At 46.5% G+C, this 54,710-nt stretch carries 44 protein-coding genes and 2 pseudogenes; 31 read left to right on the forward strand and 15 right to left on the reverse strand.

Translation table 11 applies throughout. The features are described from left to right. The first annotated feature begins 8 nt into the window (after positions 1 to 8). From DXZ20_RS21145 to DXZ20_RS21175, 7 genes are all read left to right on the forward strand, one after another. Complete coding sequence (locus tag DXZ20_RS21145; protein ID WP_163671483.1) at positions 9 to 155, forward strand: hypothetical protein; 147 nt, start codon at positions 9 to 11, stop codon at positions 153 to 155. 144 nt (positions 156 to 299) lie between these two features. Continuing rightward, positions 300 to 1,130 carry a DUF2262 domain-containing protein gene (locus DXZ20_RS21150; RefSeq protein ID WP_163700442.1) on the forward strand — a complete coding sequence of 277 codons (831 nt, stop codon included), beginning with the start codon at positions 300 to 302 and terminating at the stop codon, positions 1,128 to 1,130. 90 nt (positions 1,131 to 1,220) lie between these two features. Further along, complete coding sequence (locus DXZ20_RS21155) at positions 1,221 to 1,844, forward strand: hypothetical protein (RefSeq protein WP_163700445.1); 624 nt, start codon at positions 1,221 to 1,223, stop codon at positions 1,842 to 1,844. An 840-nt stretch (positions 1,845 to 2,684) separates the two neighbouring features. Further along, positions 2,685 to 4,400, forward strand: coding sequence for a tyrosinase family protein (locus tag DXZ20_RS21160; RefSeq protein WP_163700448.1), 1,716 nt, complete (start codon positions 2,685 to 2,687; stop codon positions 4,398 to 4,400). Positions 4,401 to 4,586: 186 nt separating this feature from the next. Beyond that, positions 4,587 to 5,753, forward strand: a complete 1,167-nt coding sequence (locus DXZ20_RS21165; protein ID WP_163671479.1) for a phosphatidylserine decarboxylase — start codon at positions 4,587 to 4,589, stop codon at positions 5,751 to 5,753. A 73-nt stretch (positions 5,754 to 5,826) separates the two neighbouring features. Continuing rightward, positions 5,827 to 8,301 carry a multicopper oxidase domain-containing protein gene (locus tag DXZ20_RS21170; RefSeq protein WP_163700451.1) on the forward strand — a complete coding sequence of 825 codons (2,475 nt, stop codon included), beginning with the start codon at positions 5,827 to 5,829 and terminating at the stop codon, positions 8,299 to 8,301. A gap of 244 nt (positions 8,302 to 8,545) precedes the next feature. Continuing rightward, the gene (locus DXZ20_RS21175) at positions 8,546 to 8,923 is read left to right on the forward strand and encodes a PH domain-containing protein (protein ID WP_163700454.1); all 378 of its coding nucleotides are present in this window, start codon (positions 8,546 to 8,548) and stop codon (positions 8,921 to 8,923) included. Between the two features lie 157 nt (positions 8,924 to 9,080). On the opposite strand, the gene DXZ20_RS21180 is transcribed toward DXZ20_RS21175, so the two are convergent. Then, complete coding sequence (locus tag DXZ20_RS21180; protein WP_163700457.1) at positions 9,081 to 9,320, reverse strand: hypothetical protein; 240 nt, start codon at positions 9,318 to 9,320, stop codon at positions 9,081 to 9,083. 512 nt (positions 9,321 to 9,832) lie between these two features. Here DXZ20_RS21180 and DXZ20_RS21185 point away from each other — a divergent pair. From DXZ20_RS21185 to DXZ20_RS21220, 8 genes are all read left to right on the forward strand, one after another. Then, a complete protein-coding gene (locus DXZ20_RS21185; RefSeq protein ID WP_163700460.1) occupies positions 9,833 to 10,618 on the forward strand; it encodes a hypothetical protein in 786 nt (261 codons plus the stop codon). Positions 10,619 to 10,720: 102 nt separating this feature from the next. Continuing rightward, on the forward strand, positions 10,721 to 11,572 hold the full coding sequence (locus tag DXZ20_RS21190; RefSeq protein ID WP_284681688.1) for an AraC family transcriptional regulator: 852 nt from the start codon (positions 10,721 to 10,723) through the stop codon (positions 11,570 to 11,572). Between the two features lie 55 nt (positions 11,573 to 11,627). Continuing rightward, positions 11,628 to 12,533 carry a DMT family transporter gene (locus tag DXZ20_RS21195; protein WP_163700465.1) on the forward strand — a complete coding sequence of 302 codons (906 nt, stop codon included), beginning with the start codon at positions 11,628 to 11,630 and terminating at the stop codon, positions 12,531 to 12,533. A gap of 132 nt (positions 12,534 to 12,665) precedes the next feature. Beyond that, complete coding sequence (locus DXZ20_RS21200; protein WP_163700468.1) at positions 12,666 to 13,031, forward strand: SH3 domain-containing protein; 366 nt, start codon at positions 12,666 to 12,668, stop codon at positions 13,029 to 13,031. A gap of 310 nt (positions 13,032 to 13,341) precedes the next feature. After that, positions 13,342 to 14,910, forward strand: coding sequence for a S10 family peptidase (locus DXZ20_RS21205; RefSeq protein ID WP_163700470.1), 1,569 nt, complete (start codon positions 13,342 to 13,344; stop codon positions 14,908 to 14,910). A gap of 788 nt (positions 14,911 to 15,698) precedes the next feature. Then, positions 15,699 to 16,784, forward strand: coding sequence for a ribosome small subunit-dependent GTPase A (gene rsgA / locus DXZ20_RS21210; RefSeq protein WP_163700473.1), 1,086 nt, complete (start codon positions 15,699 to 15,701; stop codon positions 16,782 to 16,784). Positions 16,785 to 17,337: 553 nt separating this feature from the next. Beyond that, a complete protein-coding gene (locus tag DXZ20_RS21215) occupies positions 17,338 to 18,846 on the forward strand; it encodes a catalase (protein ID WP_163703571.1) in 1,509 nt (502 codons plus the stop codon). 225 nt (positions 18,847 to 19,071) lie between these two features. Next, positions 19,072 to 19,752, forward strand: coding sequence for a winged helix-turn-helix transcriptional regulator (locus tag DXZ20_RS21220; protein ID WP_163700477.1), 681 nt, complete (start codon positions 19,072 to 19,074; stop codon positions 19,750 to 19,752). A 23-nt stretch (positions 19,753 to 19,775) separates the two neighbouring features. On the opposite strand, the pseudogene DXZ20_RS21225 reads toward DXZ20_RS21220, so the two are convergent. Next, positions 19,776 to 19,922: pseudogene (locus tag DXZ20_RS21225) on the reverse strand (winged helix-turn-helix domain-containing protein); the annotation flags it as partial. 160 nt (positions 19,923 to 20,082) lie between these two features. Continuing rightward, the gene (locus DXZ20_RS21230; RefSeq protein ID WP_163700480.1) at positions 20,083 to 20,619 is read right to left on the reverse strand and encodes a hypothetical protein; all 537 of its coding nucleotides are present in this window, start codon (positions 20,617 to 20,619) and stop codon (positions 20,083 to 20,085) included. 208 nt (positions 20,620 to 20,827) lie between these two features. Here DXZ20_RS21230 and DXZ20_RS21235 point away from each other — a divergent pair, with 208 nt between their 5' ends. The 3 genes from DXZ20_RS21235 (at position 20,828) to DXZ20_RS21245 (ending at position 23,259) form a co-directional block, all read left to right on the forward strand. Next, positions 20,828 to 22,006, forward strand: a complete 1,179-nt coding sequence (locus DXZ20_RS21235; RefSeq protein WP_163671465.1) for a sensor histidine kinase — start codon at positions 20,828 to 20,830, stop codon at positions 22,004 to 22,006. Positions 22,007 to 22,014: 8 nt separating this feature from the next. Beyond that, positions 22,015 to 22,701, forward strand: coding sequence for a response regulator transcription factor (locus tag DXZ20_RS21240; RefSeq protein WP_163700483.1), 687 nt, complete (start codon positions 22,015 to 22,017; stop codon positions 22,699 to 22,701). A gap of 240 nt (positions 22,702 to 22,941) precedes the next feature. Next, on the forward strand, positions 22,942 to 23,259 hold the full coding sequence (locus tag DXZ20_RS21245; protein ID WP_163671463.1) for a hypothetical protein: 318 nt from the start codon (positions 22,942 to 22,944) through the stop codon (positions 23,257 to 23,259). Here the strand turns inward: DXZ20_RS21245 and DXZ20_RS21250 are convergent. The 3 genes from DXZ20_RS21250 to DXZ20_RS21260 all read right to left on the reverse strand — a co-directional run bounded on the left by DXZ20_RS21250 (position 23,242) and on the right by DXZ20_RS21260 (position 27,826). Next, a complete protein-coding gene (locus DXZ20_RS21250) occupies positions 23,242 to 24,552 on the reverse strand; it encodes a cytochrome P450 (protein WP_163700486.1) in 1,311 nt (436 codons plus the stop codon). The two genes, DXZ20_RS21245 and DXZ20_RS21250, sit on opposite strands and share 18 nt — an antisense overlap. Positions 24,553 to 24,654: 102 nt before the next feature. Continuing rightward, a complete protein-coding gene (locus tag DXZ20_RS21255) occupies positions 24,655 to 26,331 on the reverse strand; it encodes a di-heme-cytochrome C peroxidase (protein ID WP_163700489.1) in 1,677 nt (558 codons plus the stop codon). Between the two features lie 361 nt (positions 26,332 to 26,692). Continuing rightward, entirely contained in the window at positions 26,693 to 27,826 is a 1,134-nt protein-coding gene (locus tag DXZ20_RS21260; protein ID WP_163700492.1) for a DNA alkylation repair protein, read from the reverse strand. Positions 27,827 to 28,053: 227 nt separating this feature from the next. Here DXZ20_RS21260 and DXZ20_RS37670 point away from each other — a divergent pair, with 227 nt between their 5' ends. The 8 genes from DXZ20_RS37670 (at position 28,054) to DXZ20_RS38545 (ending at position 35,119) form a co-directional block, all read left to right on the forward strand. After that, positions 28,054 to 28,359: a hypothetical protein gene (locus DXZ20_RS37670; RefSeq protein ID WP_163671459.1), complete on the forward strand. Its 306-nt coding sequence runs from the start codon at positions 28,054 to 28,056 to the stop codon at positions 28,357 to 28,359. Positions 28,360 to 28,368: 9 nt separating this feature from the next. After that, entirely contained in the window at positions 28,369 to 28,680 is a 312-nt protein-coding gene (locus DXZ20_RS21265) for a winged helix-turn-helix transcriptional regulator (protein ID WP_348918770.1), read from the forward strand. A 1,193-nt stretch (positions 28,681 to 29,873) separates the two neighbouring features. Further along, the gene (locus DXZ20_RS21270; RefSeq protein WP_163700495.1) at positions 29,874 to 30,794 is read left to right on the forward strand and encodes an alpha/beta fold hydrolase; all 921 of its coding nucleotides are present in this window, start codon (positions 29,874 to 29,876) and stop codon (positions 30,792 to 30,794) included. Positions 30,795 to 30,992: 198 nt separating this feature from the next. Then, entirely contained in the window at positions 30,993 to 31,640 is a 648-nt protein-coding gene (locus DXZ20_RS21275) for a GNAT family N-acetyltransferase (RefSeq protein WP_348918285.1), read from the forward strand. 270 nt (positions 31,641 to 31,910) lie between these two features. Next, positions 31,911 to 32,150 carry a hypothetical protein gene (locus tag DXZ20_RS21280; RefSeq protein ID WP_250565865.1) on the forward strand — a complete coding sequence of 80 codons (240 nt, stop codon included), beginning with the start codon at positions 31,911 to 31,913 and terminating at the stop codon, positions 32,148 to 32,150. Next, a complete protein-coding gene (locus DXZ20_RS21285) occupies positions 32,147 to 32,431 on the forward strand; it encodes a type II toxin-antitoxin system PemK/MazF family toxin (RefSeq protein ID WP_163671453.1) in 285 nt (94 codons plus the stop codon). The genes DXZ20_RS21280 and DXZ20_RS21285 overlap by 4 nt, the downstream gene beginning before the upstream one ends. A gap of 126 nt (positions 32,432 to 32,557) precedes the next feature. Beyond that, positions 32,558 to 33,016, forward strand: coding sequence for a hypothetical protein (locus DXZ20_RS21290; RefSeq protein ID WP_163700498.1), 459 nt, complete (start codon positions 32,558 to 32,560; stop codon positions 33,014 to 33,016). A 165-nt stretch (positions 33,017 to 33,181) separates the two neighbouring features. Then, a complete protein-coding gene (locus DXZ20_RS38545) occupies positions 33,182 to 35,119 on the forward strand; it encodes a sugar phosphate nucleotidyltransferase (RefSeq protein WP_163700501.1) in 1,938 nt (645 codons plus the stop codon). Here the strand turns inward: DXZ20_RS38545 and DXZ20_RS21300 are convergent. Beyond that, entirely contained in the window at positions 35,085 to 36,470 is a 1,386-nt protein-coding gene (locus DXZ20_RS21300; RefSeq protein WP_163700504.1) for a hypothetical protein, read from the reverse strand. The genes DXZ20_RS38545 and DXZ20_RS21300 overlap by 35 nt on opposite strands. Before the next feature lie 317 nt (positions 36,471 to 36,787). Between DXZ20_RS21300 and DXZ20_RS21305 the strand changes: the two genes are divergently transcribed. Together DXZ20_RS21305 and DXZ20_RS21310 are read left to right on the forward strand one after the other, a co-directional pair. Further along, positions 36,788 to 37,834, forward strand: a complete 1,047-nt coding sequence (locus DXZ20_RS21305) for an alpha/beta fold hydrolase (RefSeq protein WP_163700508.1) — start codon at positions 36,788 to 36,790, stop codon at positions 37,832 to 37,834. Between the two features lie 635 nt (positions 37,835 to 38,469). Next, positions 38,470 to 39,528 carry an aldo/keto reductase gene (locus tag DXZ20_RS21310; protein ID WP_163671447.1) on the forward strand — a complete coding sequence of 353 codons (1,059 nt, stop codon included), beginning with the start codon at positions 38,470 to 38,472 and terminating at the stop codon, positions 39,526 to 39,528. Positions 39,529 to 39,534: 6 nt separating this feature from the next. Here DXZ20_RS21310 and DXZ20_RS21315 read toward each other — a convergent pair whose 3' ends face one another. After that, positions 39,535 to 40,347, reverse strand: a complete 813-nt coding sequence (locus DXZ20_RS21315; protein ID WP_163700511.1) for a peroxiredoxin-like family protein — start codon at positions 40,345 to 40,347, stop codon at positions 39,535 to 39,537. A gap of 317 nt (positions 40,348 to 40,664) precedes the next feature. Here DXZ20_RS21315 and DXZ20_RS21320 point away from each other — a divergent pair, with 317 nt between their 5' ends. After that, positions 40,665 to 44,315, forward strand: coding sequence for a PAS domain S-box protein (locus DXZ20_RS21320; RefSeq protein ID WP_163700514.1), 3,651 nt, complete (start codon positions 40,665 to 40,667; stop codon positions 44,313 to 44,315). Positions 44,316 to 44,328: 13 nt separating this feature from the next. On the opposite strand, the gene DXZ20_RS21325 is transcribed toward DXZ20_RS21320, so the two are convergent. The 4 genes from DXZ20_RS21325 to DXZ20_RS21340 all read right to left on the reverse strand — a co-directional run bounded on the left by DXZ20_RS21325 (position 44,329) and on the right by DXZ20_RS21340 (position 48,930). Continuing rightward, positions 44,329 to 45,270, reverse strand: a complete 942-nt coding sequence (locus tag DXZ20_RS21325; RefSeq protein ID WP_163700517.1) for an aldo/keto reductase — start codon at positions 45,268 to 45,270, stop codon at positions 44,329 to 44,331. A 136-nt stretch (positions 45,271 to 45,406) separates the two neighbouring features. Continuing rightward, on the reverse strand, positions 45,407 to 46,363 hold the full coding sequence (locus DXZ20_RS21330) for an RNA polymerase sigma factor, RpoD/SigA family (protein WP_163671443.1): 957 nt from the start codon (positions 46,361 to 46,363) through the stop codon (positions 45,407 to 45,409). Positions 46,364 to 47,212: 849 nt separating this feature from the next. Continuing rightward, entirely contained in the window at positions 47,213 to 47,998 is a 786-nt protein-coding gene (locus DXZ20_RS21335) for an ABC transporter ATP-binding protein (RefSeq protein WP_163671442.1), read from the reverse strand. A 62-nt stretch (positions 47,999 to 48,060) separates the two neighbouring features. After that, a complete protein-coding gene (locus tag DXZ20_RS21340) occupies positions 48,061 to 48,930 on the reverse strand; it encodes an ABC transporter permease (RefSeq protein WP_163700520.1) in 870 nt (289 codons plus the stop codon). Between the two features lie 90 nt (positions 48,931 to 49,020). Here DXZ20_RS21340 and DXZ20_RS37685 point away from each other — a divergent pair, with 90 nt between their 5' ends. Next, a complete protein-coding gene (locus DXZ20_RS37685) occupies positions 49,021 to 49,332 on the forward strand; it encodes a hypothetical protein (protein ID WP_250565866.1) in 312 nt (103 codons plus the stop codon). Here DXZ20_RS37685 and DXZ20_RS21350 read toward each other — a convergent pair. Continuing rightward, complete coding sequence (locus DXZ20_RS21350) at positions 49,301 to 50,320, reverse strand: ABC transporter substrate-binding protein (RefSeq protein ID WP_163700523.1); 1,020 nt, start codon at positions 50,318 to 50,320, stop codon at positions 49,301 to 49,303. The two genes, DXZ20_RS37685 and DXZ20_RS21350, sit on opposite strands and share 32 nt — an antisense overlap. Before the next feature lie 121 nt (positions 50,321 to 50,441). Next, a complete protein-coding gene (gene metG / locus DXZ20_RS21355) occupies positions 50,442 to 52,118 on the reverse strand; it encodes a methionine--tRNA ligase (RefSeq protein WP_163700528.1) in 1,677 nt (558 codons plus the stop codon). Positions 52,119 to 52,366: 248 nt separating this feature from the next. Between metG and DXZ20_RS21360 the strand changes: the two genes are divergently transcribed. Next, entirely contained in the window at positions 52,367 to 53,674 is a 1,308-nt protein-coding gene (locus DXZ20_RS21360; RefSeq protein ID WP_163700531.1) for a hypothetical protein, read from the forward strand. Between the two features lie 139 nt (positions 53,675 to 53,813). Here the strand turns inward: DXZ20_RS21360 and DXZ20_RS21365 are convergent. After that, positions 53,814 to 54,710 (reverse strand): annotated as a pseudogene (locus tag DXZ20_RS21365) (hypothetical protein); the annotation flags it as partial.

The following is a 54,710-nucleotide window of genomic DNA, read 5'->3' on the forward strand; positions in this document are numbered from 1 at the left end:
GGAGAAGTATGAAAAATGTCTGTAGTCAGGAACGCACCCTACGCTTGCTTCAAGGAAATCCATCTGAAATCTTTGATCTGCTAAAGCTTAAAATTTTTCGAGAAAATTATTATAGTGGTCAAGGTCCTAACGACAGCGAAGAAGGATCGCCTTAAAGTAATCAAATCAATGTAAGAAAATAGAGTTATTTTGGTAATTGGCATCGGTTAACATTGCGTTGGTGCGGCGGAGCAAAGATCATCAACTACAATTCAAGATGCTGACCGCCGCACAATTCCAACGTTATGTGACAAAGGCATATGGATGACATCTTCGCAGATGCAAACCGCCGAGAAGACCAACTCTACAATGAACTCGCAGCTAGCCCCGTTAGCGAGTTGACCGGCGTTGTCAGCTCTAATGGCGTCGGTGCTGGAAAATCCGGTGGACAAGAACTTTGGTCGTTGCTACTCACCTTTGATGCGTGGCGCGTTGGCTCAGACCCGGTCCGAACTGAGTCCCTCACGCTTCGCCGTCGAGTCACCGATGTCGAACTTCGGACGTTTCAAGCTTTAATAGATGCAGAAACGATAATCAGAGTTAGGGCTCGCATCGCCGAGAACAATGTACTTGGTAGCCCCCAGGGGCAGCTTGAAGAATTCATCCAAGTTGATCTGGCAGATTCCGAGTTGCACACACATTTGGCCGAACTCCAGAAACCAGTAATACATCAAGACAAGCGATTTGGCACTCTTACGTTCGATCGACAGGTAAGCTGGTATTCCGGCAATGTGAAATGGCATGGTGAAGCCGTCGACTTGAATGTGAACGTTGAAGAAGCTGACGAACTCATTCCCGCACTCCATGTCGCCTACGCGCTCTGGGATGCCGAATCAGCTTGGAGTAAACGAGTCAGCGACTATGCTGTTGAAAAACTCTTGCCACTGAAGAACGACAACTGGCTTAGCGATGAAGAAATGGAATTATCACCAGAGAAATTCAAGAAGAAAATGACTTTGCAGTCTATCTCTGTCTATCCGGATGGCGAATTTGAATTCTGGCACGACGATGGTGATTTATTCTGGGGGCACTCAATCCAGATATCGGGCAACCTGACCGATGGGCTAACCCATGCTGACATTCCCGGATAGTCACATAAGACAGACGTTAGGTGTCTTGAGTTACTGGTTAAGATGTAGCATAAAATAGCTCTTCAGAGCCTAGTGATAGGTCATCTTGGTATGCGAAGGATACGAGATATTGAGATTACTGCTCAAGGAGTGAAAAGTTACTTCATCGACTGGGAAGAGGGATTTTTTACAGGCAACTGTTGCCAGGGAATTGAGTTAATAGAGACTGAGCAAGGACTGACATTTACGCTTGATGTACCTGGAACTTTGCGAGTCGCTTGTACTTCGCTCGAAATCTTGCAGCACCCGGACGGGAAAGAGATTGTTCAACCTTGGTTTAGCTCTACTGATTTTTCTGCTTATGCTATATTGCAGAGATTACCAACCCCGGAAGATTGGATGAATCACTTTCACGAACAAGGTTGGGATGTAGTTTGGCGTTATTACCATAGTAATGAACAAGCATTGGATCGAGTCCCAAATGATTACACAGGATGGTTCCTTCAGCTTCGTTCTCGCTTAGATGAAAATCCACAAGGTTTATTTTTTAAGCACTGTCAGTTAGAAGGAGAGAAATTTTCACTGAGCTTGTATAATGATGACCCTGCCATACAAAGGTTGTGGGTTGAGGCAGGAAAGTATGTTGCAAATTTCCCAAAAGTATCGGTTTGGTGCGGCAACACTATTATGAACCAAACAGAGTGGCTTGCCCATCTCGCGCAATTCGACACCTAATATAGGATCTGAGGTGGACGCGGACGCTTATTCACTGGGCGTCGTTCGGTATTTTAGCCGCGCCGCTAAGTTCGAACATGTTAGGCAATGTCGGAAGTTCCACAAAATAGTCGGACCTGAGAGCAGTGTTCTCCTTGAGCGCAACAAAGCCGTCTATATCGAGATACCTAAAGTCGCCTGCACGAGCCTAAAATCGAGATCGCACCGCTTGTGGGTGTCGACCCCAGAGCCATCATCGCTTCTACTGCGAAATACCCGGCAACAGCGATGCGGGTCGGCTTAACTGGCACATCCGTTGAACCCTCAACCAATGCTAATGCAAACTCACTATTCTGTTCCCGTCACCCAAGGAGCATATTCTATGGTGTTAGTGCCTTAGCAAGAGACAATCAAAGCATCTGGCATTGAACCAGCCAAAAATATAAATCGTTTGCTTGTAGCATGGATCGACTTATATATAATAGGCATAGATATACACAATCCAACGAGCGTCATCCGTAAACGCTTATAAGTGAGCAGAGTATCTCTTTGTAAGGAATACTACAAATACAAATTTTGCCTTAATTGGCTTAAAGGGGCGGTTATCAAAGCTCAAGATAGCTTTATCACCCCTTTTTTGTTGATGCTCGTTATGAATATTTGTTTCAAAAAGAACCCGAAATCGTCGCTCTCTGAATAAATTTACAATAATTTATCGTACTACATCTGGCAAAGCCGATAAAATTCGTCTATGCGGACGAAATCACCCTCCATTATGGATGGATAGAATTTTCACAACGTAAAGTGCTGCTTTTCGACAATAGCCTTTGTAATGTATTTTACATGGAGTTGAATCGATCTATGCACAATGATTACCCAACTCGTTATTCTGTGCGTGAGCTAGAACGATTACATGCTCGTGGTAATAAAAAGCCGCTTGAGGATTTGATGCGTGCCTGGAAAGGTATCAAAGAACTTCCCCCGGATGACCTGGACTCATTTTTTCGGATTGGGGGATATCATGGTGAACCCTTTATTTATCGACCTTGGGTTGATAATTTATCAGAAATCGATACTTATGTTTACTGGGGTGGATATTGTAATCATGGCAATGTTTTGTTTCCCACATGGCATCGAGTCTATGTCTATCGTCTAGAACAAGCGTTACAACGTATTGTTCCAGGCGTAATGATGGCGTACTGGGACGAAACTAGCGTAGAATCTCTGGCTGAGGGCATCCCTCATTCCCTTACTGCTGAGAAGTTTACTTTTAGCGATGATGACTATAACGGAGAGTTAAAAGGTAAAACCATTGATAACCCTCTTCGCTCATTTGTTTTGCCTGTTGCAGTCTCTGATGAAATGAATGTCCCTAGTCAAGGAGATATCAATCATCAGTATGCAAAACCCAAAGGCTATGAAACAGTTCGCTATCCGTTATCTGGCCTAGTGGGGACGCCAGAAGCTCGGCAGGCTACTAAAGCCCACAATGATCAGTATCCTGATCCAATCGGTCGGACCCAAAAACTCAACGAAAATGTAATCCAGTGGCTAATCGGAAAACCCCCGACAGAAGTAACTCAAATGCCACCTGGGCAGCTTCCAAAAAAGTTGGATGATGAGCCACAACCAGCAGAGGAATTTAGCATTTTTCTCAGGTATCTCAGATGTTTGGATGCTCCAAACTATACTGTTTTTTCCAACACGACATCCGCGGCGGCATGGAATCATGGTTCAGAACAGGCAGATATTGCGATTCCATTAGAAGATCCCCATAACGATGTTCATCTTGCTGTGGGAGGCTTTGATCTAATCATTGAGGGAAAAGAAGATCAAGATGGACTATTAGCAGGCGCAAATGGTGACATGGGCGAAAATAATACGGCTGCCCTAGATCCAATTTTCTTCTTCCATCACTGCAATGTTGATCGTATGTTTTGGGTATGGCAAAAGAAACAACAGCAAAAGCAAAAACTTGAAGTTATTGCCCAGTATTCTGGCACTAGTTCAACCGATTCGCAGGGACCGACACCCGGTTTTGCCCCCAATTCCAGCCTTGATCTGAACTCGCCGCTTCATCCATTTACTAAGACTATAGATGGTATGGAGGTTCCCTATACATCTGAAGACTGCATTGATATTGAAAACCAGCTTAACTTTACCTACAGTATTGGGTCGCTTGATCCAGATGGTGAAGAGATGTTTCAAGCAGAGAAAGCAAGCCATGACGATCGGTTTAGCTCAAAAACGTTGGTGGTTACAAAAATTGACCGGGCCTTATTTCAGGGGTCGTTTGTCTTAAGAGCCTATGCAGAAGTTGGAGACAAGACCTACTACCTGGGGCACCATTCTGTTCTCAGTCGTCGGAATGTGGTGAAGTGTGCCAATTGCCTGACCCACTTGGAAGTGAATGCGTTTTTCCCCTTGAGCAATGTCCCGGCAGAAATTGTGGATAGTGGGCCAATGAACTCTGTAGAAGCTACAGATAGTGATCCCATTCACTATAAAGTACAAATTCATCATCGGGGTGAAAAGTTACATCCGAACTTGGACATTGCCTTCCATATAAAAGGTTAGTGACTTTTGCAAACTAGAATTCAGGGTAAATCTCTTCAGGGTTTACCCTAATTAACTTGTGATGCGGAAAGATCGCTTATGGTGTTCTTTCTTTTAGGCCTTTGAAATACTTCTGAAGTATTGTTCAGTTTCCTGCGTAAATCTCACACTTACTTCTTGCAATTTCTTAATAAGGAGATACCTCCCATGAGTGCCGTTTATCCCCCACTGACTGAGAAGATGAAGCAGTTGATTGCTGAGTTACGAGATATTGTTAGTAATCCTGTTGTAGAGGCAGCCTATAATGATGCGATCGCTAATGTGACTCCCCTCATTGAACCCACTGGAGAAAGGAACCCGTGGATTGGTCAAACTATTGATTACTTTGTTGAATATTTTGAGCAATGGTTTACTTTCTTACCACAGCCGAATGGTGGGCTTGGCAAGATTGTTCCCTTTACCTATTTTTATCGGAATAATGAAACCGCATTTTTCTTTCTCAATCAGTTGAAAAGTCGAAGGAAAAACGCACCGTATACTACTGAAATATTTAACTGGACGGTAAAGTTTATTCTTGCTCGTGGAGAGTTTATGGACTCTCCAGAATCTAAGCAGTACATCAAAGAATGGGAAGCGGCCCCCGCCACCCAAATACAGGACTTTATTATCCCAAAAGGTGGATATCAGTCTTTTAATCAGTTCTTTACAAGGGAATTAAATCCTGAGGTAAATGCTCGTCCGATTGCAGCATATGACGATGATTCCATATTAGTGGCTCCGGCTGATTCAGAAATCAATTTCATAGAGTCTGACTTGACCTTGACCACTGATCTTCGGGTTAAGACTAGAGAAATCAACGTTTTCGAACTTCTAAACAAGTCTCAATACGCTCAACATTTTGTTGGAGGAACTGCGGTTTCATGTGTATTGATGCCCAATAACTATCATCGATTTCACTCTCCTGTAGCTGGCAATATTGTTGAGTCGATGGATGTCCCTGGTATTTACAATGGCATTACGGATGGTGAACATTGGTTTAATCACTTCAACGTGGGTGAAAGCACAACGAATTTCAGTATTTTTGAAGATTTTCATCGTGCTTATTACATTATTGAAACCAAGAAATATGGTTATGTTGCATTAATCCCCGTGGGGTTAAATACCATTAGTAGTATTAGTGCATCACTTGTCAACAATCAATCCACAATGGTCCCTCCTGACGCCTGTCCAGTAGCTGTTAAAAAAGGAGATGAGTTAGGGCACTTTGCCTATGGTGGCTCCCTGAATATTCTACTGTTTCAGTCAGGTGTATTTAATGCAATTTCGGTATTAATGGGACAGCGGTTAGGAAGTTTATCGTCGGTTAGCAACTGACAATTACAATGCATCTCTCAAAACAAGTATAAGCCTTTCAATTAAAGCAATGAAACATTTGCCTAGAGTTTTAATGACTCTCTTTTCGGTAGGCATATTTTGCTTATGCCTGAATAGTCCTGCATGGGCAACTACTGAGAGTAGTCCGTCATCCCAGTATTACAAACAGCCCTTAACGGCTCCTGCCCAAATCCAAACAAAACTGGGTGAAACAGGAATTGAAGCCACCATTTCAGTGGACTATAACATTCCAAATAATGCAGGTTATAAACCTGGTCATTCCTCTCTCAATCCTCGTTCTATCATTGGTCCAGATGTGGTTTCCCTACGGAACTATACAATTCTGGATGTGGCTCAAGGAGAATTTACAGTTGCAAACCTGAAAAGTAAAATTCCAATCCTCAATAATAAAAAAACGTGGGTTACTGATTTGATTGGACCAACCCTTCGCGTCAAACCTGGAGATACTATCACCCTGCATCTGATCAATAACTTGCCTGATGATAGAGAGGCTGGCTATAAGCAATGGCTAGACCAAGGCTATCGGCAAATCAGCAAGAATCATCCTGAGATTACCTTTAATGAATATCGCCAATATCATACTCGCCAAGATTATTTTGATGAGGGAAATGTGTCATGTATTGGTAATGGTTTAGTGTCCAATGCCTCCTGTAACATGACGAATTTTCATACCCATGGTCTTCATGATTCACCGATGACTGTGCCAAAGATGAAGACAGAATTAGCGGCTACAGGGCAAGCCCCTGAAACCATTCCAGAGGAACTGAAATACTGGATTGGTGATGACGTGATTGATAGCCTGTTACCAGGAGGCAATCAATGGGATATCAAGATTAAAGTGCCACAGGAGCATCCGGCTGGAACATTCTGGTACCATCCCCACCAACATGGGACCACATCGGTGGATTTGGCCAGTGGCCTAGAAGGGGCCATCATCATTGATGATATCGGTCCAGAAATCCCTAATTTTAATCCGGATCAAATGGAGAAGAACGATGGGAAGAAGGTTAAATCGTTAGATGCCATTCTGGCCGATGCAGGAATTCATGATCGCCTCCTTATGTTTCAGCACCTGCCCTATGAGGCCCCTGATGGGAAAAGTGCTTGTATAACAACAACTCCTTGTGAAGTCGGTTGGGCCGAAAATGGAGCACAGGATGCCAACTTTGCAGGGCAAACCTTTACGGGGTATACGTTGGTGAATGGCCAAACCTATCCGTTAATTGAGATGGCTTCTGGTGAGATTGAACGGTGGCGTCTGATTAACGGAGGAGTAGCAGAACCACTTTCCCTATCTATTGTTCAATTAAGCACAAAAGGCATTGGTAGCCTAACAGGTACGCTTGATGCTCTGGTTGCACCTAATCGCCTTCCTTTTCTGACCAATACCAATACTAATCAGGTTGTTATTGGAACCGGGGCAACTACAGCAGATACATGGTTAGCCGATACCCGTAACTTTACGCCTCGCCAGGAAGATACAGGAATTAGCAGCTTACCGCTAAATATTATTGCCTATGATGGCATCACCACGGGGCAGATTGAGCGTCACACCACCTGTCCCGGTATTAGTGGGAGTTCCTATGCAAACTGCGTGACGATGGGGCCGGGAAATCGTGTGGATGCGCTAGTTCAATTTCCTACTCAAGGAACGTATTTGGTGCTCAAAAGCCCTAATTATAGGTATTTGAGCAATGCTGTTGCCGCCAGCACGGAAGACATTGCGGCAATTATAACGGTGCAGGGCCGAAACACCGATCAAGTGCTACCGCCAGAGAGTGAACTTCTGGCCTATGCCAATTATCAGTACTATCCGCCTGCCCCCAAAATGGCTACTGTATCTCCAACCGCTAAGTATGAAGGACACTTTATTTTCTTCCCAGCTGCAAAAACAGGGCCTGCTCCAACACATCCAGATGAGACACGGTACATTAACAATATTACCTTTGGCTTTGCCTTTAGTTGTACCGATGAGAGCAGGGACAAGAATAAGTGGTGCATGGCAACTGACTTTTCATCAGCGTCTGAACTCGAGTTTGATACCCCTGAAAAGGGGCTAGATTATGAGATCTTTACGGAAGATATGAGGCCGATTGTACTGACGAAAGAAGCATTGGGAGAATGGACTCTGAAGGTGGACGATAATGGTACGATTCAATCCGCCCATCCATTTCATATTCATACCAATCCATTTTATTTGAAGGAGATCAAAACCTGTGAGAAGGCTGTAACCACCATTAAAACGCTCAAAAACACTGCAGCCACCTATCAAAACACCTACGCAGATTGCACATCGACAACTCCTAATCGCTGGCAAGACACCCTACTGGTACAACCCAATCAGATTTCGACATTCCGCTATCAGCCTTTAGATTACGAGGGATCGTTTGTGTTTCACTGCCACTTTGTCGATCACGAAGATAATGGCATGATGCGTTGGGTCAAGGTCTGCGGTAAGGATAATATCCAATGTATTGAACAAGAAAAGTATGGGCTTTTGCCCGACTTTACTCCAGATGATCTGTAGGCTTGTTATTTGGATTAAATCTGTTGCTACAACTTTGTGGCTTTCACAATTTAGGAGTAGGTTTGTTTTGTTTTATACAGGTCGTGTCATGTTGGGTTGTAATAAATATAATCAAAATAGACTGTAAAATTATGCTCATTAACGTGCTGAGACGTACCATCGCTAATAACGGCAATATATCCCGCAAAAATCAATGACTGCCTATTTACACTGTCTATGCACATCAAGTAGAGAAAATTGAACTATGCTAGATGCCATTTTTGACAATGCTTCTGAAGCTGATTTAGGACTATTAGAACAAGAGCTTAGTAAAATACTTTTGAATGGCGAGAAAATCATTAAAGGTTTCAAATTGATGCGAGACTTCTTTGTTTTTACAGAGCATCGCTTGATCCTTGTCGATGTTCAAGGACTGACAGGTAAAAAGAAGGAGTATCACTCGCTACCCTATAAATCTATTACCCATTTTGCAGTGGAGACTGCTGGTGGTTTTGATCGAGATGCTGAAATGAAGATTTGGATTTCAGGTGAGTCATATCCCATTGAGCGAGAGTTCAAACGTAGTGAAGGAAAGATCTTTGAAGTTCAGAAAATTTTGGCACACTATGTATTAATGAATTAGTCAACCGATCAGGAAAGTTAGCAAGCGTAGCGTGACTAAAGCATCACCTCCTTCTATCCTTCTCTCTCTCTGCAAATAGATTCTTGAGAACGCACCATGTTCATGAATTCCTTGAAGGGTGTGGAGATCGCACCTGAGCAGATGCGATCGCTAAGCCCTAACTAATCTTCACCTTTTTGGTCAAAATCGCCATTACCTCATTGGGTCGCCCGGTGGGTAGCGGACGGCTCCAGTCGTTGGGCTCGGTGTAGTTGAGCTTATGCAGTAGTTTGATGGTGGTTTGCACAAAGGTCAAACTACCCAGCAGCAGATGCCGTCCGGTTTCATAGGAGGATTCTGGCAGTGGGGCAGGCTGACGGGTGAGCGCATCTGCGCCCTGGGTTGGGTCTTGAAACATGGTTCTGGTTCTCCAGAGAAACGACAAGGAAAGCCAGAACCTAATCTCTCAGCCCCCACAAGATGCATGGCAAATCGCAGGGGTTGAGGCATAATAAGCCCAGCCCAAAGATTGCTTAGGAATCTGCGGGTTAGCCATCGGTTAGGTGTAGCCGCACCTACCGATGGTGCCAAGGTATTAGGTTCTAGTAGAACAGCTGCACCAACAGCGCAGCATTGGGTAACTGTAGAACGGGCCTAAGGCTTTCGTCAAGCAGGCTGTAATAGGCTGTATCACTCTGTTATCAAAGCACTTAGGGGATACTTTTGCTCTGGAAAATGCTCATTTCACTGGTTTAACTGTCAAAAACGGCAGATATTGAATCCATCGATCAAGGATGTTCGAGATGACGTAGCCCCGTAAGCAATATATGTATCATCGGTTACGCATTTTTGTGGGCGTCTACAGTGCTTGACTGATAGATAGACTGGAAAAGTAGATCTAATATATTGTTAGCCAGACCAAGGAAGTGCATGGAAATTCGCCGCACCACTCTCCGTAATCGAATCGTCAGTGCCTTGAGCAATGCGTTAAGCACCCTGCCTTTTGTTCTGGCGGGCTGGGAAGGCGGGAGTGCCGCGTTCGATCTTGTGGATGAGTACTCCGATATCGATTTAAATTTCCTGTTGGATGGTGCAAACGCAGAAGAACCCTTTTACGCCGCTGTCCAGTTGGCCTTAGAAGAGGTATCGCCCGTAGTAGCTTGCCACTCCGAGCCTCCTGGCCGATACTTCAAGCTGGCTGCTAGCGGAGACTTTCTATTGGTGGATGTATGTGTTTTCCAGAAAGGAGACTACGTCGAGTATCTCGACCCTGAACGCCACGGGAAGTTGCAGCCACTCTTTGACAAAGGGGAGTGGCTACGGTTTAAGCCATCAGAGAGGGACTCGCAGGAAACTCGCCGGGCCAAGCGCAGTCAAGACCTCGAAGAGTGGTTTTCCGTGAGTCAGAGTTTTGTCCAAAAGGCGATCGATCGCGGTCAAGAGGCAGAAGCCCTTGCCGCGTTTTGGGGGTACACGCTTAAACCACTCGTGGAACTGCTTCGCATGCGATATTGTTCCACACGCTGGGACTTCGGAATGCGTTATCTTCAGCGAGATCTTCCAGGCCCCGTATACAATCAATTGCGAGACATCATGTTTGTAGGAGAACCTTCTGACCTAAAAGAACACCACGCGAAAGCGGTGGTTTGGGGGCAATTGCTACTTCAAGAATTGGAGCTATCCAGAGCAGGCGATCCGCCGCCGAAGGCTGGCTAACACTACGCTGCATGCAGGTGAGATTGAACGTTATGCGGCCCAAATACATTGAAGTCATCCTAGTTTTTTCGTTAGCATCTCTTGTGGAATGGATTTGAAGAATTGAAGCCTAGGAAGCAAAACGAAAAAATCCATTTCTGGATAGATCCGCTGTTAGGCGATCTAGAGCTACTACATGCAAAATATTTGACTCACTCTTTTGGCCGCCATGCTCACGAGGAGTTTGCGATTGGGGTTATCTATTCTGGAGTCCAGGCTTTAACCTATCGCCGCTCTGAACAATTATTAATGCCAAAGGGTAGTATCGCTGCGATTAACCCAGCAGAAATTCACACCGGCTATGCAGCTAATATTGAAGATGGTTGGGCGTATCGTATGCTGTATCCAGCTTCTGAGTTGTTGCAGCAGATTGCTGTTGAGATTACAGGCTTTGAGCATGATGTGCCTTTCTTTCCTACACCCGTAATTTTTGATCAGAGATTAGCGCATCAAATTTATCAGATGCATTGGGCTCTTGAAGATCCCCATACATCAGCCATAGAAAAAGAGACATATTTATATAATGTTTTATCCAAGCTGATTGTGCGTCATGCGGATAGACAGCCTTTGGTGCAGTTAGTGCCTAAAGACAATCGAACGGTGCAGCTCATTCGAGATTATTTAGAAAGTAATTATCAGCGTAATATTTCATTAACTGAACTATCCAACCTCACTACTCTGAGCAAATTTCATCTTTGCCGAACTTTTCAACAAGTGATGGGTTTACCACCCCATGCTTATCTCAATCTAATCCGTGTACAGCAAGCTAAACGGTTACTGAAATTAGGAATCCAAATTTCACAAGTTGCGCTAGATGTTGGTTTTTATGATCAAACCCATCTAACCAAACGATTTAAGGCATTTTTAGGCATTACTCCTCGTCAATATGCCATAGGCACCGCAAAAACGTACTAGAATCCTGATGCTCCTTTTATCTAGGCTTGTGGCTAGTCTTTCTATTGATTGCAACATGCCTACTGACTCACGTACCATAGGGCGCTTACCTATCTTCTACCTTGCCTATTTAGCCCTTGGCATTATCTGGGGGACTAACTTTCTCTACATGAAATGGGCAGCTCAGCTTATCACCCCTTCACAGATTGTTTTTCTGAGAGTACTTTTTGGCTTTTTCCCAGTGCTAATCTATGCCATCTTGCAGCAGCAAATTCGGCGATCACACTTGAAGTCAGCTCATCATTTTTTGGTGATGTCCCTACTAGCAACAACCCTTTACTTTTACTGTTTTGCTCAGGGGACAGCATTACTTAACTCTGGAATCGCTGGCGCACTGAGTGGTCTAATCCCCATTTTTTCGGCCATGACAGCAACACTATTTCTGAGAGAAGAAAAACTGTCTCGACTAAAAATGCTAGGCATTCTGGTCGGTTTTGCTGGCGTACTCATCATTGCCAGACCTTGGAGTACAGAAGATTCTATCATCAATATTTACGGTGTGCTTTTCATGATGCTGGGCTCGTTGAGTGTCGGCATCTCATTTATTTATGCGAAGAAATTTTTGACCGGAAAGCAGATATCGCCTGCAGCACTCACGTCATATCAGATGTTATTTGCCTTGTTGAGCATGACACTGATAACAGACTTAGAGGGAGTGGCTCAAATACAGAGTGATGAAAAAGCGCTGATTGGTCTAGTTTTTGGGCTTGGTATTTTAGGAACTGGTGCAGCTTACATATTGTACTACATAATTGTAAACAATCTGGGGGCTATCACAGCATCTTCTGTTACCTACATTCCACCTATCGTAGCTTTATTCATTGGTTTCTTCATTGCTGGAGAAATTATTGTGCTTGCCGACTGGCTTGGCATGGCGATTATCCTGATTGGCGTTTACATTCTAAGATTAGGCACGAAATAAGTAGGTTGATAGATATCTCACTTTTCAAATGGGCCATAACACTACGCAGGAGCAGACAGATGACAAAATCTGTAAGTTGATATAAAGCATGAGCCGCCGCTCAGCTTCACATTAGCCCGCAAGAATACCCATATGAGAACCAAGAGATACCTCGTCACCCAAGACCATACGAGTGAGTACCCTGAGCCTATTACCTTCACGAAAGGTGCCCCTCTTACTGTCGGTGAGCGGTATGAGGGTTCGGAAGGCTGGAAGGACTGGTTTTTCTGCAGTACACCAGGGCAAGAAAGTGGCTGGGTTCCAGCTCAGATCATTGAAATCATTAACGGTAATACTGCCCGTGCTCGTGAAAACTACACGGCAAGAGAGCTGAGTGTACAAAAAGGAGATCTGCTTCTCGGTTCGAGAGCACTGAACGGCTGGGTCTGGTGCGAGAATCCTGCCAGTTCGGAGTCCGGATGGGTTCCACTTTCAAACCTTCAGGAAGTAAATCAGTGACTTCTGTCCTGCCGTATTGGGCTAACAATCACTTCAACCGGACCGGCTTTGTCGCTGACGCTCTAAAGCTGGCCGGTTAGGCGGGGCGTTATACTTTGCTGTGCTTTTGGGTACTCCAAAATGAATTGGGGGAAGAAAATTTCATGAATTATAAATGCTGATTTTCTAATGATGACAGCAGAGCAATTCAGCCACTTGAAGACGACTTCCGGTGATGATGATGGGTTCTTCTTTTAGGTAAGCTCTTGTCTCAAGCCTCGGTACAGCGGATGATAGGTACTACTTTGTCGCGCGCACCAGCCCCGAAAATATGATTGAGGTCGGGGAGCGCGCCGAATCCTCCCCCGCGATCGCACTAAACCTCAGCATCACCATGTCGACTCAAGATCACGCTGCCCCCGACCCCAAGACAACTCCAGAAGCCGGAAAATCCCCAGAAAAAAAAGAAAAAAAACGCCAACTCCTCGGTATCGAGCCCGTAGAAAAACAGCATGAATTAACACTGCCCGATAAAACCCTGGAATACACCACCCATGCAGGCTCGATTCCCCTCAAGGATGAATTTGGCGAAACCGAAGCCGAGATTTTCTTCACGGCCTACACCCTCACCAAAGCGAGTGTCCCTCGACCGCTGATTTTTGTCTTTAATGGCGGTCCGGGCTCTTCATCGGTGTGGCTGCACCTGGGTGCCATCGGCCCCCAGCACGTGGTGATGACACCCGATGGCTTTCAGCCGCCCCCACCCTATCGCCTGCAAGCCAATGCCTCCACCTGGCTCGATCGGGCCGATTTGGTCTTTATTGATCCGGTAGGCACGGGCTTTAGCCGAGCCATCGACAAAGACAAGGATAAAAAATTCTGGAGCTTTCAAGGCGATATTCACTCTGTTGGCGAATTTATTCGCTTGTATTTAACGCGCTATCAACGCTGGACGTCACCGCTCTATTTAGCTGGAGAAAGCTATGGCACCACCCGTGCCGCAGGCCTCGCCAGTCATTTGATCGATCTTGGCATTAGCTTCAATGGTATTGTCCTAATCTCTAATGCGATGGATCTGCGGCCAGTCTTTTTCGGACGCAGTGACGATTTGCCCTTCTCTCTATTTGTCCCCACCTACACAGCCGCTGCTTGGTATCACAAAAAACTCGCCCCCGAACTCCAACAGCGATCGCTAACGGATATCTTAGCGGAAGTCGAAACCTGGTCAGAGCGCGAGCTCACCCTCGCCCTAATGCAGGGTGATCGCTTGTCAGAGAGCGAGCGGCAAACCATTGCTACCACCCTCGCCCACTATATTGGTGTGGATGTGGACTTTGTGCTGGGCTCGAATTTACGGATCGATATTTCCCGATTTTGTAAGGAATTACTCCGCACTGAAAAACGCAGTATCGGTCGCTTTGACGTGCGCTACACAGGTATTGAAGCCCTCGCGGTTACCGAGCGCCCCGACTTCGATCCGGCTGTTTACGCCATCCAACCACCGTTTACGACCACATTTAATGACTACGTGCGTCGCAACCTCGGCATCGAAACCGATCTCAACTATGAGGTCATCAGTTGGGCTGTCAATAAAGCCTGGCAATGGGAAAATGGAGAACTACCCACCACGGCGGCGGCCCTGCGGGAAGCGATCGCAAAAAATCCCTTTATGAAAGTCTTTGTTGCCCAGGGCTATTACGATTTAGCCACACCCCATTTGGCAACGGACTATACCCTGGCTCATATGAACCTTGACCCAACGCTCCGGGATAATATTCAAGTCAAATGCTATGAAGCTGGTCACATGTTTTACCTCGATGAAAGTTGTTTGGCAGCTTTCAAAGCCGATGTCGATCGCTTCTTGGCCGCAAGCTGGGTGCAGTCAGAAGGGAGCCTCTAAAGATAACATCTCCCTCCTGAGATCGGTGTTCTCCTTAAACGCAACAAAGCCGCCTATACGAGATACCAAACATCGCCTGCACAAGTCTAAAAGTCGCGATCGCACCGCTTGTGGGTGTCGACCCCAGAGGTCATCATCGCTTCTACTGCGAAATACCCGGCAACAGCGATGCGGGTCGGCTTAATTGGCACATCTGTTGAACCCTCAACCAATGCTCATGTAAACTCGCTATTCTGTTCCCGTTACCCGAGGAGCATATTCTATGGTGTTAGTGCCTTAGCAAGAGACAATCAAAGCATCTGGCCTTAAACCAGCCAAGAATATAAATCATTGCCCATAACTAAAATCGCAAGCCAGAGGCTTAAATGGGCTATCTTTCTCCTTTGCATCCAGGGGACCTCTTATAGTTATTGTTTTAATTCCAAAAATGTCAGTTGACACTATCGGTTGACACTGTCAACAGTTCCCCTATTTATAGGCTAGACAAGCCGTCGACTTTTGGTACATCATTTGAGTCCATGTTGTGTAACTTTACCAATATCTCGACAGTAGGCCATCATCCCCGCTATACTAAGAGCTGTTCTCTCTACCCTTTTCAGGAGCTGAACCTTTATGTCTGAGTCGGTAACCCTTGTCGCTACATCTCTAAATCCGTAGGGAATGCACCCTTGAAACTGCTGGGATAATCCCTGACAGCATTTCTTTGCACCATTCCTCTACGGTTATGGCCTATGGGCAGATGCCCTGTAGGTCTCAGACTCAGTTGACCTAGAGGATTTTTTCCTATCATGACTTTAGCTAATTTAGGCTGGAGCGATACCTTCGCTTGCAGCTTTGCACCCTACGTGGAACAAGGGTATCGCGTAGGACGTGTTGCTGTGGTTCATCGCAGTCAGTACCATCTCTATACTGAACAAGGTGATACAACAGCAACTCTAACTGGCAGATTTAGACACCAGATTCAAAGCTCATCAGACTTTCCAGCTGTGGGCGATTGGGTTGTACTTCACCCCCAGAGTCCAACAGATCCAGCGTTAATCGAGGCTGTACTACCTCGTAAAAGCCAATTTCTTCGTCAAGCAGCCGGTAACCGTACCGATGTCCAGGTTGTTGCCGCTAACGTAGACACTCTTTTGCTGGTCAGTGGTCTAGACTTGGACTTTAACCTGCGTCGCATTGAGCGCTATTTGGTGATGGCTTGGGAGAGTGGGGCTAGTCCAGTCATTGTGCTAAATAAGGCCGATATTTGTGAGGACCTGGACCACAAGCGTCGGCTTGTGGAAGACATCGCGTTTGGCGTGCCAATTATTACCCTGAGCGCGTTACAACACAATAATCTGGAGGCATTAAAGCCTTACCTTAAAGTAGGGCAGACCCTGGCTCTCCTGGGTTCGTCTGGTGTGGGCAAATCTACCCTGACAAATCAGCTGATGGGGAGTAACCTACAGGCGACTCAAGCAATACGTGCAGACGATAGTAAGGGACGCCATACCACCACCTCTCGGACTATGCTGCGCCTGCCCACCGGAGCTCTCTTAATTGATACTCCGGGTATGCGTGAGTTACAGCTATGGCTGGCTGAGGATAGTCTGGATAATCGTGTGGATGAAACCTTTGCTGATGTCGAAGCCCTGGCTCAGCAATGTCGGTTCCGCGATTGTCAACATCAGTCAGAGCCGGGGTGTGCCATCCAAGCAGCGTTAGCCTCAGGAGATTTATCTAAGAAACGCCTGAGAAGCTATCACAAGCTGCTAAAAGAACAGGCCCATTTACACCGGCGACAACACCAACAAGCTCAGCAAAACAGCAAAGCTCGTTGGAAATCGCGCACTCAAACCATACGACAATTTAAAAAGAGTCAGGGCGATAGGTAATAGAACGTGCCCACGGCTTTCATGCCCACGGCTTGCGTGACAACTGCTTTGTGTAACTAAATATTGCCAATTTCCAGGCCATCACTACTGCCATTCCTATACATTGACAATCCAATTGACACCCCATAGGAGTGGCAGTTAACACTTGATATAAAAAAGTTTCAGAGCTTTGCCAACAATCCCTAAGCTCCCTAACATACACATTTCATGATTTGGATAAATAGGTAATCATCTCTATTGATGAATTCCTATTTTAGAATTATTCTGATTTAAATATGAATCTAATTCAATAGTTAGCTAAAGCTAAGATAATTCCTGGCAAAGATATTGAGCGATTGACTGTACTTTTAGACGATCTGTGCCCTTAGCCAGAATCATCAGGTACATCATTTTTTCGTCAACTTGTTCTAGAAGAGTCTTTTCAGGCTGTTATCAACAGTCTGCTTTAGCTTGTCTAATGATACAAACTAAGGACACTACCACTATGAAACCCCCAAGTTTCTGGGCTAAACTTCTCAAAAAAACTCGGCCAATTTTGATCTTTACAGTCACCATGGCATTGATGGCTAGCGTGTCCACGTTAGCCATCGCTCAGGTTCCCTTACAAACCCGTGATAATGGTGCCCCTGTTGGCGATAATCAAAACTCTCAAACCGCTGGTTCAGGGGGGCCTGTTCTCTTACAAGATGTGCATTTAATTGAGAAACTAGCTCGGTTTAATCGGGAGCGTATTCCTGAGCGTGTTGTCCATGCACGCGGCACAGGTGTGCATGGTGAGTTTGTGAGTACGGCTGACCTGTCGAGCATTACGATGGCAGCACCCTTCCAAGGCAGAGGCAAGAAAACACCAGTCTTTGTCCGTTTTTCAAGCGTGATCAATTCTAAAGGGTCACCAGAAACGCTGCGTGACCCACGGGGATTTGCGACTAAGTTTTACACGGACCAAGGCAACTGGGATTTGGTGGGCAATAATCTCCCTGTCTTTTTTATTCGGGATGCGATTAAGTTTCCCGACATGGTGCATTCTCTCAAACCGTCACCCATTACAAATCGACAAGATCCTAACCGCTTCTTTGATTTCTTCAGCCATGTGCCAGAGAGTACACACATGCTGTCTCAGGTTTACTCTGATAAGGGCACCCCGAGAAGCTATCGCGAGATGGATGGTAATGGGGTTCATGCCTATAAGCTTGTGAATCGCAATGGTGATTATCAGTACGTTAAGTTTCACTGGAAGAGCTTACAGGGTGAACATAATTTAACTGCTGAGGAAGCAAAAGCTATGCAGGCAGATGACTTCAATCATTACACAGCTGATCTGTATGCCCAGGTAGGACATGGCAATGCACCCAAGTGGGATCTTTATATTCAAACCTTAAGCCCAAATGACTTGGACAAGTTTGACTTTAACCCTTTGGATGCTACCAAAATCTGGCCAACAGACTTAGTGCCTGAACGCAAAGTGGGTACCATGACACTAAATCGAATGCCAACTAACTTTTTCCAAGAGACCGAGCAATCTGCATTTGCACCCAGCAATATCATCCCTGGTATTGAACCCTCAGAAGACCGTTTGCTACAGGGACGTTTATTCTCCTATGCCGATACTCACCGTCATCGTTTAGGGGCTAACCACATGATGCTACCCATTAACCGTCCACAGGTGGATGTTATTAACGGTAATCAGGAAGGCCCTGGCAATATTGGTCGTTCTAGTTCTGATGTTAATTACGAGCCTAACCGTCAACAGACCTTTGGGGCTAACGAAGATTATCGTTTCTCTCAGTTACCCATTGCTGGTGTAACGCAGAATGTACCCATCGAGAAAACATTGAACTTTGCCCAGGCAGGTGATTTCTATCGGGGACTCAATGCAACTGAGCAAGCGCATTTGGTTTCTAACTTAGCCGGAGACTTGGGAGATGTTAAAGATGCTGCCCTACGCACCAAGATGACGGCGTTCTTTTATAAAGCAGATGCGGACTATGGGACTAAATTAGCTAAGGCAGTGGCTGTTGACCTTAATGCAGTTAAGCAGCGTGCTTCGACGTTGTCTGAGTAGGTGTTGCTAGCTGACTAAAGCGATGCCTGTTTGCGGTTTCCCTTGCGAAGGCAGCCGTGTATGCACATCTCGGACTTGTGTGTACACCATAGCTTGCAAAGGGAAACCGTTTTTAAATCTCTTCAATCTACGGAGGTGACCAAAAACCGTTGCGGCTAATTCTTAAATATACAGATGTTGTATGCAACGTCTTTTCAATTTGCCTTACTTTCAACTTGAGGAAACATGCAAACTCACATTCTTTTGATCGGCATACAACCAGAACTGGAAAAAGTTTTAGACGCGATTCTATGTCAGCAAGGATATCGTATCAGCTTCCTGGCTCACCGGATGGCAACAATGGAGACAGTCTGGCAGTTACGCCCAGATCTTTTGATTATGGGTTGGCCGACTGCTAATAGACTTGATTTGGAACCCTGTCGCTATTTGGCATCGTCGATGAAGAAAACACCGATTATGCTGATAGGTAATGGTAACAGCCAAGACCAAATCGATAGTTTGAATATTTGTGCCAATGACTATCTGTCTGTTCCACTGGACATGGACGATTTCTTGGCCCGAGTGCGCGCCCGAATTCGACGGGTAGAGTGGGAGAGAAAGACGGCGATCTTTGCCTTCGAAAATTTAATGCTGGATACTCAATCCTATGAAGTTTACTACAACAAACAGCTGATTCCGCTAACTTTAAAGGAGTTTGAGCTGTTGAAATACTTTATGGAACATCCTAAACAGGTGCTGACCCATCAGCAGATTATGAATAGCGTTTGGCCTGATTTTCTGCCAGGAGAAAGTATGAATATTTTGCATGTTTATATTCGGTATCTTCGCCAAAAACTAAAATCAGCAGGCAAGTTTATCTGCACGATACGTAATGTGGGTTACATTCTCAGCACTCGTGGGGCGTAGTGATCAGTAGGTCTTGGCAAGACTTATCCGGTGGGGTGACTTTTAAGGCGATAGCCCATGCCCCGTACTGTTTCAATGTAATCGCTGCCAAACTTTTTGCGCAGATGTCGAATGTACACTTCAATAATGTTAGAGCCTGGATCATAGTCATACCTCCAGACACGATTGAGTCCATCGCCTGAATTTAAGCTGAAAAAAAATTCAGGTTGGGTTGCCAGTCCCTATTATCAATTTTCGAATGAAAGGGGGCAGACGTTGTGATCTGCCCCCTTGTTTGCTTCACTTTTTACTGAGGCACAACCGGCACAAGCACCGTCACGTATACGCCATTTACCTGGAACTGGTAATGGGTTGCTCACGAATCATGGATTCTGCGATCGCAACCAATTCTGCGGTATCGATTGCAGAATCTAAGGCACCAACACCATAAATTTGCCCATCTTGCCGCCAAAGAATATTGTGGGTTTTGAAAAACCCTTGGCCCCAGGTCAGATGATAACCATCCAGCTCAGAGGTGATGGCTATGGGTGACACCGTATCTGCCGGTGGGGGCCAAGACTCTGTTTCAGTTAGCACCCCGATGGACCCCAACGCACAAGCAGATGCCCGACAATTAGGGTCAGCCGATACATTGACTCGGAAGCCATTATCATCAGATTCAAAATAAGGGTAGAGATCAATTGAAGAATTAGGGAAATAGGCGGGTAAGCGTAAACTTGTCCCTGAAGGAAGTTGTTGACGAATAGTCGAAAGTACGGGGGTGAAAATGTCAGCGGGTGCGGCCACTGCCTTGTCAGCAAGCCCTAAGGCACCGCCAAGTATAATAGTAAAACCTACCAGCAATGATACGTTTCGTGAGATTGTCATACCGTTGACTCCAAAGGTGACTTTGATGTTTTTACGGTAGGTTGATTTCTCCTAACCTGCGAAGTCACACTCGTCATGCATCACCATGACATCTGTCATCCCTTTGGGAATTTTGCCGGAATTCAACCCGTCATAAGGCACAATCAAATCAGAATCAGTCGTTCAGGGCAAGATTGGTTCTGTAAACACAGCTAAAGAGCACAGAGATATGTCGCATACAGCCGTTCCCATCTCACCAAAAGTGCGAAAAATTATGCGCTGGGTGGAGTGGGTCATTCTCATCCAATGCGTCATAGACAATGTGATGGGCGCTCAGATTGACCCACGGTTTGGGCAACCTTGGCAGCTGGCCCTGTTTGTTGGCATGGTTGCCGCCTTGAGTCTGCGGTTTCCTAACCAAGCTTCTCTACAGCAGCGTCGTCTTTATGTCGCCCTAGAGATGACTCTACTGATTATTGCGCAGTTTTCTCGGATTTCATTTTCAAGTTTGTTTGAGTTATTCATTATTAAAGCCTGTTTGTTGTTGCCGATGAGTGATGCAATCATTGCTACAGTTGCAACCACAAGCATACGGATCATGCAATTTACTTGGGGTTTACCCACCGCCATTGAAGAAGTCCAATTGCGCGGTCTGGACTTTTATTTGAACCCCCAAAGGATTTTGATTAACACTCTAACAACAGCCATCACAGTTGCTGTATTCGTCGTGACGATGGGTTTCTTGTTTGCATCAGAGCAACGGAACCGATATCGAGCGCAAATCTTAACCCAAGAGGTTGAGTCATTGGCAACTCAATTGGAACGCTCCCGTATTGCTCGGGATATCCATGACTCTTTAGGACATTCCCTCACCACATTGGATGTGCAGTTAGCCCTTGCCCAACGATACAGCCAAGCGACTAACAACAGTACTAAGTTGCAACAAACATTGGAAACTGCCCAACAGCTTACAGTTCAGTGTTTGACGGAGGTGCGTCAGTCGTTACAGACAATGCGCGAGTCTAACTTTGAGCTCAATACGGCCCTCCACACATTGGCGGAGCAGCTACGTTCGTCCTTTACCATCAACCTAGACATTAAACTACCCCCGCTACCTCAGCAGCTCAGCTACCAGCTTTATCTAATGGCTAAGGAGGGGTTAATCAACGTCCAAAAGCACGCCTATGCGACTCAGACTCATCTTTCGATGCTGACAGCGGATCATCAGCTTGTCGTCACCCTGCATGATAATGGGTGTGGTTTTGACATCGGCACTCAATCCTCAGGATATGGGTTACAGGGAATTAAGGAGCGATCGCAACTTTTAGGCGGACAACTTATCATAAATAGTGGTCACCAGCAGGGGACTACATTGCTCATTACTATTCCGCTGACGACAGCAGCCTGATTTAAACCATGATTAATCTCTTGTTGGTGGATGACCAAACAAACTATCGACAAGGTTTAGCTGAATTGTTGTCCCTAGAATCAGATCTGACAGTGGTCGGACAGGCAGAAAATGGAAAAGTGGCCATTAGTCTCACTCAGCAATACCAGCCCGATGTCATTTTGATGGATGTGCGGATGCCCCTATGTAATGGTGTCGAGGCAACACGCATCATTAACCAACGTTATCCCTGGATTCGTATTTTAGTGTTGTCCACTTTCGACGAAGACGAGTATATTTGGCAATCCTTGCAGTATGGTGCTTTAGGCTATCTACTGAAAAGTACTCCCGCTAACCAGCTGGCGGATGCTGTGCGTGTTTTGGCCCAAGGGTACAGTCAGTTGGGGCCAACCATTGCCCCTAAAGTATTTGCCCAGCTGAATCCCAGCATCACTCTACGGCCAGAGCAAAGTAATGAACATCAATTTAAACACTCATTGAGCGAGCGTGAACAGGAAATTGCTAAACTTCTAGGAGAGGGTAAAACGAATAAGGACATAGCCCAAACCCTTCATTTGAGCCATGGCACCGTACGTAATCATATTAGTCGAATGTTAAGCCAGTTAGAATTTCGCGATCGCACTCAGATCGCACTCTGGGCACAAAAACACTTGCGAATAAATGATGGAGCCAAGACCTTACCTCAAGAAAATTAAAGAAGAGACTGAGCATTTCAAAGTGACTAGAGACTTCCTAAACCGATATCCTGTCATGCTTAAACATTTGCTAGATGAGCCAAATTCTTAACTGCTTTAAACAAATGGTAAGAATTTTCTGGCTCTATTCTCTTGTGAAATTTTATGACCTTTAAAGCATCTTGAGCACGAAACGTAGAGGGGCAATTAAGATAAACACTTAACCTGCTGTACAACATAGTGATGCTATAGGGGGATACGATGGGTCGCAGATTGACAGAGAAAAATCCTAAGGTTCGAGCAACAGCTGCTATGTGGACTTTATCCATGGGCATGTTGGGTGTATGTATTCCCCTAGTCGCTATTACCAACAGTGGGATTATCTTACCGTTACTGGTAATTCTCAGCACAGGAGGAGCGACAGCTGCAGTGTGGCTTAGCCCTGGCAGACGTCGACCAGAAGACATCCAGTTAACACAAACTGTAAAAGCATTAGAAGAACGAATTATCAACTTAGAAACAATTTGCACAGGTCTTGAACCTGTTGATGAGCCTCGTAGTCTATCTGAGATAAAATAGTGCTCTTAATTCCTCATGACACCATTCCAATCGATACTCTTCTGGAAACGGTCCGCCCTTATAGTCCACTTTGCTAACAGCTTTTACTCCTGGCAATAAAAGCACCTGTCGAACAAGCTCTGTAATCATCTGGCGGCCAATGTGACGCCCTAAGCATTCATGCAGGCCTTGACCAAAGTGAAATGTGTTAGTTTCGGGACGGGTGGGGTCAAACACCTGGGGCTGTGGGAATGCCGTCTCATCAAACATAGCGGAATGGGTAATAGCGATGACAGTTGTACCGGGTTTAATTGTGCAAGCATAGTCGGTGCCGGTTGCCAACTGTGTTTCCTGTTCACAAACTCGGAAAAAGTATGGCAAAGATGGATTAAACCTCAATGCCTCCAGCACATAACCGTCAAACTCGCTGGGGTCATCTTTTTGGGCAGCAGCTATGGCCTGTTTAAGGATCTCAGGACGTTCAAAAAGCTCGACCAGGGCATTGATAGCAGCATGGGATGTCGTCTCCACAGTCCCAATTAACAATCCGCCCAGGTTTCGAATGACTCTGGCAGGGTCAAACTTTTCCAAAGCACCTGACATCGACAACTTCAGTAATCGTGTTGCTGGATCATTGTTATCCTTGCCAACTTTTAGCTCTGCCCCTCTACGTTGAATCAGTTTGATCAAATAGACCCCTAAGTTCTGACCAGCCGCCTCACGATTAGCCACAATCTGAGTAGGATCCTTGACCACTACAGAATCAAAAGCTTGATTATGGAACGCATCGTATTGGCTCCAGTATGACCACTCAAATAAATCGTTAGGATCACTTTTATCAAAGCCAAATTGCTCCTGTACAAACGCAATGGATACGGCTCGACACAGTCCACCCACGACATCAATCGTACCTTGAGCATTGTGCAGCAGTGATGAGGCTTTAGCCGCAACATATTGACGAGTAGAGGCAAGCTGCTCAAGATCCAGCACAGAGCGCATAATCGCTTTTTCTCGCCAATGGATCGCTGTATCATCCTGCGACATCCAGAAATCACTTTGTTTCGGCTTATAGAGTGCCACGCTAAAGACATCGTATTGACGTAACACAGATGTGCAATCACTAAAGCGGGTAACAATTGTTAGTTCTGGTAGCTCCAGAACAGGACAAGACTCTCGCAGTTCTTCATATAGGGAAAGCGATTCAGTATCCATCCATGCGCGCACCTGCCGCCATCGTTGTTCCAATGGTAGTTGCTCAATCTTTTTAAGATAGCCATTTTTTGGGCAGAATTTCTGCAAGTATCTTTTCATCATTTGTTGCCATGGGTTGAACGTAATACTGCGCCAGCAGCCTATGCCAGCAGCCTATGCCAGCAGCCTATGGAGGATAGTTTTTCTGTGATGACGGTATGGGCATCAAAGGGATTTAAGATATTCAATCAATGCTGTCTTGTCATGGGGAGAAAGTTCAGTCCCAAACAAGTGCCCGCCATTACTTTTGCCTTCCTCTCGGGTGTCGTAGAGGAAGGAGCCTGCTGCCCTTAACCCAACATGATCTGGATCAAACTCATTCCCTCCAGTTTGAAACGTTGTGGGGCGTTGCTCAGGTACAGACAGCACATCCCAAAGTGTAGGTACTGAACCATTGTGAAAATAAGGAGAGGAGGCAAAGATGCCTGCCAACGGAGAGGCCCAGTAAACGGCTCCGCTCTTTTCCGATGAATTATTGTCTAAGTTGCTGTACTGTTCTTTTGCGATCGCAAACTTATTAGGCCTACCCTTCGAATCATGGTTTTGATAGTTTGTCGCTATCCTGTAACCAAATTCTTTCCAGAGTTTGAATTTACGGAATCGCAACATTTTTTTAGATAAATCCAGCAGACCGTCTGCACGCTCTTTTCCATGCTCATTAAATATTTGGTAGGCAACAGGATCCGTGCCTACATCGAATGCTAAGCGCTGATTAAACCGTATGCCTAGCCGATTTGGCGGTTCACTGGTTCTGGTATGGCATTGGGCACAGTTCTGCTCGAATAGAGGTTTACCCTGCGCAATCAATGTTTGATCGAACTGCCCTAAAACTGATTCAGGCCACTTTGGAGTGCGTAGTCTCTCAAGAGAGTTTTGTATTTTCTCAATATTATCGAAGTCAATGGATTCTAGAATTACTTTCTTTTTAAACGCCTCGATCATCTTTGGTGGACGAATCGGCGATGTGGAAACAGACTGAATCCAGTTTCTGGCGCTCGGATGGTGAATTTCAGCAAACCACTGTGCCCATGTGTCTTGATGAGCAAACCATAGGGGCGGATAATTGGTACTGCCTTCCAGTTGAATCCTTAAGGGAGTTTTACCGCTAGATTTTATAATCCCTTTCCGAACCATCCAGCCGATAATGCCAACATTGTTGTAGTAACCTCGGGTAAGGGCATTCAGATTGCCAGGGCCAAACTCTGCCGCTGGAATTTGCAACTGATCCATCACCTCGGTAGCAACTCCATAGGGACCAATAAATTCACTAATTTCATCTTTTAGCTGGTCTAGTTCCACCTGGGTTGGAGTGTTTCCTAGAACATCTGTCGCAAACGCTTTGATCTGAGCATCATCATCTAACAGAGTGTAGAAAGCCCCATACAAATCTTCTAAGAACTGGGGAATATCCACTAACCCTGGCCCACCATAAACTGGCAGTATCCATGGTGAATTAGACCTAGAACCATCATTTGGACGATAGGTCAATTGTCGAGCATGGCAGGCAGCACAGGTGATACCTACGTAAGGTCGATCACCAAACTGTACGGGTCGTTGATCGATGGCAAACCCGATGGGCAATCCATATGGGTTAAGCTCTGATTCCTTCGACGGAATAAAACCATACCCTGGGCCGAGTTTGTCGATAAATTTTGTATCCGGCGCTTTTGGATCAGGAAGATTGAGAAAGAATTCAAGGGGAGCAAGATTTGTCCCCTCCGAAGCATGATTGAAAAATTGAACTTCCTGCTGTGACCAACCCTGGTTTAAGTCTGCAACCTTGGGTTTTATATTTGCTGACGCCTCTCCATAGAAAGAGAATAGGAAAAGGATCAAAGCCAAAAGACAATGTAATACTTTAGTTAACATCTCCGTCAGTATTTAGAAGAATTTCTTTAACATACTGATTTATTCATAATGATTTGGACAGCCTAAAGTTATGCCTATTGATTAGATAGGTCCATTGCACAAAGGTAAAATGGGTGGTGCGATCGGAAGTGATACGACTATATTTTTACGGAATAAACATCTCCCAACTTGCAATAACTCTCTTATAAGAGGTTTTTAAATTCATCACCTGCGTAATTTCAACGATTTTTGATGGGAAGGACTTTGTTCACTATCACCTGAGCCTTAGGATGACAGCTCACCCCCATATCGTTTGAAGGTCAGTAAATCTCGTGATTTTTGCACTTATGAACGTTTAAGCCTCAATGAGTTCAAATGTCAGCGATCCACAGGCTTGACCATTAACCTGTAAAATAATTTGGTGCTCGCCAAGCATTAAACGTCTTGTCGTCATCAAACGCATAGGATGTTTCTTTTTGAGGGCAACGACCTCACCCTTCTTAAGGTCAACTTGCTTAATCTTAAAAACTTTTTGGGTCCTCTTTTTGCCATCATTGGCAAAGTACATCAAATAATCAACCAAAAGCTTTTGGGACTTATGAGCACGAATATCGAACGAAAATTCAAATGCATCACCGACCTTCACTTGGGGAGTGCTGGTAGAAAAATTGGTAATAGTAATATCTGGTTTACTGCCAAATCCAATGAGCTTTAAGGCATCTTTATGCCCCTGTTTAGTCAATGTCCGCAGAGCATGTTTTGTTATAAAAGAGATCTCTTTCTCTGTTTGTCGTTTGCTTTTTATCCAGCTTTTCAGAAGATCAATCACCAAGTTTGGATCAACCTTACTAATATCATTCAGGTGATTAGCCACTGAACGCGTCACATAGCGAGTCTTATCTGCATAAAGGCTTTCCAAAATAGGTAAAGGCTTTTGGTAATCAATCGTTAGCTTTTGCGCCCAAGGAAGCTTGGGTCTTGTACCTTCACTGGCCCAGCGGCGCACATGATAATTGTCGTCATCCGCACAATCCGATAAAAAACCAAGCGTTTCGTCAGGAAACGCATTAATAAAATAACGGATAGCGTATTCCGCCGAGAATCGTTTCGTAATCTCCTTCAGACCACTTAGGGATACGTCTAAATACTCTGAGCTACAGCCATGGAGGGCAACATACAGAGAGAACGGCGCAAAAATAAAATCACCAAAGTCATCATCTGTTTTAGTAGGATCAAGCTCTGATGGCAGCGACTTTAAGATAATTGCCAACGACTCCCCATAGTCATCTGGCAAATACCTATGCAAGCAGGTTGAAATGTGGGCAATACGCTCCTTTAGTTCCAGCTTAGGAAAGGCTTTAACAACATCCTGATGAAATTTTTCTTGAGCAAAATCAGGAAATGCCTGAACCATCAAAGTCGCTAAATATTCAACCTTATCTGAGTTAAAGAGCTGGTCTTTTAGGGAAAAGGAAGATTTTGCTTTCACGAATACAATTTCTCCTGGCACATCAAGGAAGACGGTTTTCAAGATATCAGTTGTTTTTGTAGGGACACACCGATGTGTACCCTTCGAGATACAGACAAATTACCGATGTCCTGCATTGGGCGCATGGCCATGCGCCCCTACAATGGCATACCTAATTTTGCATAAATTATTCATGATCAGAACTCTCAGACCATACCATTGAAAATAGCCAGTATTGAATAGGTAGCATGACCTTCCTTGTAGCTGTCCCTTGGATATTTTCCTTAATCATAGGCGTTATTGTCGGATGGTTTATCCGCCGCAAATCCATTTATATTCGGTTGCTATGTGCTGGGCTAAATGCCATCGTTCTGGGGGTATTTTCCGCTGCATTTTATGCTCAGTTTGCTGACATCGTTTTTGGCTGTTCGGGTTGGGGCTGCATAGGTGTAGTCCCTATCGCCAGACAGGTAACGATAGTGAGTATGATTCTAGCCGCATTATCTGTCTTAATCGTCAGATGGGTGACACATTTATCGAGAAATCACCCTTAAATCAAGCATATTTCTCTCTCTACACATTGGACGCTGATTATTCTCCGCGATCTGTTGAATGGCAAAAATCGTTTTTCAGAGTTTCTGGACTCCCCAGAGCGGATCACAACCAATGTACTCACGGATAGGCTGGTGCTGATGGAAGAGACTGGTCTGGTGAACAAAATCCCCTATCAGCTACGGCCAAAGCGGTTTGAGTATGAGCTGACAGAAAAAGGATTAGGACTACTACCTTTGCTACAAGAGATGTGTCGTTGGGCCAATCATTTCATGTCAGAAACATGGACAGCACTGTCAAGTTTTATGAATCGTAAAATATAGCAATCAGCCGCAGACAGTGATATGGCACTTAGATAGCAGGCCTGGATCATAAATAAATCTTAAACAGCTCAATTTCCATCTAGGGCGGATGTTTATACTGAAACTTTCAGCCTAATCACCCATATCGGCAGATTAGACTGACATATTTTCACCTAATCATCTATATAGGGATCTTAGGCAGAAATATTTCTACCTAATCCGCCATGTAGGATAGATAGGTGGAAAGTTTCCCTCTAAGTAATTGTTATGCGTACTGATTATTAAGCACAAATGGAAGCCAATATTGACATCTGGAACCTTTTACACGATGGCAGCATTGTTGCTTTCAGTAATGTTGGTCCTGGAGACATCTCTGTAAAAGTCGAAATAGAATATCTCTGTGAATTATTAGCTACCGGATCTAAGTTTCTATTGATTCACCTTCGCGATTGTAGCGACATATCATATAGTCCTTTCAAAAGCTCCGACACTGTTATTAAGCCTGAGTCATTGGGCGAATGTGATCTCGAAATCCTAAGCGCGAAAAATGAGCACAGCTATATCTCAGTTTGCTGTACTGAAGGCATAATACGACTAAGCTACATGGATGCTTATTATGAGTTGGACAACGGTGTTCCAATTTCGTTTGCTACTTTGTCTCAAGCATGCAAGAAATATTGGAATGACTGGGAGCAGCATAATAGGAACGACGTATAATATAGCGTTTCCCTGGCGGATGAGGTGCGGCTCCGAACCTGAAATCCTTTTGTAGTAGTGAGTCTAGGCTCATCGCCGTACCTCACGGGAGCAAGAAAGGCTGTAGGCCAATAATTATTTAATGTAGATGACTGAATACTTAGACAAAATCACAGTTGAGCAAGCCTATTTGGCAGCATATGAATATTTATTGCGTAGATGGGAGTATATGCCCGAGAGGCTAATAGCTGACGAACTCAGCGGGATGAGTCTATTAGATGACGGAGGCAGTGCCGATCCAGCTTGCAAGAGCGAGTTTTTCGAAGCTCTCCGCGCGGTTCTTGATGCTGAGGCTAAATCAAGGAGATACACAAGGGCCGATCTAAAGCTAAGTTGAGCTGCATAACAAATCGTTGAAGCGGCTGAGCTTAAAACTAGGGGCTAACATTGAAAAGTGCTGTCCAGCCGCACAACTCCACGTTATGCGTCGAAATCATCCCTCTCATGCATAGAAGCGTATGATTGATCGTCAACTCCCTTACATCGATTTCCAGGCCATCAACACGCAATGCCACACGCTTGCTGATGGGCGAATATTAGCTTTCGCCCGCTATGGAAAAGAAGGCGGAACGCCCATTTATTACTTTCACGGGTGTCCGGGATCCCGATTTGAGGCAGCGCCGATTCACCCATGGGCACTCGCATCCGGTTTTGAGATTTTCGCCCTCGATAGACCGGGTTGCGGTCGCTCCTCTCACGCAATGAACTATCATGTGCTCGACTGGCCGAAAGACGTCATCGACTTTGCTGATTATAGGTCGCACGAACGATTCGGTCTCATCGGCTTGTCTGGGGGTGGCACGTACATCAATGCCTGTGCCTATGCAATCCCTAATCGGCTGCTTTTTGCCTACGATGTGGCGGGCTGGGCACCTGTGGCTCAAGTCGAAGACCTGCGAAGCTCACTGGCACCCCTGGATCGCTTCTTCTTGAGGATCGCGCTAAGCTTCAAACTCTTGTTTCAGATTCCCTTTGCGCTCATAGGACTGGCTGCCCGACATTTAAGCGACCGAGGCTTCGCAAGCTTGTTACGCTCGTCAATGAGTGACGACGATAAAGCGTTCATTCTTGGTTCCGACAATAATGCGCACTTTTTCCGCAGCATAGTCAAAGAGAGCTTTGCCCAAGGGAGTCGTGGTCCTGCAGAGGATGCGACCCGATGTTATCGAGATTGGGGATTTCGCCTAGAGGAGATAAGCTACCCGGTGGAGATCTGGCACGGAACGGATGACTTTTTTGCGAGCTTTTGCTTTGCTCAGTATAAGCATCAGGCCATTAGGGGCAGTGTGCTGCGAGTCTTCAAGGGACGGGGCCATCTTCATCCGGTAACAGAGTATGAGGCTTTGTTTAAAGACATTAGACTTAATCAGAAATTGTAGCCCCCCTGCACAGCAAGGGTTTCAAAAAGCACTTGATTTGATAACAACCCAACGTCAAAGATTGTTCAGATTTTGAGAGATAACTTTGCCGCCATCAGGCAGTTTGGAGATAGAGAATCGGAAAGTATTTTAGTGTTGATATAGTATGAAGCCGCCGCATAACGTTAGCTGCAAGCTTTACTCTGAAAAAGGAATACTGTGAATATTAATATTCGTTTAGAAACTAAAGATGATTATTTCAAAGTCGAAGAACTGACACGAGAAGCGTTCTGGAATTTATATACGCCAGGATGTGATGAGCACTATTTGTGTCATATACTGCGTGATCACAAAGACTTTATTAAAGAACTTGATTATGTCGCAGAAATCGATGGAAATGTAATAGCCTCAATCATGTATACAGATTCGTACCTTTTTAGTAATGACCTAGAGAAGGTGCAAATCGTTTCATTTGGCCCTTTCTGTGTTCATCCTGACTATCAGAGGAAAGGCATAGGTACAGCATTAATTGAAAAGACAAAATCGCTAGTAGAAAAAAGGAATATTCCAGCAATTGTTATTTATGGAGATCCTCATAACTACTGTAAGTATGGGTTTAAAAATGGTATTGACTATCAGGTCAGCAATATGGATGGAGAATATCCTTTAGGTTTACTAGTTTTAGAGCTTCAGCCTGGATTCTTTGGAAATAAAGAATGGAAGGCAAAGCAAAGCGATGTATTTGTTTTTGACCATAAGAAAGTCATAGAGTTTGACAAAAAGTTTAAGGAAAAAGAAAAGAAAATCCAATACAGTCAAGAGATATTTAAAATGCAGATTAGGTCTTTCTTGAAAAAAAACAGCTAACAATCATTTCAACCTGACGTTTTTCGCCGCTACGCTCTGAAAAACGCAGGTTAAATGGGCGGTTATGCGTCACTTGGGAGCTGCTAGGCATGTGCCTTCAAGATTCTTGGAACCTAACCAGAAGATATCTAGATGCAGCAACGGCATTACTACCTGCTGCCTTAGTAGCTGGTGAGGATGTTCGAATCGATTCATACAGTTCCTAATGTTGTACTTAGTAAAGGTTATTTATAATAGGTTTGCAACTGAAAACCGATAGATGCCTATATTATGCTGCTAGCCACTAGTGAATCCCTCAAACAGGATATTGAAAAGCTCACTAACGAGCAGCTTCAGCAAGTTGCTGAGTTTATTGCCTTTCTTCAATTTCAAGAAAAACGGAAACGTATAACCCTTGATCCGGTCCTTTTAGCTCCCCTTGCAACTGAGTTTGCAGAGGAAGACCGTGTGCTTGCAGAATCAGGTATGGACGACTACGCGGACATGCTGGCTAAGGAAGACCAATTATGACCCAGCAGTTGAATCGTGGAGAAGTCTGGCTGGCAAATCTCGATCCTACTCAAGGTTCTGAACAAGCAGGTATTCGCCCTGTCATAATCTTCCAAAATGACATGGTTTCAAAGTTTTCTACGACAACAATTACTATTCCTCTTACAACAAATAGTACGTCTGGCCAATCCCAGGCGATCGCACCAGGTCACAGAGGCCAGAGTGTAGCCCAACCGGGGCTCCCATTACTGCCAAGGGGCCCTGTCAAGGTGGGTACGAGCAGCGCAATATCTAAAGGTTAGCCTGTTATTGACGATCTAGTTAACTCTACCTTTAGATTAGGTTGACATGTTGATGCATCAGCTGTGCAAAATAGATAAATAAAAAATCTCCTTTCATAAAAACTCTGGCTATTAAGGAAGCGACCGATGGGCTATTACATGCGCTACATCGTTAATGAAGACAAAGAGATCAGCCTTGGTATGATCGAAACTGCCCTCAGGCGTAAAGACCCAAATTATCGTCTTGCTAATCAGGCTCCTACGCAAGAATATGCAGAACTCTTATTAGGAACAGATGTCTATGGAGCATTAGCAATTAATCGTCGTGGTTCAGAGCTAATGGATGAAGAGCTTGAAGAATTACTTGAGGATATAGATAACGAAGAGGTTGGAGATCGCCAAAGAGTCCAGCATTTGCTACAGAATGCTCATTTCACCGTTATACTACAGGTGCTCTGGCAAGGCAGGGGATTGGAAGCAACCCTTGAGAAAATTGATCCTCTTTGGGAGTGGCTTTTTGAGCAATATCAAGGGCTATTGCAAGCAGATGGTGAAGGCTACTATGACATAAACGGGCAGATTCTCGAAGTAGGAGAAAGTAATTAACACTCTCTATAAAATGACAGGGATAGAGTCTCGATGTCTACCTGGCATGATGGGCACAATACTGCACTTTATAACCAATTTGCCCGTCGGTATAGGCTGTATAGGGATAAAGGAAACAGCCACGGAACTCGGAGCATTGTCAATTAAGCTAATTCACAATCCCTTATGACTTCTTTGTTTGTACCGGGTCGCCTTTGTCTGTTTGGTGAACATAGCGATTGGGCCGGAACGTATCGCACAATTAACCCTGACATTGAAAAAGGTTATGCCTTGGTTGTCGGTACCAATCAAGGCATTTACGCCAGCATCAAACACCATCCTCAAGATTTAATTTTCCAAGCCACTCTCAACGATGGCAGTCAATGCGCACCGATTCAATTACCCATGCAGCCTGATGTACTTTTAGAAGAAGCCAAACAAGGAGGATTCGCCAGCTACATTGCTGGTACCGCTTATCAAATTTTGAGCCGCTACGGGGTCCAGGGCTTGGCAGTCAATAACTATCGGACCGATTTGCCCATCCAAAAAGGATTGTCATCCAGTGCTACCATCTGTGTGCTGATTGCGCGAGCATTTAATCAGCTGTACAACCTACAGCTAACCATTCAAGACGAAATGGAACTGGCCTACCTGGGCGAAAGAACCACACCAAGCCTATGTGGCCGTATGGATCAGGTTTGTGCCTTTGGCAATAAACCGATCTTGATGACCTTTGATGGCAAGCGGGTAAACCTGGAGGCACTGCCTATACAAAAGACATTATTTTTAGTGATGGTTGATTTGGGCGGCTCTAAAAATACCCAAAAAATCCTGAGCGATTTAAATAATTGTTATCCATATCCTAAAAATCAAATTCACCAACAGGTTCAGCAATATCTAGGGACTATCAATGCTAAATTTGTTCAGCAAGCGGCTAGCGCTATCAGGCAAGGAGATGCAAAACGTCTAGGCACTTTAATGACCCAGGTTCAAGCTGACTTTGATCGCCATGTGACACCAGCTTGCCCCGACCAGTTAACGGCTCCCAAGCTCCATTGTTTACTCACCCATCCAGCCTTGCAACCCTTTATCTATGGCGGTAAGGGGGTTGGCTCTCAAGGCGATGGTACAGCTCAGTTAGTGGCCAAAGACCAAGAGAGTCAACTGGGTGCGATCGCAATTATCCAACGAGATTTTCCAGAAATGCAAGCCCTAAGTTCCACCATTTCTTCCCAGTCAACCATAAAGAAAACCGTTATTCCAGCAGCTGGTTTTGGCACAAGAATGTTTCCTGCCACCAAAGTTGTCAAAAAGGAACTGTTGCCGATTATTGATCACGATGGCCGAGCAAAACCAATTATCCTCAAAATTGTAGAAGAGGCTGTTGCAGCAGGCATTGAAGAAATTGGTATCGTTGTCCAAAAAGGGGATCTGGAAATTTTCCAAGCATTTTTCCAAAATCCACCCAAGCCAGAACTATTGGCCAAACTTTCTCCAGAAAATCAAAAATATAGCCAATATCTCCAAAGCCTGGGTGACCGCATTACGTTTCTCATTCAAGACCAGCAAGAGGGCTTTGGCCATGCGGTGTACTGTGCCAAAACCTGGGTTAATCATGACCCTTTTCTGCTGTTGCTGGGAGATCACATCTATCAAACCCAAGAGCAACGCTCCTGCGCACAACAGGTGTTAGCAGCCTTTACCCAAACCAATAGCAGCGTTGTTGGGGTAACAGTGATGTCTGGAGACATTATCCACAAAGCAGGCTGTGTCACCGGCACCTGGCGAGAGCCAGATACTATTCTAGACATTACCCAACTCTACGAAAAACCTGACCTGGACTATGCTAAGACCCATCTCCATGTGCCCGGCATGCCAGAGTCAGACTTTTTAGGGGTTTTTGGCATGTATGTGCTCAAGCCAGAAATTTTTGATGCTCTACAAACAGAAATAGAGAATAACCTGCGGTCTAAAGGAGAATTTCAGCTAACCACTTGCCTGGAGCGATTGCGGGCGGAATCTGGCATGGTGGGTTATCTAGTTAAGGGGCAATATTTTGACGTGGGCATGCCTCAGTTTTATCGGCAGACTATGTACGATTACGCGATGTCTCAGACTCCCTAAAATATCTAACGATGAGCCATCCGACTGAGATTAAACCAGCGATGCCCAGGGTTAACCCTGTATAGGGTACTAACATAGCCGCAACAGGTAAAACGGCACCACTCAGCGTAATGGTAAGCACGCCCCAGCGCTTTCTTTGCTGGGTTCCCAGCCCAATGCTGAAGAGCAAGAAGAAGGGCAATAACAGCCCCCAGGCTACGCGGGCATCAAACAGGCGGCTGGCATAGGTGAGGCTTAATAAACAGGCAAAGAAGATGGCGGCTGCGATCGCAACATCCTGCAACCGCATCGGCACCGTCAAATAAAGCAGCAGCAACCACCACAAAAAGAGACCGGGAGCCAACAATAACAATCGCGGTAATATCCCCGTCTGGCGAATGCGCTGCGTTGCCGTAAATACCCCAAACGGATTACGCACCGAAACATTCTCATCAAACTGCCAGGTAAATCTCGTACCCTGGCCTTCTAAGCTCGCCTCTGTTGGTACAATGCCGCTGGCAAAGTCAGCATTGGGAAAATCAGCTAGTACCGTTAACCTAAACTGAGAAAGTAGTCGCCCGTAGGCGCTATAGACCCAACGGGGTGCCCCCTGGGCCTGATAAGAAACCGTATACTGGGTGGACTCTCCTGGGGCCAGCTGCAACGGAAACTGATACTCTCCCTGGCTCACAGGTTCTAAACGCTGGCCTTCCCGTTCTATCCGGTAATCTTGTAATAGGCTATATCCGTCTGGTGGGGGTATTTCAAAGAAGAAGTCTTGGGTAACATCCAGGGTATTGGTCACCTGATACTGGCTGGTAAAATCAGATTGATAAATCAAACGCTCGGTGGCGGGGTCTACAACCTGAGTCAGAGTGACCTCAACATTAGAGGCACTGGGCGATAAAAAGCGATCGATCTCTTGTAGCCTTTCAACTTCGGTGGGTTGCCCATCAATGTAAGTGATGGTGGTGTAAGGTTCTTCAATGATATAGCGCACGTAGGGAGCGCGTTGTTCTACCCTGGCCCCAGCGACACTACTGGCAACCTGTTCAATTTTGGCTTGTTCCCAATGATGATACCGATTAGCTAGGGTGGCGCAGAGAAAATAGCCCCCGACGAGTATGGTCACCACAAGTAAGCTATGCAGGGTCACCGTCAGCAAGCGATCATAGCCGAACATGACTGGAGTGAGCCAGCCAGTGCGATCGCTCCGGTGTGCAAATCTTAAAGCCGCCAGTACGATACCAAAACTGGCTAATATCCAGAGCAGCCACCGTCCCACCAGCAACAGTTGTTGACCAAACGCCTGTAACTCTTGGGGGTGGGTAAGATCAGGGATGGTCGGGATGCCATTGATGCTGAGCAACATATTGCTAATAAGGAACGTACCATACATCCATTGCTAGCACACCAAGATTTAAAGAATGCAAATCGGTATATTTTGTTAGAGTTGCCGACTCAACGTTGACCATTCAATAACCTGAACAAGCAATACTCAGCTAACTAAAGCACTGACCACCCACTAGTAGCCGATGGCAGAAAACCTGACAATGTCCCTGAGGTATCATCTGCATACTAAAAACTTAGACCACACCATCACGTTTTCTAACTTGTAAGATAGGATAGTTGTTCCAAGCGATGGAATAAAAGATAAGTAGACAAGGCAACTCAGCTCAAAATATTTCTATGATCAAATGGCTAAGACGTCTCACCCTTGTTGTCGCTGCAATACTTTTTCTGACCCTAATAACAGGGTTTGTTTATGAACAATGGTCGCGCCATGCGGTCGCTCAAGCGTTTTCTCCCCCTGGGGAACTTGTGGCAGTCAACGGAAAACTATCCCACCTTTATTGTACAGGTGAAGGCAGCCCCACCATCGTTTTAGAATCTGGCATTAACGAAGGTGGATCACTAGTTTGGGAAGCCGTGCGACCGGCCATTAGCCAGGTGAGTCGTGTGTGCGCATACGACCAGTCTGGAATTATGTGGAGTGAGCGTCGAGAACAGCCAAGAGACGCAGACCATATTGCGGAAGACCTGCATAACTTATTGATGGCCGCCCATGAATCTCCCCCCTATGTGATGGTGGGCCACTCCCTGGGGGGGCTGCTAATCAGAGTCTTTACCGACCATTTCAGTGATGAAGTTGAGGGTCTTATTTTTGTTGACTCATCTCACCCAGAACAAAATCAACGGTTTCCTGAAGATCTCATGGAAATAATGGCCTATCCTCCAACACTGCTGCTCAGAACTATTTCGACACTGGGCATCTTACGTCTACAGTCTCCTCCTGCTCCCAGCGCGCTCCCCAAAGAAGCTGGTAAGGCAATTCATGATTACCTACCAGAGAGCATGACAGGCATTGCTGATGAGATTGCAGCCATGGATAGCATTTTTGCTCAGGCACAATCCACTGGTCCATTTGGAGATATGCCAATGGTTGTGCTTACAGCAGGCCATTTTCCAGATGAGTTACCCTATCAATTGGATGCGGATAACATGGCTAAACTTCAGAGCACGTGGTCTGAAATATGGCCCGTCCTGCAAACAGAAATTGCAGCCTTATCCACTAACTCAGAGCATCGCACGATATTAGAATCATCTCACAATATGCCCTATGAGGCTCCGGAGGCTATCGTAGAGGCCATCAAAGATGTTGTTATGGCTCAGCGTGAAGGTAAATCTCATGACAAGGCTATGGCAACAGCGAAGCATGACGCGTCTACGACATGAATATCTAAAACAATGGCAACAATATGAATCACCTGAACGTTTATCAGCGGCCTGGAATATCGCAAAACCTTTATGTATATTGCACCATGCAATCACCTATCAAACTATGATCAAGGCTCTAGAAGCAAGGACAAGGCCTGAGGTTAGCCATGTTCTACCTTACCTTTTACGGGAGCTCATCAGCATGTGCTGATACTCAAGCTAGCGGGTATAAAAGGCATGTATACAAAACATTTTATACTCTCACCATAGTCGCAGGCTATACCAAACGACAACAGGATATTTTTCTTGAACTTAATCTAAATCAAATCAGATACGCAAACGAATAAAAATTCTTTGAATTGAATTTGGGATTTTCCAGATTTTATGGGCCATAGGATACCAAATCTGAATTCATCAAACCCGATGAACAACGGACCATCTTGTAGACGTACTCCTTTGGGGACGTACTCCCTTGGGGACGTACTCCCTTGGGGACGTACTCCCTTGGGGATGTCCTTCGATACGGGGCACTATCAATCACGCTTTCTGTAAGTTCTTTATTTTGTTTATTTAAATTCTCTACTGATTTTTCGGAAAATTCTCTTTAGAGGTGACCAAAACCTGTAGTTTTAAATATCTATTATTGTTTAATTATGCAGGCACTACTCGATAAAGTTAAGACTAAAATTGCAGATAAGCGATATAAGCCTGACCCTTTAGAAATCTCCCGTGAGTCACCGGATATGCCCATGGCATATACCATTCTGGGCAATACCAACTTAAAGGTGAGTGTGGCCGGTTTAGGTGGCGGAGGATACAGCCGCTTAGGTCAAGGCTATAATCGCCCTGTGGATGAATCTATTGCCATAGTTCATAGGGCTTTAGATTGGGGTATTAACTTATTGGATACAGCAGAATCCTATGGAACAGAGCACATTATAGGTGAGGCCATTGCCTATCGAGGGCGCTCTAATTTAGTGTTATCGACCCAGAAAAAGATTTCTGTCGGTGGTCGTTTTAGGCCAAGAACCTTAATTCGTGCCAATGAACTTGAAGCGGGGTTAAACAATAGTCTTAAAAAGTTAAATACAGATTACATCGATATCTATCATCTGCATGGGGTTCGCCCTAGTGACTATGACTATGTGAAGGCTGAATTTTTACCAGCCCTATTGAAATTTAAAGACGCTGGAAAAGTAAGATTTATTGGCATCACGGAGGGGTTTGCTTCGGATCCTGAGCATAAAATGCTGAGTCGTGCGGTTGAAGATGACTGCTGGGATGTTTTTATGCTTGGGTTTAATATCCTGAATCAATCTGCCCGTGAACGAGTTTTACGGAAAGCATTAGCAAAAAATATCGGCATTCTAAGCATATTTGCAGTTCGGCGCGTCCTCGCCAGCCCAGCAACCTTAAAGCCGTTAATCGATGAGATGATCGAAAAGTCTCTCATTGACCCCCATAAGATAGATCTCAATGAGCCCCTTGGATTTCTGATGAAAAGTGGAGAAGCTGAAAGTCTTGCTGATGCCTCGTATCGCTTCTGTCGCCATGAACCGGGCGTTCATTCTGTGCTGTTTGGCACCGGCGATGGCCAACATTTAGAAGAGAACATTCGCTCGTTGTTACGGGGGCCGTTATCCCAGGCCAGCAAAGAAATGCTCAACCATGTGTTTGGCCACATCGATCAAATTTCTGGCCAAACGGATTAGAGGGACCTACACTGGTGTCGGAAAATTTACGTCCTCTAGAAACGAAAGCGGGTTGCCCATGTTGGTGGCAAAGCCGAGGATATTGCGATCGCAATGTTGATAAATTACCCCACCATCAGCAATTACGTAGGTTGCTCCCCGCTGGGTAATGTGGCTCACATCCGGCACATAGGTAGTCCATTTACCCAGCACCTCTGCCATATTTCGTAACCGCAGGGTAGCCAACTCAAAAGGCCGCTGAAACCCTTTACCGCCAGCCCGTTTGAAAAACTCTCCTTTGATGGGTGGCAGGGGTGTTGCTTGCACCACGTCATCGTCTGCAATCAGCTGGGGGGCGTTGCGATCGCCCAGATAGCCACGAAATACTTCCGATAAGGTGCCAGGGCTGCCAATCCCAGCGCACATCAGCAATAGGTTCAGCCAAGCATTCTGGCGCTGATTAAAGCCGGGAACCGATAATGTTAGCCCTGGGTAAAGGCCTAACTCTTGGTGAAGCGTACCGTCTGGGTCTAGCAGTAGAGACTCTTCGGGGAAACCAGTGTAGGCACAGAATGCCTTGCCTGAGTTGAGATCGCCAATGCCCACCGCCCGGACCACCACTCCTTTTTGGATCAGCTGCTCAGCGCCGCGCCGCAGCCACCAGGCATACTCCAAACTATCAAAGTCGCCTAGCTGGGGCCATACCAACACCAACTGCTTGGTAGCATTTATTAACAATGCAGTGTCTGCACCATCACTGACCCGTTGTCGTCGAGTCTGATGTAAAACCTCATAAACAGCTGCTGGGGTTTTATTGTTTGTAAATGTATCTACAGCCATTGTAATAATTGCTCCAACATCGCTGATCGGTAACGCAACCCATTGAAAAGGAACTCAGTACCTGGCTTATAGATTCGGAAACTGAATAAGCGCAGTTTGCCGTTGATGACTTAGAGTATGAATCGATCAACCTCATAAGTTACTAACTTATGACTTGAAAGATAAAACCATACGGAGAAAGATAAAACCATACGGAGAATTAGCAACAACGACGAGTTGAAGTTCAAACTCAATTTTACAATAGGGAAAAATTTATCAGGTGTTACATTTGCCTATTCGCTAACAAGCAAAACGCCCTGCTCCCATTCAAAACACTGATGGATAAAGATCTGGAAACTTATCAGCAACGAATGGCTGAGCTAGAAGCAGCTAACCAAACCCTTCGAGCTCAACTAGCTGCAGAGCACCAGGCACATCAGCACACCACCCAGGAGCTTCAGCAAGTGCGCCATGAGCTGCAAAGTTTGCAGACACAGCCATCGGCACAGGCGCTATATTGGGTCCTGGATAACCTGCCAGCCGCCGCTTTCTGGAAGGATCACAATTCTGTTTATCTTGGTTGTAATCAGCAGTTTAGTAAGGCGGCAGGTTTAGCATCTCCCGCCGAGATTGTTGGCAAAACTGATTTTGATCTGCCCTGGAAGCGGGAAGAAGCTGAATGGTTTCGAGCCTGCGATCGCCAGGTCATGGAGTCAAATACCCCTGAGTTGAACCTTATCGAACCTCAACGGCAGGCAGATGGTAATCAATACTGGCTGGAAACCAATAAAATTCCACTGCATGATTCCCAGGGTGTCGTTGTTGGCATTTTAGGAACCTATATGGAAATTACAGCCCGAATTGAGGCTGAAAACCAGCTAAAACAGCTCAATGAAGCATTGGAACAACGGGTTGATGAACGCACCCAGGAGCTCCAAAGTAGTGAAGCCCGCTTGCAAAAGTTGGCGGCCAACCTACCGGGGCTGATTTTTCAATTTCGGCTGGAGGCGGATGGCACCCGGTCATTTCCCTATGTGTCTGAGGGCTGCCGTGATATCCATGAGCTGGAACCGGACGATTTTGTGCGGTGTTTTGATTTAGTGCACAGTTGCGATCGCGATGCCCTAGAACAGGCACTTCAGGTGTCGGCCCTAACGCTTTCTGGTTTTCACCACGAGCATCGGATCATGACTCCCAGTGGCAAACTTAAGTGGGTACAAACCATCGCCCGTCCTGAACAGATGGCAGATGACTCGATTTTGTGGGATGGATTGATCATTGAGGTTAGCGATCGCAAGCGAGCCGAAAAAGAACAACAGCGGCTACTATCCATTCTCGAAGCCACCCCTGATATTGTGGGCATTTGTGACGCCCAGGGTAACCACCTCTACCTGAATCAGGCTGGCCAAACAGCCTTAGAAATTGCCGCCGAGGACCTTGGGCAGGTCAAAATTCAGGCCTATCATCCGCCAGAAATCCTGGAAAAGATCGAAACTGAAGCGCTGCCAACCGCAATCCAAACGGGCATGTGGCAAGGAGAATCGTATCTACGTAGTCAGAGTGGACAAGACTTTCCTGTCTCCCAGGTTATCCTGGCCCATCGCGATGAGGATGGCAACCTGGAGTTTTTATCTTCAGTCATGCGAGACATCAGCGATTTAAAGCAGGCTGAAGAACGAATACGTCAGAAAGAAGCTCAATATCGTCAAATTTTTGAAACTGTTATCGATGGCCTCGCCATTGTCAATTTGGAAACAGGAGAAATGTTAGAGGCTAATCCGGCCTACTATCAAATGCATGGCTATGTCGATCAAGCATCTATCCCCTCAAACCCTGGAGCCTATATCCATCCAGATTCCCAACCTATCTACCAAGAATTCCTGACCACCGTACAAGCAGGCCATACCTTTAGCGGCCAGACAACCAATATTCATCGAGATGGGAGTTTGATTGGGCTTGAGATTAAAGGCCTTCCCTATAATTATCAAGGACAACCCCATGCCCTATGTGTCCTGCGGGACATTAGTCAGCGAGTCAAACTGGAAGCCGAACGACAACATCAGGAACAGGCCCTGCGTTGGATTGTAGAGGGAACCGCCACCCAGACAGGTGAAGCCTTCTTCAAAACCTGCGTTAAACATTTAGCGTTAGCCCTCAATATGCAATATGCCTTAATTGCTGAGCTGATTGAGGATGGAGATCAACAGATTGGTAAAACCTTAGCTTTCTGGAATGGTTCAGATTTTGGCGAGAATTTTCAATACAACCTGGCGGGCACCCCTTGCTATAACGTTGCCCACAACCATGCAATCTGTTGCCATGATCACTCGATTAAAGAACAATTTCCTGAAGACAATGTCCTCGTCACCCTCAATGCGGAGAGTTATGTTGGCATTCCAGTCTTAAACCCTGGTGGCAAGTTCTTGGGATACATTTCTGTCATCAATACCGAGCCCATGGAACAAGATGTGGAGCTACAGGTATTTATTTTAGAGATTTTTGCGGCCCGAGTTGGAGCAGAGATGGAACGGATGCAGTTCGAGCAAGCATTACTGGCCTCCACTGAGCAAATTCAACAACAGGCCCAACGAGAACAGCTACTGAACCAGATTGCCAACCAGATTCGTATATCCCTCAATCTTGATAATATTCTGGACACAGCAGTTCAAGAGATCCAACGGTTTCTTGAGGTAGATCGGTGTCATTTTGCATGGTATATCGAGGCTAATCATAACAATGATGGTTACTGGCACATTACGTCTGAAGTACAGGTAGCGGGACTGTCCAGTTTTATTGGCAAACATGCTGCCAGCAGTTTTGGTGCCCTCACAGACAGATTGTTGCAACAGGAAATTTTACAGTTAGATGACATCTCCACCGTAGACGATGATGAGGTGAAAGCGGTCTTAACGACCTTAGGCAACAAGTCTATGTTAGTGCTGCCTGTGTACGCAGAATCTGGAAAGTTTGGCGTTATTTCCTGTATCCACAGCCAAGCTGTGCGCCCCTGGCAGGATCACGAGGTAGACCTGCTTAAGTCAGTGGTAGCTCAACTCAAAATTGCCCTAAACCAGGCAGATTTATTGGCCCAAAGTCGTGCCCGTGCCGAGGAACTAGAGACAATCCTGACTCAGCTCCAAAAAACCCAGTCTCAATTGGTGCAAAGTGAAAAAATGTCCAGCCTTGGGCAGATGGTGGCTGGCGTCGCCCATGAGATTAATAACCCGGTTAGCTTTATCTATGGCAACCTCACCCATGCCAAGAGCTATACTCAAGCTTTAGTCACACTGATCGAAAGCTATCAGCAGCATTATCCCAACATCCCCCCTAAGATTGTAAACATCATTGATGAAATCGAACTGGATTTTCTCAAAGATGACTTGCCTAAATTATTTCAATCCATGGAAGTGGGTACTGAACGCATCCGCGAAATTATTAAATCTCTGCGCTTATTTTCCCGGCTGGATGAGGCAGAAATTAAGCAAGTGGATTTACACGACGGCATCGATAGTACACTGACTATTTTGCAAACCCGCCTGCGGGCGCAGAGCTGGCGGCCCGAAATTCAAGTCATAAAAGAGTATGACGATTTGCCGCAGATCGAATGCTATGCCGGGCAGCTCAACCAGGTGTTTATGAACCTGTTGAGCAATGCGGTAGACGCCCTTGAAGAACTGGATCAAACACGCACCTGGCAACAGATGGAAAATGAGCCGAGCATCATTCGGATTCAGACCCAATTACTGGGGCAGTTGAAGCATCCAGCGGTTGCGATCGCAATCACCGATAACGGCCCAGGCATCCGCAAAAATGCCATCGAACACCTGTTCAATCCCTTCTTCACCACTAAGCCAGTGGGCAAAGGCACGGGACTGGGTCTCTCCATCAGCTATCAAATTATTACCGAAACCCATGGCGGTACGATCACCTACAACACTGAACCGGGCCAGGGAACGACATTTACGATTACATTGCCCATCAGGCAGTAAGTAACGCAAAACGCTACAACCAGGGTGTAGTCACCGCCCTAATCTTTTCCTGCTCTTCCAGCGTCATCGACCACCCCAATGCCCCAGCATTTTGTTCTGCCTGTTGAGCATTCTTGGCCCCTGGAATTGGCACCACATCCCCCTGGCCCATGAGCCAATTAAGAGCAACCTGGGCAGGGGTTTTATCATGGCACTGACCCACTTCCTTCAAAACAGAAATCACCGGCTCAATTTTACGCAAACCGTTCTGATTAAATCGTGGGTCAATTCGCCGTGCTCCAGTGGGTGGCTGATAGGTCTCCACGGTATACTTGCCAGTCACCAGCCCCTGGGCTAAAGGACTGTAGGCCAAAATTGTCATGCCGAGTTCCTTGGCCGCACTAAGCACACCATTGGACTCAATCTTGCGGTGCAAAAGAGAATATTGCACCTGGTTCACGGCCAGAGGAATGCCGCGCTCGGCTAGATAACTATGGGCCTGATGCATCTGGCTGGCAGAATAATTACTCACCCCAATGGACTGAATGCGTCCTTGTTTAACTTCGTCCGCCAGAGCATTCATAAGAGTTTTTTGACCCATCAAAAAGTCAAAGGGCCAATGGACTTGATAGAGAGCCACCATGGGCAGTTGTAGTCGCTTCAAACTAGCCGTCAACGCATCGGCCACCGCCTGAGTATTAAACCGCCAGGGCAATGGAAAGTACTTGGTTGCTACGACCACGGGAGTCGCTGTCCCCTGGATAAACTGGCCCAACAGCTCCTCTGACTTACCCAAGCCATACACTTCCGCCGTATCAAAGAAGCTCACTCCTGCGGCCAGGGATGCATCAAATGCTTGCTGCACATCCCTGGCACCATAGTCTTTGCCATACTGCCAAAATAAAGAATCTCCCCAGGACCAGGTGCCCACTCCTAAGGGGGCAATGTCAGGACCATTGGGAACAAGTTTCACCATTTGATATTTACCGCTTGAAACAACGTTGCCACTTTACCCATTCTCATCTCCATCCTGAGCAAAAACAAAGGATGCGTTGTTGGCGCATCCTCCGATAAATCTTTGATGTACAGACGTTGCGTGCAACGTCTCCACTTTAGCTAGCCAAATACTCACGCATATCAGCCTGACGCTTCCGCAAACGCGTCAGCGCTTCCCGCTCAATTTGACGTACGCGCTCGCGGCTAATGCTCAACATCTCACCAATCTTGGCCAACGTCATATTCTTACCATCATCCAAGCCAAAGCGCAGATTCAGAACACGCTGTTGCTGAGGGGTTAATTCTGACATTAGGCGATCTAGATCTTTACGCAATAACGACTGAGTCGCATAGTCCTCAGGAGACTGACCAGGGTCTTCAAGCAAATCACCAAGATTAGTATCTTGATTATCGCCAATGCGCAAATCCAGCGATAGCGGAGAGCGAGACTTTTCTAAATAATCCCTGACCTGCTTTGGGGTCAGCTTAACTTCTTCAGCTAGCTCAGCCACCGTAGCCGCCCGACCTAGCTTCTGAGACAGCTGACGCTGGGCTTTTTTAATCTTATTTAGCTTCTCAGTAATGTGAATTGGTAAGCGAATTGTGCGGCTTTTCTCAGCAATTGCACGGGTAATGGCCTGACGAATCCACCAATAGGCATAGGTAGAAAAACGGTATCCCTTGAGCGGGTCAAATTTTTCCACACCGCGCTGCATACCAATGGTGCCTTCCTGAATTAAATCCAGTAGGTCCACATTGCGCTTGATATACTTTTTAGCAACGGACACCACTAAGCGGAGATTTGCTTCCACCATACGGCGCTTCGCAAGGTCACCAGCATCAATGGACTGAGTCAGCTCATCCACTGATATACCGGCAGCCTCAGCCCATTCCAACTTGCTGGGCTCACGCTCCAAGCTTGCCTCAAGCTCAGTCCTGTAGGCCTGCAGAGCAACAAAGCGCTGAACCTGTTTTCCATAAACAACTTCTTGCTCATGGGTTAACAGTGGCACTCGCCCAATTTCCTTAAGATATGTGCGAACTAAATCGCTGGATGTTTGAGCAGCTTTCATAAATACGAGAAGTCACGGACTACAGAGAGAAATCAAAGTGCCCTTTCAATAAGAGCAATGGCAGACATAATTCACAAATGCGACGCAAACAAAGACGTATGGGTAACGAAAATATCTGAGAACTTTTGAAACATCAGTCGTATCGATCCGCAGGATGTTTCGCAGCGATAAAAACGCTTACAGATATAGATAAAACTACATAGACTACAGTGATAACAACTTAGATTGTTACATTAGGGGTAAAACCATACGTGCTGTTCAACTGAAGTAGTGATGCTGCTTTGTAGTAAGCCTAGGTTAGCATAATTTAAGTAATGTAACTTTTATTAGAAATATTTTTTTATTCCTTTGTTGTAATTTCGACTCTTGGCTGTCAAGTCTTGCTTAGGTGAATCCTAAGATAATTGATCTATATGGGCTAGGCTGCATCAATCGTGACAAAAGCGGCATTAAGTCATTGATCATTTTCTAAGGAATTTCAATGGAATTTGAGGCAGCGCATCAGCCCTATAGACATCCGTTAGATGATTTTGAGCCAACCTATCAGGAAATTAGTCAGCAATGTGTGTTAAGGGCGTTTTAGCTTATGGGCGTTCTGTCGACTGTTTCAATGAGGTTTGAATTTTTAGTTTTGAATAATTGATATAGATAGGGTCAAGGTTAGCTGGTCTTGAAATATGGAGCCTCCGCAAGAATAGGGTTAATACCCACGGTTTGTGTCTCCTGGGATCAGGTGTTTTTCAGGAATGAGTACTCTGTGGTGTAAGTTTGCTCACTATTAGATGTGGATGGGTGGATGGGTGAGCAGGGGGGATGGGTGAGTGGGTGAAGGCAATAGCTGTTAATGCTTTAGCTTAGCAATAGGCTATCGTCGCTGAGGCCATCACTGGCAAAGCGGTTTAGCAAGTCGTTAACTGATAGGTGGGCTTTCTCAGAGGCACTGGCATCATAGACAACGCGGCCTTCGTGCAACATCAGCAGACGATTGCCTACGGTCAGGGCCTGGCGCATGCTATGGGTCACCATCAGAGTGGTGAGGTTATGTTCAGTGACCAGTTGCTCGGTCAGCTTCATGATGAAGTGGGCTGTTTTGGGATCGAGGGCGGCGGTGTGTTCATCCAGCAACAGGATAGTGGCTGGAGCCAGGGTGGCCATGACCAAACTCAGGGCTTGACGTTGGCCGCCAGAAAGGAGGCCGATGCGATCGCAAAGTCGATTTTCCAATCCCAGGTCTAAACTCGCCAGCCGCGCCCGAAACTGGTCTCGCAGACGATTGTTTAGCGCCGGTCGCATACCCCGCAGCTTTCCCCGCCGAAAGGCCAATACTAGATTCTCTTCGATGGTTAGCTCAGCGCAGGAGCCAGCCAGGGGATTCTGGAATACCCGTGATACTAGTGTGGCTCGACGCGCTGTGGACCAAGCTGTCACGTCGTCGGTACCCACGGCAATGCGTCCGCGATCGCAGCTAATGTCGCCACTAATAATATTTAGCAGGGTGGATTTCCCCGCTCCATTACTGCCAATAACCGTAATAAATTCCCCAGCGGCAATATCCAAGTTAATCCCCAACAGTGCCGGTTTCGCCAGGGGAGTACCAGGGTTAAAGGTGACGTGGATATCGTTCAGGGAAATCATGGGGCAGGGGGAAGAGGGAAGAGGGAAGAGGGCAGGGGGAAGGGGGTGGCTCACTAGAAAATCTAGCGCTTAAACCTGGCTAACAGATTGGCTTGAGGCAATACCAGGGCCAACACGACAATGATGGCCGTCACCAGGTTAAGGTCCTGGGCTCGTAAACCGAGGAAATCTGCATTGAGCGCCATGGCAATCACCAGGCGATAAATCAGACAGCCTAAGATAACCGCCAGCGTTGCCCAGCGTACGGTGCGGCTAGGAAAAATTGCCTCACCTAAAATTACTGTGGCCAGGCCGACCACGACCGTACCCACGCCCAGGGCTACATCCGCAAAGCCATTCACCTGGGCAAACAGGGCACCGGACAGGGCCGCTAACGCATTACTCATGGCCATTCCCAATAAGATCAGCCGGTTGGTATAAATTCCCTGGGCACTGGCCATAATCGGGTTCATGCCAGTGGCCCGCATTGCCAGGCCAATATCTGAGGTCAAGAAAAAGTCGATGGCCAATTTGGTTAACCCTAAACCAATGAGCAAAATTGCCCAGATGGGTAGCACTGTTTCCAGCCCATCAAACAGTGTGGGCTGGTTTAGCAAGGGCACATTGGGTCGCCCCATAACGCGCAGATTAATGGAATACAGCGCAATCATGGTGAGAATACTGGCCAGGAGATTAAGGATGTTGAACCGTACGCTCAGAATGGCAGTGCATAAACCAGCCAAAGCCCCAGCCACCATGGCCACTACTGTCGCGACCCACGGGTTTACTCCCTGGGTAATCAGGGTGGCCACTACGGCAGCTCCCAGGGGAAAACTACCGTCCACCGTCAGGTCTGGAAACTTCAGCACCCGAAAGGAGAGGTATACGCCCAGGCTGAGAAAGCCATAGAGTAAACCCGTTTCAATAGCTCCAAGGAATGCGACAAGGGACATGGAAAGACAATCGGTATAACGTAGATGGGCTGGGGCGTAACATTTTGAACCCCTAGGATAGACTAGATTATCGAAGGATATCGTAGTCCCATGGCCTACAGTGACTTTACACTACGTAAAGTAAAAACTGACTTTGCGATCAAGTTAGTTGAGACGGGTTCATGTTTGCGAGGATTTCCGCCGGTACAGCCCAGTGATTACCTGCATCAGACACTGGAGCGCAATCTATCAATGGCCATTGCTGTCGGTACAGAAAAGGCCAGGTCTGAACTGTTGATTAGCCCTATTTTTGTTGGGAATTTTGAAGGATATACGGAGCGTGTAGGGCCATGGTGCCGGGGTACACCATGGTGTACCCCGGCACCATGCGTTATTCAAATACCTGGTTGGCGCTGTCTTTGATGGCGTCAGATACGGTGACACCCATGGCTTCTGCAGCGGCTAGATTTATGGCTAAATCTATGGTGTTGGCCAGCTCGACAGGGATATCGCCAGGACTCTCGCCCCCCAGAATGCGGGCAACTATATCACCGGTTTGGCGACCAACTTCGTAGTAGTCAAAGCTGGCAGTTGCGATCGCTCCCCGCTCCACCGAGTCTGTATCGCCAGCAAACACCGGTAGCTGGTTGTCATTGCCCACCTGAATCACCGATTCCAACGCCGACACCACCGTATTGTCAGTGGGAATATAAATCGCATCCACCTTACCCACCAGGCTTTCTGCTGCGGTCGCCACATCGGCAGAGCTCGATACCGTTGCTGCTTCAACCGTGAACCCCTGCTCATCTGCTTCTGTGTTTAGCACATTCACCAGGCTGACAGAGTTGGATTCTCCCGCGTTATAAATCACACCTACGCTTTTTGCACCGGGCACCATATCGGCAATCAGTGCTAAATGTTCATCAACCGGGGACAAGTCGCTGACGCCAGTTACCGTACCACCGGATGCTTCTAGACTGGGCACCAATTCTGCTGCGACGGGATCAGTTACGGCTGAAAAGACCACGGGAATAGTATCGGTGTTACCCACAACCGCCTGGGCTGAGGGGGTGGCAATGGCCACAATCACATTGGGACTATCGCCTACAAATTTCTGGGCAATCTGGGCTGCATTAGATGCCTGGCCCTGGGCACTTTCCCACGCCCACTTAAGAGAACTATCAGCTTCGTCGTAGCCTTCTTCTTTGAGTTTGTCCTGCAGACCATCCCGCACCGCATCAAGGGCCGGGTGTTCCACAATTTGGGTAACAGCGACATAGGGGACATCAGCCGTGGCAACCGGATCGCCGTATTCGTTTTGTTGAACGGTGATGGTGCCGCAGCCAAGCAGTGTCGCTGAAAGCAAGCCAGGGGCGATTAGGGTTTTGGTTAAAAAGCGGGTGCTTGTCATGGTTAATCTGGTCTTTTAAGGAAAAGAATTTTTAAGGATATCCTCCCATTACCAAGGGGAGGTGCCGTAGGCGGAGGGGTCTGCTCTCCCAGGCGGGGATGGATGGTGTGGGGCCTTGTCCCTACTCTCCACCGTATTGGGCCTTAAGCTCAGCTACGCGATCATCATCGAGCTTTTGAAACAGAGGTGCAGGCACATCAAATGGACGGCCAGCGGCCAGAATGGTCAGGTCCACCGCATCGGCCATGGTGCTATGGCGCTCGTCTTCGGTGAGCTGGAGGGCATCGTACAGGGCCTCGGCGGTGTGGGGAATAAAGGGGGCACTTGCGATCGCATACAGCCGAATCAAATTAATACAGGTGCGAATCACCACAGCAGCGTCTGCTTTATCGGTCTTAAACAGCGCCCAGGGGGCACGCACATCAATATACTGATTACCCGCTGTCCATAGGGCATTTAAGGTTTCAGTAGCACGGCGGAATTCTTGCTTACGCAGATGGCCCCGCAGTTTTTCCACCAGCTCACCACAGGTCTTTTGCAGCTCAGCTTCCGCTTCGCCAGGGGTGCCACCCTCAGGCAATTCTTTACTAAATCGAGACGCCGTGAACTTGAGAATGCGGTTGACAAAGTTGCCCAGGTTATCCGCCAGTTCTTTATTGACACGATTCTGAAACTGCTCCCAAGTAAACGCAGAATCAGACGACTCGGGGGCACTGGCCATCAGCATATAGCGCCAGTAATCAGCCGGGGCAATCTCCAGGGCCTGGTCTAAAAAGACACCACGCTTCGAACTGGTGGAAAATTTGCCACCATAATAATTGAGCCAGTTAAAGCCTTTGATATAGTCCGCCAGCTTCCAAGGCTCACGGCTACCAAGGATAGTTGCGGGCCACATAATGGTGTGGAACGGCAGGTTGTCCTTAGCCATAAACTGGGTGTAGTGGATATCATCGCCCCCCTTCCACCAGCTTTCCCAATCGTTGCCGGTGGCATTACCCCAGGCTTTTGTGGCCGATACGTAGCCGATGGGGGCATCAAACCACACATAAAAGACTTTGCCTTCAAAGCCGTCAGCGGGTACGGGCACACCCCAGCTGAGGTCGCGGGTGATGCCTCGACTCTGTAGACCTTCATTAAGCCACTTGAGGGCAATAGATTTAGTTAGCGTGGGCCACTGTTCTTGCTTTTCGACCCAGGCACGCACTTCGTCACTAAGTTTATCCAGCAGCAAAAATAGATGCTTAGAGCTGCGGACTTCCAGATTAGTGCTACCAGAAATGGTGGAGCGGGGGTCAATCAGTTCAGTCGGCGTCAGCACCTTGGTGCAGTTTTCGCACTGATCGCCTCGGGCTTTATCATAGCCGCAGTGGGGGCAGGTACCGGTAACGTAGCGATCGGGTAGAAAGCGTTCGTCGTCTAGGGAGTAAATCTGGCTGATTTCCCGTTCTTCAATAAAGCCGTGTTCGGCCAGCTGACGATAGAAGTGCTGGGTGAGCTCATGATTCTCTGGGGCGGAGGTACGGCCAAAGTAGTCAAAAGATAGGCCAAAGCGTTCGTAGATGTCTTTTTGCTTTTCGTACTGGCGGGTGCAAAATTCGGCTACGTCTAGCTCTGCTTCCAGGGCGGCAATTTCGGCTGGGGTGCCATGTTCATCGGTGGCACATATATATAGGACGTCTTCACCTTCTTGACGTAGAAATCGAGCATACACATCGGCGGGCAGCATCGATCCCACCAGGTTGCCCAAGTGCTTAATTCCATTGATATAGGGAAGTGCGCTGGTGATCAGGTATCGCATTCTAGGTTTGCTTTATCGTAAGCCGGTGTGCCCTATACACCCTAGCGGTTTAATCGCTTTGGCTCAATAGTAGCGAGCCTTTTTAAGACCGGCCAATCCAGATCTCCCTCTAATGACGATTTCTCAGAAAATTGCGCATGGGTAATGAAAAGTACCCGTCAGGGGCATGACGAAGCTTTATGGCGAATTTCATACTGAAATTATTAATCACTCCATGACAACACCCGCTATATGAGGCAGGAATAACCATGTCAGACAATATTTTTCAAGAAATCTGGGATGCGGACCAGGGTGGAAATGGGGTGCCTGCCCTCAGACCTGGTGAAGCCAGGGATGAAACTCAGGGGTGTGTAGTTGTGGATGAACGCGCCACTGAGGTTGATGCTGAGCACCGGGTGCTCAAGGAAGTGGTTATCCCTGCCGATAAGTTGGAAACCTATCAGCTGTGTGAGCGAATTTTTGATAACTATGCCCTTGAGCGAGCCGTCCGTGAACAGGTTAGCCCAGCCGAAACCCAGGAAGAGCTGGACTTTATTGATGCGATTCTGCCAACGCCACCGATTAAAAAGGCGCAACAGTTTTTAGAATCTTCTCTAGATTTAACCATTTCCCAAAGCTTGATGGCGGCGATGATCAAAGAGACCTGGTTTGACATGGGCATCGCTGGTGGGCAACAAGATGCATCAGGCTTTGAGCATGTTTTTGTGGGGGAACAATCCAGTAAAGCGAGTCAAGCTGGCGGGTATCATTTTTGGTATAAGTACCACCTAGATGACGCTGGCCCGAGTGTTATACCTGGCAATGATGGTCAAGATAGAATCCAGTATTTGGGTACTCGATATGAAAAAGCCAAGGAACCTGAAAAGGGAGTGCTGGTTCCTGAGGTTGTTACCTTAGAGTTAACGTGGCATGCTCCACTAGGTGATGGCAGTCACAATACTAAGCGTTTGCATAAGCCCATTGGTGGCTTTTTTGTTGGCTGTAGCCCTGAGGGGCTAATTGCCCTAGGCTTGGTCAGGTGTCGTACCCAGAGTAATAAAATCACCCGGATCAATGGGGCTGAGTATCAGCTTGACTTGCACCGTCTGGACAACAACCGTAATGCCATCCGCACCTTTTTCCCTCGGTTTCGCCGCGCCGATGTGATTGATATTGGCAATGGCAATGGTGATGACAAGGACAAAGATAAGGATAAGGATAAAGATCAACCACCTGGCAACACAGAGTCTAGTCCTTTCAGGGTTGTTGCTGCTATGGTCAATCCCCAGAATCCAGAAGGTGGCAGAGAATTTATTCAGATTATTAATGCATCTCAACAGACGGCTTCGTTACTGGGTTGGCAAGTTGTAGCCCCTAATGGCACTCGCTTTGAGTTGGCGGATATTGAGGTGGCACCGGGGGATGTGTTTAAGTTTATTGTCCCGACAAACCAGGGTGTATTACGCAATAAGGCTGGCACCATCCGACTACGCAGTCCAGAGGGGGATATGGTACTGGATTATCCCTATTCTGGCGATCAGGCGCGGGAAGAAAATCAGCCGATTTTGTTCGGATAAGGGGACTGCACAAAAATAAAGACCCAGGTTGGGATTGTGGATGGGTGGATGAGTGATGGGGTAATGGGGTGATTATTTAAACGCAAGCGCCTAAGCGGTTAAATAGCTATAGAAGGGTTTTGTGCGACACTGTGGGATGTCAGGGCCATTGTTGGCAAACGTCGCGGATGGCTTGCAAAATGTCAAAAAATGCTTGCTCGTTGCCGAGGCGAATGATTGTCGGTTTACTTTTTGGCAATGCGTCAAAGAGATCTTCACGATTTTGATAGGCCAAAATATTTAGGACATTAACCCAATCTGTAAAAGGAATGGATAGCTGTTCTAAGTTGGGCAAAAACGCCTGTAAAGCACTGGAACAATAGTATTTATCTTTGATGGCCCAGACGATCTCAAGGGCTTTGGGCCAGAGGTTTTCAGGGAGATGCTGAGCCATCCCACACAGGGCACGCGATCGCGATGATTCATCTTTGAGCTGTCGCGTAATCGCCAGCGCTTCTGACCAGAAGCCTTCCGGCAGATGCTGGGCAATCGCACGCAGAGTACTCGAGCACGAAGATTCATCTTTGAGCTGTCGCGTAATCTCCAGCGCTTCCGGCCAGAGTTCGGGCAGATGCTGGGCCATCTCAATCAGAGCAATCGAGCGCCAATATTCATCTTTGAGCTGTCGCGTAATCGCCAGGACTTCCGGCCAGAATACCTCCGGCAGATGCTGGGCCATCCCACTTAGGGCAAACGAGCACGATGATTCATCTTTGATCTGTCGCGTAATCGCCAGGGCTTCTGGCCAGAGCTCCGGCAGATGCTGGGCCATCGCAATCAGGGCACTCAAGCGCAAAGATTCATCTTTGAGCTGTCGCGTAATCTCCGGGATTTCCGGCCAGAATACCTCCGGCAGATACTGGACCATCTCAATCAGGGCACTCAAGCGCAAAGATTCATCTTTGATCTGTCGCGTAATCGCCAGGGCTTCTGGCCAGAGCTCTGGCAGATGCTGGGCCACCCCACTCAGGGCACGCGAGCGCGATGATTCATCTTT

It is taken from the genome of Adonisia turfae CCMR0081 (assembly GCF_011009555.1).
Lineage (GTDB): Bacteria > Cyanobacteriota > Cyanobacteriia > Phormidesmidales > Phormidesmidaceae > Leptothoe > Leptothoe turfae.

Excerpts from the sequence above, each read along its gene's own strand:
- DXZ20_RS21205 (WP_163700470.1), top strand. The coding sequence starts at position 13,342 with ATGATTGAGGTCGGGGAGCGCGCCGAATCCTCCCCCGCGATCGCACTA.
- DXZ20_RS21320 (WP_163700514.1), top strand. The coding sequence starts at position 40,665 with ATGGATAAAGATCTGGAAACTTATCAGCAACGAATGGCTGAGCTAGAA.
- DXZ20_RS21230 (WP_163700480.1), bottom strand. The coding sequence starts at position 20,619 with ATGACAATCTCACGAAACGTATCATTGCTGGTAGGTTTTACTATTATA.
- DXZ20_RS21150 (WP_163700442.1), top strand. The coding sequence starts at position 300 with ATGGATGACATCTTCGCAGATGCAAACCGCCGAGAAGACCAACTCTAC.
- DXZ20_RS21285 (WP_163671453.1), top strand. The coding sequence starts at position 32,147 with ATGACCCAGCAGTTGAATCGTGGAGAAGTCTGGCTGGCAAATCTCGAT.
- DXZ20_RS21215 (WP_163703571.1), top strand. The coding sequence starts at position 17,338 with ATGGCATTGATGGCTAGCGTGTCCACGTTAGCCATCGCTCAGGTTCCC.
- DXZ20_RS21185 (WP_163700460.1), top strand. The coding sequence starts at position 9,833 with ATGGAAATTCGCCGCACCACTCTCCGTAATCGAATCGTCAGTGCCTTG.
- DXZ20_RS21305 (WP_163700508.1), top strand. The coding sequence starts at position 36,788 with ATGATCAAATGGCTAAGACGTCTCACCCTTGTTGTCGCTGCAATACTT.
- DXZ20_RS21360 (WP_163700531.1), top strand. The coding sequence starts at position 52,367 with ATGTCAGACAATATTTTTCAAGAAATCTGGGATGCGGACCAGGGTGGA.
- DXZ20_RS21350 (WP_163700523.1), bottom strand. The coding sequence starts at position 50,320 with ATGACAAGCACCCGCTTTTTAACCAAAACCCTAATCGCCCCTGGCTTG.
- DXZ20_RS21235 (WP_163671465.1), top strand. The coding sequence starts at position 20,828 with ATGTCGCATACAGCCGTTCCCATCTCACCAAAAGTGCGAAAAATTATG.
- DXZ20_RS21155 (WP_163700445.1), top strand. The coding sequence starts at position 1,221 with ATGCGAAGGATACGAGATATTGAGATTACTGCTCAAGGAGTGAAAAGT.
- DXZ20_RS38545 (WP_163700501.1), top strand. The coding sequence starts at position 33,182 with ATGACTTCTTTGTTTGTACCGGGTCGCCTTTGTCTGTTTGGTGAACAT.
- DXZ20_RS21175 (WP_163700454.1), top strand. The coding sequence starts at position 8,546 with ATGCTAGATGCCATTTTTGACAATGCTTCTGAAGCTGATTTAGGACTA.
- DXZ20_RS21340 (WP_163700520.1), bottom strand. The coding sequence starts at position 48,930 with ATGTCCCTTGTCGCATTCCTTGGAGCTATTGAAACGGGTTTACTCTAT.
- DXZ20_RS21240 (WP_163700483.1), top strand. The coding sequence starts at position 22,015 with ATGATTAATCTCTTGTTGGTGGATGACCAAACAAACTATCGACAAGGT.
- DXZ20_RS21180 (WP_163700457.1), bottom strand. The coding sequence starts at position 9,320 with ATGTTTCAAGACCCAACCCAGGGCGCAGATGCGCTCACCCGTCAGCCT.
- DXZ20_RS21160 (WP_163700448.1), top strand. The coding sequence starts at position 2,685 with ATGCACAATGATTACCCAACTCGTTATTCTGTGCGTGAGCTAGAACGA.
- DXZ20_RS21200 (WP_163700468.1), top strand. The coding sequence starts at position 12,666 with ATGAGAACCAAGAGATACCTCGTCACCCAAGACCATACGAGTGAGTAC.
- DXZ20_RS21145 (WP_163671483.1), top strand. The coding sequence starts at position 9 with ATGAAAAATGTCTGTAGTCAGGAACGCACCCTACGCTTGCTTCAAGGA.
- DXZ20_RS21290 (WP_163700498.1), top strand. The coding sequence starts at position 32,558 with ATGGGCTATTACATGCGCTACATCGTTAATGAAGACAAAGAGATCAGC.
- DXZ20_RS21170 (WP_163700451.1), top strand. The coding sequence starts at position 5,827 with ATGACTCTCTTTTCGGTAGGCATATTTTGCTTATGCCTGAATAGTCCT.
- DXZ20_RS21325 (WP_163700517.1), bottom strand. The coding sequence starts at position 45,270 with ATGGTGAAACTTGTTCCCAATGGTCCTGACATTGCCCCCTTAGGAGTG.
- DXZ20_RS21220 (WP_163700477.1), top strand. The coding sequence starts at position 19,072 with ATGCAAACTCACATTCTTTTGATCGGCATACAACCAGAACTGGAAAAA.
- DXZ20_RS37670 (WP_163671459.1), top strand. The coding sequence starts at position 28,054 with ATGACCTTCCTTGTAGCTGTCCCTTGGATATTTTCCTTAATCATAGGC.
- DXZ20_RS21250 (WP_163700486.1), bottom strand. The coding sequence starts at position 24,552 with ATGATGAAAAGATACTTGCAGAAATTCTGCCCAAAAAATGGCTATCTT.
- DXZ20_RS21300 (WP_163700504.1), bottom strand. The coding sequence starts at position 36,470 with ATGTTGCTCAGCATCAATGGCATCCCGACCATCCCTGATCTTACCCAC.
- DXZ20_RS21335 (WP_163671442.1), bottom strand. The coding sequence starts at position 47,998 with ATGATTTCCCTGAACGATATCCACGTCACCTTTAACCCTGGTACTCCC.
- DXZ20_RS21315 (WP_163700511.1), bottom strand. The coding sequence starts at position 40,347 with ATGGCTGTAGATACATTTACAAACAATAAAACCCCAGCAGCTGTTTAT.
- DXZ20_RS37685 (WP_250565866.1), top strand. The coding sequence starts at position 49,021 with ATGGCCTACAGTGACTTTACACTACGTAAAGTAAAAACTGACTTTGCG.
- DXZ20_RS21245 (WP_163671463.1), top strand. The coding sequence starts at position 22,942 with ATGGGTCGCAGATTGACAGAGAAAAATCCTAAGGTTCGAGCAACAGCT.
- metG (WP_163700528.1), bottom strand. The coding sequence starts at position 52,118 with ATGCGATACCTGATCACCAGCGCACTTCCCTATATCAATGGAATTAAG.
- DXZ20_RS21310 (WP_163671447.1), top strand. The coding sequence starts at position 38,470 with ATGCAGGCACTACTCGATAAAGTTAAGACTAAAATTGCAGATAAGCGA.
- DXZ20_RS21270 (WP_163700495.1), top strand. The coding sequence starts at position 29,874 with ATGATTGATCGTCAACTCCCTTACATCGATTTCCAGGCCATCAACACG.
- rsgA (WP_163700473.1), top strand. The coding sequence starts at position 15,699 with ATGACTTTAGCTAATTTAGGCTGGAGCGATACCTTCGCTTGCAGCTTT.
- DXZ20_RS21280 (WP_250565865.1), top strand. The coding sequence starts at position 31,911 with ATGCTGCTAGCCACTAGTGAATCCCTCAAACAGGATATTGAAAAGCTC.
- DXZ20_RS21330 (WP_163671443.1), bottom strand. The coding sequence starts at position 46,363 with ATGAAAGCTGCTCAAACATCCAGCGATTTAGTTCGCACATATCTTAAG.
- DXZ20_RS21195 (WP_163700465.1), top strand. The coding sequence starts at position 11,628 with ATGCCTACTGACTCACGTACCATAGGGCGCTTACCTATCTTCTACCTT.
- DXZ20_RS21165 (WP_163671479.1), top strand. The coding sequence starts at position 4,587 with ATGAGTGCCGTTTATCCCCCACTGACTGAGAAGATGAAGCAGTTGATT.